Consider the following 53,667-nt stretch of genomic DNA (forward strand, 5'->3'; position numbering starts at 1 on the left):
TGCACTCGCACGTCGCGCCGCCGTGACCGTAGGGCGTCTGGTGGTCGAGGTCGCAGCGCCAGGCCGCTTTCCCGCAGTTGGGTCCGGTGCACGTCGGGTAGGCATGCTCGATGAGGAGCTTCAACCGTTCGCTGGCGACGTACCCGGGCGTGTAGGTGCTCTTCCCGACCCCGAGCACCGTGCCGTGCTCACCGTCGACCACGACGCACCGGAAGACGCCGTGCGTGACGAGGTCGCGGATCGCGTCGGCGGGGATCGGCCCGTACCCCTGCAGGGTGCCCGGGTCGTTCACCAGGCCCATCAAGGTCTCGGCCGACACGGTGACGTTCACGGCGACCTGCACGTCGGGCCAGGTGCTGGTGAACCAGTCCGGCGCAGACTCGTCGTCACCGTCCTCCGACGGGCCACTGTCAGTCCCGAACAAGCCGGCCTCGGGGACCGCGGCCGCGGCCACCGGTACTGCGCCGTCGTCAGGGACACACCCGGACGGGACCGGCAGCACATCCGCGGGCACCGGGAGGAAGCCGCTGGTGCAGCCGGTGACCAACAGGTCGTGCCGCAACTGGTCCAGGGTCCGTGGGTCGCCGTGCCGGCGCAGGTACCGGGCCGCCGCGTCCAGGCCGTTGTACGCGGCGGTGATCGCCTCACCGGGGCCGACGGCGGTGAACAGGGCGGCACCGTCGTCGGTGGTCTGGATGCTCACCCGGCGCCCCTTCCGGTTCCGCCGCCGACGCCTCACCTCAGCCTCCGCGTCCACGGCGAGGGACGCGGCGGTCAGGGCGGTGTCGAAGCGACCGGTCCCACCGTCCAGGACTCCGCGGGTCGCGTACACGAGGCGTTCGACGGCCNACCCGGGCCGACCGCGGTGAACAGGGCGGCGCCGTCGTCGGTGGTCTGGATGCTCACCCGGCGGCCCTTCCGGTTCCGCCGCCGGCGCCTCGCCTCAGCCTCGGCATCGACGGCGAGAGTGGCGGCGGTCAGGGCGGTGTCGAAGCGACCGGTGCCGCCGTCCAGGACTCCGCGGGTCGCGTACACGAGGCGTTCGACGGCCTGCGCGGCCTCGACGGTCAGCTCGCGGGTGCGGGACACGATCATCCGCAGCCGGGGCCAGTCCAACCGACCCTGCCGCAGGACCTGGGCGGTCATCGGGAGCTTCGCCTCGAGGATCAACGCGGTCGCGGCGTCGATGAGCGCATGGGCCTTGCTCTGAGTGATCCCCGCCGCCACCGCCAGTTCGAGGGCGACCGCGCCGTCGACGAGGACGTCCTGGTCGTCCATCACCAGCCGACCCGAACTGGTCCTGCGCGGCAACGACCGGGTCCGCCCCGTCCAGGCCGTGACCACCTTCGCGGCCAGCCCGACCTGCAACCACAGGGCATGGCCCTCCAAACGCCGGGCGGCCGCGAACCCCGCGACCGCACCGTCCTGCAACTCGTCGACGAACCCCACGGTCGCAGCCTGCTCCGGCGTCCACGCGACCGACCCGTCAAGGACCTCTTGGACCGCAGCGAGCGCCGCGGCGCCGGGCGCCCCGTCCAGCACGACCCGCCGCCCTGTCGCGTCCTGCCTGTTCTCAGCAGCGCCCTGCGCGGACAGCCGGGCCAGGTCGGCATCCCAGTCCCGCCGCGCACCCGGATCGGCCCACCACTGGTCGACCAGCCGGTCCACATACTCAGCCGCGAGAACCTGCTGCAGCTCCTCGCCCTGGTCCGGGCAGTCCGCCAGATCCGCTGCGGTCAGCCGGATCCCACCACCGAACAGGTCCGCGGGCAGCCCGTCGAGACCGGCGACCCCGACCCCCGCTGCGCCCTGCGACACCTGCTCGACCATGATCCAAGCCTAGTGCAGAATCAGACAGAAGTCGAACAGGTGTTCGAATCGAGAACGCGGCCCGAGGCCATGCGCTCAAGCACCAGGCCGCGACGTCCACCCCGAGGAAGAGAGGATCGGCCGGTGAAGAAGTACATCCTGTTCGATCACGACGGCGTCCTGGTCGACACCGAGCACTGGTACTTCAAGGCCGGTGAACGGGCCCTGGCGGGGATCGGTCTGACGCTCGACAGGGACCGGTACCTGACCGACATGAGCCTCGGTGCGGGCACCTGGGCCGCAGCCAGGGCGGCCGGGGTCGACGACCGCACCATCGACAGGCTGCGCGAGATCCGGAACGGCTACTACCAGGAGTACCTGCGCTCCGAGACGATCGAGATCGACGGCGTCGTCGAGGCCCTCGCAACGCTGTCGCGACACGTGCGGATGGCGATCGTGACGACGTCCCGGCGCGAGGACTTCGAGCTGATCCACCGCGACCGTCAGATCCGCCGGTACATGGACTTCGTCCTCGTCCGCGACGACTACGTGCGCGCCAAGCCCGACCCGGAGCCCTACCTGACGGCGCTCGAGCGGTTCGGGGCCCCGGCGGCCGAGGCCCTGGTCGTCGAGGACTCGTCCAGAGGGCTGCGGTCCGCGGTCGCGGCCGGGATCGACTGCGCCGTCGTCCACAACGAGTTCACGCGCTCGCAGGACTTCTCGCTGGCCCGGCACCGGATCCGCGCCCTGGCCGAGCTGGAGGAGATCGTCCTCGGCAGGGGCTGACGGCGCCGGTCACGCGTCAACCGCGGGTCCGCACCGTCTCGCACTCGTCCGGACCGGGCGCGACGCCCAAGGGCTTGTCCCCCAACGCCCGCAGCACCAGCCCGCCGACGAGCGGCGTCCGCGGCAGCATCGTGTGCGTCGTCGCGTCGTCGGCGCACACGTCCTGGAGCCGGATCGACAACGCGCCCTCGAGCACCGACGACGTCGCCGGTGCGATGACCTCGTCGCTCGCGCTCCACAGGCTCGTGAAGACCGGCCCCTGCGCGCCGTCCGCGACCGGGGGCTCGGGCAGGTCGGTGATCAGGTCGCTGGCGGGCCGCAGCTGCCGGCAGGCGTCGGGGCAGTCCGTGCCGTTGACGAGCAGCGCGACCTGGGTGCCGTGGTGCGGCGAGCCGATCGTCACGACGCGGCGGACGACGGCCGCACCACCCTGCTCGGCGACGAAGATCCGCGCGACGACACCGCCGGCGCTGTACCCGACGACGTCGACGGACGGCGCCCCCGCGGCGACCGCCTGCGTCGCGGCGAGGGCGACGGCGGCGGCCTGCCCGCGCAGGTCGCCGGTGCCCGATCCCGGGGTGTCGACCTCGACGACGGTGCGGCCACGGGACTCGAGCAGGTCGCGCAGCGCGTCGAGGTCGCGGACGTTACCGCCGTAGCCGGGCACGAGCAGCACCGTCCCGGGCACCGCCTGGTCGACCCCCGCGCGGGCCGGCGTCACGGCGCCGGTCGCGGGCACGGTCGCGGGCACGGACGCCGTCCCGCCGGACGACCCGCTCCCGCACCCCGCGGCCCCGGTCCCGACGAGCGCGACGGCGACGGCGAACGCCGCCGCGCGGATCCGCTGCCCCCGGGTGCCCATGCGCCCGACCCTAACCAACCCGGGTGTCGTCGAGGACGCCCGCGACGACGTCACGGATGTCACAGCGCGGGCCGTCGCCGGGTACGGCAGTGGCGCCGGCTCCCCACGGGGAGAGGGGCCGGCGCCACTGGTCGTAGGCGTCACACGTGACGCGTCACGGGATGTCGATGATCCCGACCGGGGGCGCCGTCACGGTGCGCGCCCCCTTCTTGCCGCCGAGCACGACCGTCCGGTTCGAGACGTTGTTGCTCGTGCTGCCCTCGACGAGGTTGCCGGCGGGGTTCGCCGTCACCCGGATCGTGTACGTGCCGTTCGGCAGGTCCGTGATGTCGAACGACTGGCCGGGCAGGAACTGGCCGTAGGTGTCGCCCCAGCCGGCGTCGAGGGTCTCGCGGATCGCGATCGACTGCTGGCTGCCGCAGGCCGTCGACAGGCCCGTCGAGTTCGGCTTGTACCGGGCGCCCTTGACCGTGAGGTCGACGGCGTCCGTGGGGGCGAGGCAGAACGACTCCTTCTGCGACAGGATCGCCTTCCCCGACGACGTGACGAGCTCGTACTTCGCGAAGTCGAGGAAGTGCCAGTGCTCGTGACCGCTGCGCGGGTCGTACTTCAGCGCCCCGGTGCCGGTCCAGCCGACCTGCTTGCCCTTGCTGTCGTAGAAGAACTGGTAGGCGTCCATGAGCGGGGCGCCGGGCTTGCGGTAGCCGTCGACGACGAGTGGTGCGGGGCCTGCGTTCCAGACGGTCGCCGCGAACGCCAGGTACTCGCGCGTCGACAGCGGGTCCTCGAAGTCGCCGATGATGCTCGCCCCGAACGCGGGCAGGGCCCGCAGGTCGGGCCGGTGGCCCTTCGGCACCTGGGTCGCGTTCGCCCGGTCCATGGCACCGGACGACGCGGCGAGCGGCGACACCGCGGGCGCGGCCGGCACCGGGACGCTCGCGGCACCGGGGCCGGCGAAGCCCGACGAGCCGTTCGCGCCGGCCGCCGACGAACGCCGCGGCAGCAGGCCGTCGGCGCGGCCGAGCAGCCCGGCCGGGACCTGCTTCGGGAACTGGCGCTTCGTGCCCGCCGCGGCGGACGGTCCGCCCGAGCCGGCGCGCAGCGCGGACGCGGCGGCCGCACCGGCGGCGCCGCCCTCGAAGCCGTCCGGGAACGGCACCTCCTTGACGACGACCTTGACGGTCACGGACGACGTCGCCTTGGTCGCGGCGAAGACCTTGCGCCACGGCGCGGAGATCGACGTCGTCACGGTGTAGGTGCCGTCGGGGAGCGTGTCCGGCTCCGGCTGGGACGGGTCGAAGCCGAAGAAGTCGCCGCCGACCGAGGACGCCCAGTGCGCCGGCAGGCCGGTGACCGCGCCGAGCGACCACGGGGAGCCGAAGCAGCCCTCGGCGTAGGGCGAGACCGCCTTCGCGTCCGGCTGCATCCGGGAGGCGGAGAAGCCCGCCGGGCACCAGGTCTGCTCCGACGTCGACACCGTCTTGCCCTTGGCGTCCTTGACCGTCTGCGTCGCGAAGCCGGTGAGCCCGGTGAAGCCGTCGACGAGCCCGGCGGGCAGCCGGGTGACGGTCCGCTGCCCGTTCACCTGGAGGATGAGGTCGGACGTGGGCGGCGTCGAGTAGTCCTTGCGCTTGGTGCGCACCTCGAACGCGGCGCCGCCGGTGACGCCGTACACGCCGATGTCACCGATGAAGACCGGCTCGTCGGGGTAGTGGCTGAGGGTCACGGTCTTCGTGGCGGCGACGAGCGAGACGACCGGCCCGGCCGGCGCGGCGGCCCCGAGCGCCGCCGCGGACGGCACGAGCGCGGTGAGCGAGAGCGCACCGACGGCGGACGCGACGACGGCCCGGCGTCGGCGGCCGGGTGCTGCGGGTACGGGCCCTCCGGCCCGCGAGTGTGGACTGCGCACAGTGTTCCCCTCCGAGTAGCGCCCGCGGCCGGACGCTGTGTGATCACCGAGACGCTCAGCATGCCGGGAAGGTTGCGTCCCGTCGTCAGACTTCGGAATGACGTCCGGGATGTCCCGTCTACCCCCACGGGTGGACCCGCTCCCGCCGGGGCCGGTGCCGCAGCGTGATGGACTGGCCTCGTGACGGACCCCCTCGGTGAACCCCTCCTCGGCCCCGTCGACGTCGCGGTCGTCGGGGCCGGCCCGGCCGGGGCCGCCGCGGCGCTCGGGGTGCTGCGGGCCTGGCCGGACGCCCGGGTCGTGCTCCTCGACCGCGCGGGTTTCCCCCGCGACAAGACCTGCGGGGACGGCATCGCGCCGCACGTCGGCGACGTCCTCGAGCGGCTCGGCGTCCCCGAGCTCTACGACGACCACGAGCCCGTCCACGTGCTGCGGCTCGGCTTCCTCGGCGGCACCGACGCGGTGGGCCGGATGCGCCGGCCGGCACGCGTCGTGCCCCGCGAGGTGTTCGACGCCCGCCTCGTCGAGGCGGCCGTCGGACGCGGCGCCCGGCTCGTGCGCCACCGCGTGCGCCGGGTCGGCCCGGTGCCGGGCGGCGTCGACGTGGACGGCGTCCTGCAGTGCCGGGTGCTCGTCGGGGCGGACGGCGCGCACTCCGTCGTCCGCACCGCCGCCGGGCTCGCGCCGCACCGCCGCGACCGGACGGCGATCGCGCTGCGCGGGTACGCGCCGGTCTCGCCGGGCCGCGAGCACGAGCAGGTCATCGCCTTCACGGACGACGCGGGCTGGCCGGCGTACGCCTGGTCCTTCCCGGTCGGTGACGGCACCGCGAACGTCGGGTACGGCGAGCTGCTCCCGGCCGTCGGGCCCGGGCCCTCGAAGGCCCGGATGCTCGAGCGCGTCGACGAGCTGCTGCCCGGCTCGGCGGACGGCGGCACCCGCTGGGCCGCGCACCACCTCCCGCTGTCCTCGGGCCGCGGCCGCCAGCCCGACGGCCGGATCCTGCTCGCGGGCGACGCACTGGGCCTGGTCAACCCGCTCACCGGGGAGGGCATCCACGCCGCGGTCCGCAGCGGTGCGCTCGCCGGCCTCGCCGCCGCCCGGGCCGCCCGGCGCGGCACCCCGGACGTCGCGGGTGCCACCTACCGGCGCGCGCTGCGGGCCGCGATGGGGACGCACCTGCTCCACATGGACGTGGTCACCCGGCTCGCCGTCGACCCGCGGACCGTCGCGGCCGGGCTCGACGTCGCGGGCCGCGACCCGCGGGTCTTCGACGCGTTCGTCGACATGGGTCTGGCGGACGGCGGCCTCACCCCGCACGTGCTCACCGGGCTCGTCCGCCGCGCCGGGGCCGACGGTCTGGCGAAGGCGCTGCTGGCCGCCGTCCGCGGGCGACGTGCGGCCTGACCCGGGGGACGGGCGCCGGGCCCGTGCCAGGATCGACCCGTGGACGACGCGACGGACCGTCCGGAGGACCACCTCGGTCACCCCGCGGTGCCCACCCAGGCCGTCCGGCTCGCGGCCCTGTCCCTGCTCGCGTACGCGGTCTTCCACCACCTCGGCACCTGGGTCGGTGCGCTCGGCGACGTCGGCGGTGCGGCAGCGCCCGGCGCTGATCCCGACCGCGGCGTGGCGACGACGCGCTGGGCCGACTGGCTCGACCTGCTGACCCCGTTCGCCCTGCTCGTGCCGGCCGCGCTCGCGCTGCGCGCGGCCGGGGCGGACCGGCGCTCCTGGTGGCTGCTCGGGACCGGGGTGCTGCTGTACGTCGAGGGTCACGGCATCCACCTCGCGGCGAACTCCGTCGGCAACGTCGCCCCGGGCCGGACGGCGCACCTGTGGGACGAGGTCGTCGGCCACCACCTGTGGTACCTCGGCTGGTACCTCGTCGTCGCCGCGCTCGCGCGCACGGTCGGGGCGCGGCCGTGGCCGGCGGTGGGCCGCCCCGCCGCGCTCGCGCTGGCCGTCGCGGTCGGCGCCACCGCCGGCACCAACGCGCTCGAGGGCGGCACCGTCGTCCTCACCGGCCTCGCGGCGGCGGTCGCGGCGGCCGCCGGGCTACGGCGCCGGACGACGCTCGCGGTCTGGCTCGTGCCGGCCGCCACGGTCGCGCTGCTCGTCCTCGCGGGGTGGGGCGTGTGGGCCGGGGGCTTCCCGCAGCCCTCCGACGTCGGCGTCCCGCCGCGTTGAGACCCCGAGCCGGGCGTGGGTCGCCCACGTGAGCGAGTACCCGACGAGCACGACCGCGTGGAGCACCCACAGCCACAGCAGGAGGGACGACGCGACCCCGACGCCGGTGAGCCCGCCGAACGGCCGGCCGAGGTCGAACGGGATCGCGAGGAAGACGAGGAACCCCTGGAGGAACCCCGAGACGAACGCCGAGGCGACGACGGCCCCGGTGAACGCGGCCCGCCACGACGGCCGCCCGGGGCCGACGACCCGGTAGGTCCACGTGAGCGGGGCCCAGAGGAGCACCCAGACGAGGGTGAGCGACAGGTAGGTCGCGAGCGCCCGGCCCCAGCCGCCCGGGCGGCCGTTGATCGCGGCGAGGGTCGGGGACGCGACGAGCAGCCCGGACAGCAGGAGCGGAGCCAGCCCGAGCAGGGGCAGCGTGGTGGCCCGGACCCACCATGTCGGCGGCCGGGCGTCGTCCGGCAGCGGCGCGAAGCGCGCGAAGGCCCGGCTCAGCCCCTCGCCGTAGGCGGTGCCCATGAAGACCGCGAGGACGACGCCGACCGGGGTCAGCGCGAGCCCGGCCTGGAGCAGCGCGTCGGTGCCGCGGCCGGCGCCCATCGCGACCGGCAGCGTGCTCGTGAGGCGCTCGCCGTACCCGGCCGCCCGGTCCCGGCCGAGCAGGACGCCGGCGAGCGAGACGGCGACGAGCACGGACGGGACGACGGTGAGCGCGCTGTAGAACGTCGCCGCGGCGGAGGTCAGCGCCAGGTCGTGGCCGCGCAACCGGCGGCGGGTGTCCCGCAGGACCGCGCCCGTCGCGTGCAGCGCGGCGCGGGTCGTGCGCGGCGGTGCTCCGGTCGTGACGCCCATCCCGTGATCCTGCGGCCGCGCGGGCCCCTCCGCAGACCGGCGCGGTCGCCGCGGGTGCGCCGTCCGGGCGGGAAGGCGACCTTCGGTGCGCATGCTCCCGAACGCGTGGATATCGTTCGGCCCATGGTGGAGGAGAAGGTGGCGGGCGGCGCGGTCCGCCCCGTCCGCGACCTCGCCCTCCCGCCGGGAGCGGCCTGGTTCCACCTCGCGACCGCGGTCGTCACGACGGCGGCGCTCGTCCTGCAGTTCGTGCTCACGACGACGACGACCGGGCAGCCGCTCCCGGTGCGCTGGCTGCGGCTCGCGAGCTACTTCACGATCCAGAGCAACCTGCTCGTCGCGGTGGCGGCGTGGGCGCTGTGGCTGCGCCCGGCCCGCGGGGTGCGGCTGCTCTTCAAGGTCGTCCGGCTCGACGGGCTGGTCGGCATCACCGTGACCGGGCTGGTCTACGTCGTCGTGCTCCGCCCGACCGTCGACCTCGACGGCTGGTGGGCCGTGGCCGACACGCTGCTGCACTACGTCGTCCCGCTGCTCGCCGTCGTCGGCTGGGCGGTCTACGGGCCGCGCCGCCGCACCGACCGCAGGGTCGTCCTGCTCGCCCTCGTCTGGCCGGTCGCCTGGTTCGCGTGGACGCTCGCGCACGGTGCGGTCGCCGGGTTCTACCCGTACCCGTTCGTCGACGTCGACGACCTCGGGTACGGCAGCGTGCTCGGCAACGCCGCGCTCGTCACGGCGCTGCTGCTCGCGGCCGCGGCCGCTTACCTCTGGGCGGACCGGTGGCTCGACGCGCGGGCCCGCCGGCCGCGGTGGATCGCCTGACCATGGACGCGCACCCGGTCTCCCGCGCCGTCGCCGCGGTCGAGGCGCTCGGCCTGCCGCACCGCGTCGTCCGGCACGGCCCGGTGCGCAGCCTCGCGGAGGCCGCGGCGGCCCGCGGTGTGGAGCCCGCCGACGTCGTCAAGACCCTCGTCGTCCGTCGTGGCGAGGGCGACTACCTGTTCGTCCTCGTCCCGGGCGACCGGACGATCTCCTGGCCGAAGCTGCGCGCCCTGCTCGGCGTCCAGCGGATGTCGATGCCGGACGCCGAGACCGCCAAGGCCGCGACCGGCTACGCACGTGGCACGATCACCCCGTTCGGCTCGAGCACCGCCTGGCCGGTCGTCGCCGACGAGCGGCTCGTCGGCCGCGAGGTGACCCTCGGGGGCGGCGTGAACAACACGGCGATCGCCATCGACGCGGGCGTGGCGATCGCGGCCCTGCAGGCGACCGTCGCCGACGTCACCGACCCCGAGAAGGAGCCCTCGTGAGCCAGACCCAGGCCGACGCCGTCGCCCTGCTGCCGGAGCTCGTCGCGCAGGAGGCCGACCTGCGCTTCCCGCGGTTCGACGAGGACGTCGCCTGGGCCCTCGGCGTCCGGCTCACCGAGGCCGCCCGCGCGGCCGGCCTGCCCGTCGTCGTCTCGGTGCGGCGCAACGGCCAGCGCCTCTTCCACGCCGCGCTCCCGGGCACGTCCGCCGACAACGACGCCTGGATCGACCGCAAGTGCCGGGTCGTCGACCGGTTCTCCAAGAGCTCGTACCGGGTCGGGACCGAGTGCCGGGTCCGCGGGCAGAGCTTCGAGGAGGTGTTCCGGCTCGACGCCGACACCTACGCCGCGCACGGCGGGGCCTTCCCGGTGAACGTCGTCGGGGTCGGCGTCGTCGGCACCGTCGCCGTGAGCGGCCTGCCCCAGGCCGACGACCACGCGTTCGTCGTCGAGCAGCTGCGGCACTACCTGACGACGGTCTCCGAGGGCTGAGCGGGCTCCGACGACGGCTCTGCGGGCGGTGCGGGCGCCCGCTCCATCTGCCGCCAGACCGGGAGGACGAACGGGGCCAGCGTCGCGAGCAGGTAGACCAGGCCCGCGACGACGAGTGCGGGCCGCAGGCCGAGGTGGGCCACCCCGAGCCCGCCGGCGAGCGCCCCGACCGGGATCCCTGCGAACGCGAGCGCACCGACCGCGCCGAGCACCCGGGCCTGCAGGTGCCGGGGGACCCGCTCGTACTCCACCGCGCCGAGGATCGGGTTGATCCCACCGGCGCCGACCCCGGCGAGGAAGCTCAGGGCGACGACGGGCACCGGGCTCGCGAACGCCGCCATCGCGAGCAGTCGCGGGGCGCCGGCCACGAGGAAGCACCACGCGAAGGTCCGGCGCCGCGACAGCCGCGGCGAGATCCACGTGAAGACGACGTTGCCGAGGACGGCGCCCGCCCCGAGCGCGCCGAACAGCAGGCCGAGGGTCACCGGGCTGCCCGTGACGTCCTGGGCCCAGACCGGTGCGAGGACGCTCGCGACCGCCTGGTCGACGAGGTTCGTCACGAGCACCAGCGTCGCGATGCCGAGCAGCAGCCGGTCACCCGCGAGGTGCCGGAACCCCTCGCTGAGACCGTGCAGGTAGCCCCGGACGGACGGTTCGTCGTCGGGGCCGGACGACGCCCCGCGGCCCGGTGCCGCGCTCCGCGGGACGAGCGTCACGACGAGCAGGGCCGACACGACGAACGTCGCGGCGTCGACGACGAGCACCGCCGGTGCGGACCAGAAGGCGACGAGGACGCCGGCCAGCGGCGCGCCGACCATGCCGGCGAGCCGGTTGACCCCGTCGGACAGGCCCGCGCCGCGCTCCATCGGGGCGCCGGCCCGCTCCGTCACCCCCGGGACCATGACGTAGCGCGAGGTGTCGCCCGCGCCGCGGACGGCCCCCGCGACGGCGACGAGCGCGCACAGCGGCGCGAAGGACAGCCCGACGGTGAGGTGCAGCAGGGGGACGAGCGCGACCGCGACGGCGGCGGCGAGGTCGGTCGCCACGGACAGGCGCCACGCGCCGACCCGGTCGACGAGGGGACCGCCGAGCCCCTGGACGAGCACGTACGGAGCCATCTCGGCGAAGGCGACGACGCCGGTCCGCGTCGCGCTGCCGGTCGTCACGAGGACGAACCACGGGATTGCGAGCATCGACATCCGGCTGCCGAGGATCGACACCCCCTCGGCGGTGAGGAGCCCGACGAGCCCGCGCCACGACCGGTCGGCCACCGTGCTCACCCGTCGGCCCCCGCCGGGTGCGGCCGGGCCGGCACGTGCGGCAGGACGTTGACCTGGACCGCCACCCGCTGCGTCCCGGCCGGCGCCTCGTCCCGGCGGTCGGGGTCGTCGTCGCGGTAGCGCCCGACGACGGCCTCGAGGTCGGCGGCGAGGGCGAGCGCCTCGTCGAGGGTGAGGCGCAGGGCGTAGTCGTTGAGGGTGAAGGCGCGCTGCCAGCCCGCCCCGAGGTCGTCGTCCAGCGTCGGCAGCGCGCTGATCGTGGCGCCGATCTGCCGGGCGTACCCGTCGGCGACCACGCGCAGGTACTGGTCGCCGACGGCGAGCAGCTCCTCACGGACGTCGTCGTCGGCCGCCGCGAGGGTCGCCCCGTCCGGGCCGTCGAAGGACGTCATCCGGTGCGCCGCCCGCCACCAGCGGTCCCGGCCGTTGCCGCGGGCGGCGTCCTCGAGGACGAGCCCGTGCCGCTCGAGCTGGCGCAGGTGGTAGCTCGTCGTCCCGGTCGACTCGCCGGTCAGCGCCGCGAGGCCGGTGGCGGTCGCCGGCCCCTCGGCCCGCAGGAGCCCGAGCAGGCGCAGGCGCAGCGGGTGGGCGAGGGCGCGCAGGGCGCGCGGGTCCGGTCGGACGACATCGTCGGGTCGGTCGGTCATGGGTCGACCCTAGACCGCGAAGAATTCTTTGCAAAGAGTTCTTTGCAGAGAAGTCGCGGGGGATCGCCGTGAACGTCCGGGGCGTCCCGCGCGTTGACCGTCCGGGGATGGCAGGCTGAGGCCTGCCGCAACCGTCGCGGTGGTCCGCCGGGGCGGCCAGGAACCGGAGGGGCAACGCCTGTGCGCCGCCGCACCATCGGCATCACCGCAGCCACGGCGGCCGTCCTCGTCGCCGTCGCGGGCGCTCTCGTCGCGACGTCCGGCGACGCGACGGCCGGGGTCCGCGAGCAGACCTACCGCGTCGACGGCGTCCCGGAGCCCGGCGACGCCGCGCCGGTGACGCTCGACGTCAGCGTCTTCACCCCGCCGGCGGACGGCGAGGGGTCCGGACGGCGCTACCCGGCGGTGCTGCTCGCGCACGGCTTCGGCGGCAGCAAGGCCGACCTCGCGGACGACGCACGCACGCTGGCCGGCCACGGCTACGTGGCCGTCACCTACACCGCGCGCGGCTTCGGGGCCAGCGGCGGGCGGATCCACCTCGACGCCCCCGACTTCGAGGTCGCCGACGCGCAGAAGATCCTCGACGCGCTCGCGACCCGGCCCGACGTCCTTCTCGACGCCCCCGGCGACCCGCGCGTCGGCGTCGCGGGCGGCTCGTACGGCGGGGCGCTCTCGATCCTGCTCGCCGGGCTCGACCGCCGGGTCGACGCGATCGCCCCGCAGATCACGTGGAACGACCTGCGGCAGGCGCTCTTCCCGCAGTTCGCCGTCGACGCCGCGGGCGGGCAGGCCACCCCGGCCGCCGTCACGCCCGTCGCACCGGCCGGGGTCTTCAAGCGGGCCTGGGCCGGGGTGTTCTTCTCGCCGTCCGGGTCCGGGCTCTCGGGCGGTGCCGCCGGCCTGCTGCCGGGTGCCGCGCCGTCCGGCGCCGCTGCGCCCGCCGCGACGGACGACGGCCCGACCGCGGTCCTCGCCGCGAACGCCTGCGGCCGGTTCGCCGCGGACCTGTGCGCCCTGTACTCCGAGGCCGCCCGCACCGGCCGGCCGACGACGGCGATGCTCGACCTGCTGTGGCGGTCCAGCCCGGCCCGGGTCACGAAGGACGTCACCGCGCCGACGCTGCTGGTCCAGGGCCAGGCGGACTCGCTCTTCCCGCTCTCCGAGGGCGACGCCAATGCCCGCGCGATCGCCGCCACCGGCACCCCGCTCAAGGTCGTCTGGGAGGCCGGCGGCCACGACGGCGGCGTCGACGAGTCGCAGCGGCTGCGCGACCTCACGCTCGCGTGGTTCGACCGCTACGTGAAGAAGGACGGCTCGGCCCCCGACACCCGGTTCGAGGTCACGGTGCCGGACGCCGTCGTCTCGAGCATCGACAGCAACCCGGCGCCCCAGGTGCGGATCGCCCCGGCCGAGCCGGGCGTCACCGCGGCGGGGCCGGTGCCCGTCGTCCGGCTGCCGCTCACCGGCGGGCCGCAGGTCGTCCAGGCGCCGCCCGGAGGCTCGCCCGCCGCGCTGACCGCCCTGCCCGGGGTCGGCGGCGCGCTCACCGGTGCCCTCGGCTCCGTCGGCGCCGGTTCCGCGCTCTCGGCCCTGCCCGGCCAGGTCGCGGCGTTCGAGACCGCACCGGTCGAGCGGGCAGGCACCGTCGTCGGCGGCGGCCGGATCGCCCTGCGGGTCACGACGGCCGCGCCCGACGCGACGTTGTTCGTCGGGCTCTACGACGTGGCGCCCGGCGGCGCGGCGACGCTGCCGCGCGGGCTCGTGTCCCCGGTCCGGCTCGAGCTGCGCGCCGCGGGCGAGCGGGGCCCGGAGCCCACGTCGACGAGCCGTGACGTCACGGTCGCCCTGCCCGCCGTCGTCACCGACCTCGCCGTCGGCCACCGGCTGCGGGTCGTCGTCTCGACGACGGACCAGGGCTACGCGCTCCCCGCCGACGGCCGGGCCTACGAGGTCGCGCTCGCCGGCGACAGCACCCTCACCGTGCCGGTCCTCGACGCCGAGGTCGTCGGCGGCGGGCTGCGCCCGCTGCTGCCGTGGGCCCTGGGGCTCGTCGGTCTCATGGCGGCCGCGGTCCTCGTGGTCACCGTCGGCGTCCGGCGCGGACGGCGGGACACCGGTCCCGACCCCGACCTCGCCGAGGTGCCGCTCGCCGTCCGCGACCTCGGCAAGGCCTACGGCGACGGGTTCCGGGCCGTGTCCGACCTGTCGTTCACCGTCGAGCAGGGCCGCGTGCTCGGTCTGCTCGGCCCGAACGGGGCCGGCAAGACGACGACGCTGCGGATGCTCATGGGGCTCATCGCCCCGACCGAGGGCGAGATCCGGGTGTTCGGCGAGCCGATCCGGTTCGGGGCGCCGGTGCTGTCGAGGGTGGGCGCGTTCGTCGAGGGGCCAGGTTTCCTGCCGCACCTGTCCGGCCTGGAGAACCTGCACCTGTACTGGGCCGCGACGGGCCGTCCCGCCGAGGACGCCCGGTTCGACGAGGCGCTCGAGGTCGCCGGTCTCGGGAACGACGTGCAGCGCCGGGTCCGCACGTACAGCCAGGGCATGCGCCAGCGGCTCGCGATCGCGCAGGCGATGCTCGGCCTGCCGGACCTGCTCGTCCTCGACGAGCCGACGAACGGCCTCGACCCGCCGCAGATCCGCGAGATGCGCGAGGTACTCGGCCGGTACGCCGCCACCGGGCGCACCGTCGTCGTGTCGAGCCACCTGCTCGCCGAGGTGGAGCAGACCTGCTCGCACGTCGTCGTCATGCACCAGGGCCGGCTCGTCTTCGAGGGCACGGTCGCCGACCTCGTCGGCTCGGCGACCGTCGTCGTCGTGGACGTCGACGACCCGCAGCGCGCGGCCCGGGTCGCGGCCTCCGTCGAGGGCGCCCAGGACGTCGGGACGACGCCGACCGGCATCGTCCTGCGGCTCGTCGGGACGCCGCGCGGCGCGCTCGTCGCGGCACTCGTCGCCGCCGGGCTGCAGGTGGAGCGGGTCGCGCCGCAGCGCGGGCTCGAAGAGGCGTTCCTCGCCCTCGTGGGCGAGAGCTGAGGGGGAGTCACCGATGCCCAGCCGTGGCACCCACGAAGGCCTTGACCACGTCGAGGCGCCCCCGCCCGGGCACGGCGCCGACGGTGCCGCCGGCGGCTACGCGTCGCGGCGGACGCTGCCGTTCCTCGTCGAGGTGCGACGCCAGCTCACCCGGCGCCGCACCCAGCTGACCCTGGGGTTCCTCGTCGTCCTGCCGTTCCTGCTCGTCGCGGCCTTCAAGGCCGGTGACCCGGAGCCGGGGCGCGGCGCCCCGGGTCTCGTCGACGTCGCCACGGCGGGCGCGGGCAACTTCACCCTCTTCACGCTCTTCGTCGCGACGGGCTTCCTGCTCGTCGTCGTCTTCGCGCTCTTCGCCGGGGACACCGTGGCGAGCGAGGCGAGCTGGTCGAGCCTGCGCTACCTGCTCGCCTCGCCCGTGCCGCGGGCGCACCTGCTGACCCGCAAGCTCCTCGTCGCGCTCGCGTACTCGTTCTTCGCGCTCGCCCTCCTGCCCGCCGTCGCCTACCTCGCCGGGGGGCTGTTCTTCGGCTGGGGGCCGGTGACGACCCCGCTCGGGACCTCGCTGCCGACGTCGGAGGCGCTGCCCCGGCTGCTCGTCATCGTCGGCTACCTCGCCGTGACGCTCGTCTTCGTCTCCACGCTCGGGTTCGTCATCGGCGTGTGGACCGACGCCCCGCTCGGGGCCGTCGGCGGCGCCGTCCTGCTCGTCATCGTCTCGAACATCCTCGACGCCGTCACCGCGCTGGGCCGCTGGCGCGAGGTGCTCCCCACGCACTACTCGTACGCCTGGACCGACGCCCTCGGGCCCACGGTGGCGTGGGAGTCGATGGCCCGCGGTGCGATGTGGTCGCTGGCCTACTCGACGGTCCTCCTGGCAGCGGCCTGGTGGCACTTCCTCCGCAAGGACGTCGTCAGCTGACGGGTCCCGTACCGGACGAAGTCGTGTTTGGTGACGATCTCGCCGAAGACCTTCCGCCGCGGTAGGCGGAGTGCCATCATCACCCGAGGTCATCAGGGCGTTCGGGCGGGCGCACCTGGCCCGTTGACGCCTGCCCGGCACAGCGATCAGGAGTCGCGATGTTGCGTGTCGGTGCACGGAGAGCAACGATCGGGGGCCTCGCCGCAGCAGCGGTGGTGTGCTCCTCGCTGGGGGTGGCGGGCGCCTCGCCGGCGTCCGGGGCCGTGTCCCCCGACCGGCTGAAGCTCGCCGACCAGCAGCCCGTGCAGGACGGCGCCACGCTGTCCGCCGAGGTCTCCGCCCAGGTCAAGGCCGCCGTGAAGGCCGCGAAGCGCGGTACGGCGACCGTCGTCGTCAAGCTCAAGGACGACTCGCTCGCCGCGTACGACGGCGGCGTCGCGGGGCTGCCCGCGACGAACCCGGACGTCACGGGCGACGCGAAGCTCGACCCCTCCTCGCCCGACAGCAAGAAGTACCTCGCCTACGTCAACGGCAAGATGGCCGCGTTCGAGGGTCGGGCCAAGGGCAAGAGCCCGCGCGCCAAGGTGACCCGCCGCCTCGACGTCGTCGTCGGCGGCGTCGCGATGACCCTGCCCGCGGGCGACGTCGCCAAGGTCGCCGCCGACCCGGCCGTCAAGGCCGTCTACGTCGACACCCTCGAGCAGCTCCAGACCGAGGCGACGCCGCAGTTCATCGGCGCCCCCGCGGCGTGGGCGCAGGCCGGCGGCCAGGAGAAGGCCGGCGAGGGCGCGATCATCGGCGTCATCGACAGCGGCATCTGGCCCGCGCACCCGTCGCTCTCCGACCCGGACCCGTCGGGCAAGGCCTACCCGGCCCCGCGGCCGCGGGTCGACGGCCTGCCCCGGGCGTGCGACTTCGGCAAGGGCGCCGACCCCGGCCCCGCCTTCACCTGCAACAACAAGCTCATCGGCGCCTACACGTTCCTCAACACCTACGCGGCGAACGTCGGCCTCGAGCCCGGTGAGTTCACCGACGCCACGGACTCCGACGGCCACGGCACCCACACCGCGACGACCGCGGCCGGCAACGCCGGCGTCCAGGCGTCGATCTTCGGCGTCCCGCGCGGCACCGTGAGCGGCATCGCGCCTCGGGCGCACGTCATCGCCTACCGGGTGTGCGCCCTCGCCGGCTGCTTCGGCAGCGACACCGCCGCCGCCGCCCAGCAGGCGATCAAGGACGGCGTCGACGCGATCAACTACTCGATCTCCGGCGGGTCCAACCCGTACTCGGACCTCACGTCGCTCGCGTTCCTCGACGCCTACAACGCGGGCGTCTTCATCGCCGCCTCGGCCGGCAACTCCGGTCCCGGTGCCGACACGACCGACCACCGCGAGCCGTGGGTCACCACGGTCGCGGCGAGCACCGGGCCCCGCTCGTTCGTGGGCAGCAGCACGCTCACCTCGACGGACGGCGCGACGCTGACCGTCTCCGGCGCGACGATCGCCCCGCCGCTGACGACGCCGGCCCCGGTCGTCGACGCCGGTGCGGCGCCGACGAACGACCCGGCGTGCCTCGACGACACCGCCGACGGCGCCTTCGCCGGCAAGGTCGTCGTCTGCGCCCGTGGTGGCGGTATCGGCCGCGTCCAGAAGGGCATCAACGTCAAGGCCCGCGGCGCGGTCGGCATGATCCTGTTCAACAACGCCGCGAACATCACGGACCTCGAGACGGACAACCACTTCCTCCCGGCCGTGCACGTGCAGTTCGCCGAGGGGCAGTCCGTCGTCGCCTTCCTCGCCGCGCACCCCGGCGCCACCGCGACGATCACCTCGGGCACCGCGACGCCGACCCAGGGCGACGTCATGGCGTCCTTCTCCTCGCGCGGCGGCACCGGGCAGGCGCTCGGGATCTCCAAGCCCGACGTCACCGCGCCGGGCGTCCAGATCCTCGCCGGCCACACGCCGGTGACGGTCGACCCCGCCACGGGGCCGCAGGGCGAGCTGTTCCAGGCCATCGCGGGCACGTCGATGTCGTCCCCGCACGTCGCCGGCGCCGGCACCCTCCTCGCGGCGCTGCACCCGACGTGGACGCCGGGCCAGATCCACTCGGCGCTCATGACGACCGCCACCACGGCGACCGTCAAGGAGGACGGCGTCACGCCGACCGACGCGTTCGACGACGGCTCCGGGCGGATCAACCTGGCCACGGCCCGGGACCCGTACTTCACGATCGACGAGACGGGCGCGAACTTCCTCACGAAGCAGGCGTCGCTCTACACGGCGAACTACCCGAGCCTGTACGTGCCCGTGCTCTCCGGCTCGCTCACGGTGGACCGGACGCTCAAGAGCGTGTCCCGCTCGACCCGTGAGTACAAGGTCAGCGTCTCCGCGCCGAAGGACCTCAAGGTCCGCGTGTCGTCGTCGGAGTTCTCGCTGCGGCCCGGCGCGAGCCGGACGCTGCGGATCACGGTCGACGGCAAGGACGTCCCGATCGGGCAGACCCGGTTCGCGACGATCACCTTCAAGTCCGGCAAGCGGTCCTTCACCTTCCCGGTGACGGTCGTGCGCAAGCAGGGTCCGGTCGAGGTCACGAAGACCTGCGCCCCGGCGACGGTCGCGCTCAAGGCGTCGACCACCTGCACGGTGTCGGTGACGAACAACACCGTCAGTGACGCCACCGTGGCGATCAAGGACGTCGTCCCGGACAAGCTCAAGGTCGTCAACGGCAGCGTCGTCGGCGGGACGAACAAGGGCAACACGGTGACCGGGACGGCGACGATCCCGGCCCGGCTCACCCCGAAGGTCGCCGCGGCAGTCACCCCGGGCAGCACGCCCGCCGGTGGTTACGTGCCGCTGTCCGCGTTCGGGATCGCCCCGGTCGCGGGCGTCGGCGACGAGACGATCACGAACTTCAACGTCCCGGCGTTCACGCTCGCGGGCCTCACCTACACCCGGATCGGCGTCGTCAGCAACGGCTACGTCGTCCTCGGTGGTGGGACGCAGGCCGACGTGGAGTTCGCGAACCTCACACCGCTGCCGAACGCGGCCCGGCCGAACAACGTCCTGGCACCGTTCTGGACCGACCTCGACGGCTCGGCCGGCGGTGCGGTCCGGGTCGGCACGCTGACCGACGGTGTCTCGACCTGGCTGGTCGTCGACTACACGGACATGCGGGAGTTCAGCACCCCGGCCGGCACCTCGCACAGCTTCCAGACCTGGATCGGCCTGGGGACCGCCGAGGACGTCACCATGGCGTACGGCACCCAGACCGGGACGGGTGACGGAGGCGCGCTCACCGTCGGGGTCGAGAACCCGGACGGGACGAACGGCGAGGCCGTGTACTACAGCAACGGCGGTCCGGCGACGGGCACGATCCCGGGCAACGGCACCGAGATCAAGGTGACCGGCACCCCCGGTCAGACGTTCTCGGCCGACCTGTCGTTCACGGCGACGGGCAAGGAGCGCGGCTCGTACGTCAACTACGCCGAGGTGACGGGTCCGTTCGACGGGACGGCGATCGCCCGCTTCGCGGGCAGCGTCACCCGGTAGGGCAGCAGCACGACCAGCAGTGACGCCCTGAGGGCGTGACCGGCGGCGGCGGGTACCGGAAGGTGCCCGCCGCCGTCGGCGTCCCGGCGGGTTGGTTGGATGCAGGCATGACGACGACGTCCACGGGCCCCGCACCCGTCCCGGCCCTGCCGAGCTTCGACCTGTTCGGCCGCACGGCCCTCGTGAGCGGCGCCGCCCGGGGCCTCGGCGCCGCGATCGCGGTCGGGCTCGCCGCCGCCGGCGCGGACGTCGCGCTCGGGCTGCGGGACGTCGGCTCGGCCGACGGCGCGCAGGTCGCCGCCCACGTCGAGGCGCTCGGCCGCCGGGCCGTGCGGCTGCCGATGGACGTGGCCGACCCCGCCCAGGCCCGGTCCGCCGTCGCCGGGGCCGTGGACGCCTTCGGCCGGCTCGACATCCTCGTCAACAACGCCGGGATCGCGCCGGGCAACGACGCGCTCGACGTCACCGAGGCCGACTTCGACGCCACGGTCTCGGTGAACCTCAAGGGCACCTTCTTCGCGTGCCAGGCGGCGGCCAGGGTCATGGCCGGCCAGGGCTTCGGCCGGATCGTCAACCTGTCGTCCCAGGCCGGGATCGCCGCGCTGCCGGGGGAGTCGGTCTACTGCATGACGAAGGCCGGCATCTCGCACCTGACGAAGTGCCTGGCGGTCGAGTGGGGCCCGCTCGGCATCACCGTCAACGCCGTCGCACCGACGTTCATCCGCACCCCGGGGACGGCGTCCGCGCTCGCCGACCCCGCGTTCGAGGCGGACGTCCTCGAGCGGGTCGCGGCCCTGCACCGGATCGGCGACCCCGTCGACGTCGCCGGTGCCGTCGTCTACCTCGTGTCGCCGGCCGCGGCGCTCGTCACCGGCCACACCCTCGTCGTCGACGGGGGCTGGACGGCGCGCTGACCGGGCCGACCGGGCCGACCCGGCCGGTTCAGCCGAGGACGCGCGGGTCGAACCCGAACGGCAGCTCGAGCCGGTTCGCCGCGAGCAGGTCCGGGTCGGAGAGGATCTCCTTCGTCGGGCCGTCCGCGGCGATGACACCGTCGGAGAGGATCACCGAGCGCGGGCACAGCTCGAGGGCGTACGGCAGGTCGTGCGTGACCATGAGGATCGTCACGTCGAGCGAGAGCAGGATCTGCGCGAGCTCGCGACGGCTCGCCGGGTCGAGGTTCGACGACGGCTCGTCGAGCACGATGACCTCGGGCTCCATCGCGAGCACCGTCGCGACGGCCGCGCGCCGGCGCTGCCCGAACGAGAGGTGGTACGGCGGGCGGTCGGCGAGGTCGCCGAGGCGGACGGCGGCGAGTGCCCGGTCCACCCGGGCGTCGAGCTCGGCGCCCCGGATCCCGAGGTTCGCGGGGCCGAACGCGACGTCGTCGCGGACCGTCGGCATGAAGAGCTGGTCGTCGGGGTCCTGGAAGACGATGCCGACCCGGCGGCGGACCTCCTGGAGGTTGTCCTTGACCACGGGCAGCCCACCGACGTGCACCGACCCCGCGCCGCCAGCGAGGATGCCGTTGAGGTGCAGGACGAGCGTCGTCTTGCCGGCACCGTTCGGGCCGAGCAGCGCGACCCGCTCGCCCCGCCCGACCTGCAGGTCGACGCCGAACAGGGCCTGGTGCCCGTCGGGGTAGGCGTACGCCACCCCCTCGAGCTGCAGGGACGGCGGGACGTCGGGCGTGCGCCCCGCGTCGAGCCGCTCGGGGGTGCCGTCGGTGATCGTCATGCCGTCCTCGCTCCGGTCGGTGGTGCCGACCTGTGCCCCGTGCCCGGTCGTGTGGAAGCTCATCGCAGCACCCAGGCCGTGATGCAGGTCAGGAGGGCCGCGGCGGGCAGCGCCAGCGCCGTTCGCCACTGTGCGGCCGTGGTCGCCTCGCCCCGCAGGGGGATCGTCCCGGTGTAGCCGCGGGAGAGCATCGCCAGGTGCACGCGCTCCCCCCGCTCGTACGAGCGGATGAACAGCGCCCCGGCCGATCGCGCGACCACCGGCAGCGCCCGGACGTCCCGGCCCTGGAAGCCGCGAGACTCACGGGCGATGCGCATCCGGTCCATCTCGTCGCCGATGACGTCCCCGTAGCGGACCATGAACGTCATGATCTGGACCATGATCTGAGGCATGTGCAGGCGCTCCAGACCGACGAGCAGCGCCCGCAGGTCCGTCGTCGCGGCGAGCAGGATCGAGCAGACGACGCCGAGCGTGGCCTTCGCGAGGACGTTCCACGCAGCCCACAGGCCGTTGACCGAGAGCGAGAGCCCGAGGACGTCCACCCGTTCGCCCTGGGAGAGGAACGGCATGAGGACGGCGAAGAGCACGAAGGGCACCTCGACGAGCATGCGACGCAGGACCAGCGGCGCGGGGATGCGCGCCACGGCGGCGACGCCGGCGAGCAGGACGGCGTAAAGCCCGAAGGCCCAGACCGCCTCACGGGGCGTCGAGACGACGACGAAGACGAAGAGCACCGTCGCGACGAGCTTGCTCTGCGGGCTCAGCCGGTGGACCGGCGACGCCGCGGGCCGGTACAGCCGGTGCGCGTGACCTGCTCCCACGTCGTCAGCGACCGACCTGGTCGTCGGTGTCCACGGCGTCCGAGGTGTCGTGCCCCGCCGCGGCCCGGCGCCGCAGCACGAGCGTCAGACCACCCGCCAGGGCCAGGGTGATCGCCACTCCGGCGACCCCGGCCACGGCGCCGGAGGCGAAGCCGTCCCCGAGCCCCTTCGTGCCGTACCCGGCGAACGGTGACCCGTCGAGCCCGTGGTCCTTCTCCTGCGCGCCGAACCCGGTGTCCGTCGCGACCTTCTCGAGGCCGTCGGGGGAGGAGCTCGCCCAGTAGCTGACGACACCGGCCAGCAGCAGGGCGACGAGGAGGGCCCCGACGGCGAAGCGCTTGTTGTTCGTGGACATCACGCCTCCTGGGCGGTCGAGCCGTGGTGGGCCGCCCCGACAGGGGCCGCCGGCGTCCTGAGCTCCAGCCGCTTCTGCAGGTGCCGCGCACCGCGCACGAGATCCGGCCGGACGGCGAGCACGCTGCCGACCGTCATGGCCGTGATCACGGCCTCCCCGACGCCGATGAGCAGGTGGACGCCGATCATGGCCGTGAGCACCGTGCCGACGGGCACGTCGCTCGTGCCGCCCACCGCGTAGAAGACCACGAACATCAGGGCCGCGGCGGGGACCGCGACGAAGGCACCGACCGCGCTCGCCGCGACGACCCCGAAGCGGGTCTTGGGCAGCACGGCGACGACGAGCCGGAACACGACGTACCCGACGACCACCCCGACGATCGACATGTCGGTGACGTTGACGCCGAGCGCCGTGAGCCCGCCGTCGGCGAAGAACAGCCCCTGGACTATGAGGACCACGGCGACGCACAACGCCCCGGTGTAGGGGCCGACGAGGATCGCCGCCAGTGCCCCGCCGAGCAGGTGCCCGCTCGTGCCGGCCGCCACGGGGAAGTTGAGCATCTGCACGGCGAAGACGAAGGCGGCCACGAGCCCGGCCAGCGGTGCCGTGCGCTCGTCGAGCTCGCGCCGGGCACCGCGAAGGCACACCCCGAGCCCGGCCACCGCGACGACGCCGGCGGCGATGGAAACGGGCGGGTCGATGAACCCGTCAGGTACGTGCATGGCGATCGTCCCCTCGACAGTCGGCCGCGTACGACCTCCGGCTGTGCAGCCGGTCGTGGACGATCCTCGCTCAGTTGGGAACTCCGAGCAACTGCTAAGAGTTCGCAACAAGCCGGAAACGGTCGACACGCCTCCGGGTGATCCACCACGGGCCCGCGCCTGCCGACACCAGCATCATGCTCCTGCTCGCGTCGGTCGGCCTCCTGGGTCTGGGAGCCGTCGTCGCCGTCCGATGGGCGCTCACCCGCGTCGACGCCCTCGGCCGGCCCGTGGGGTTCCCCGTCGCCGCCGTCGCGGTGCCCGTCGTCGTCGCGCTCGTCCTCGCGGTCCCCGTCGCGCGCCGCAGCCGCACCGAGCACCGGCTCTCCGACGTGGCGTCGGTGCTCGCCGGTCGCGCCGTCCACGTCGACTGCTCGTCGTCCGGCGCGGGCCTGGTCCACGTCGGGCGGGACGTCGCGCACGTCGACATCGACGCCGAGGGCCGCCCCGGTGACGTCGCCGTCCTCGGCGACACCGTGTGCGACGACGTCGAGCGCTGGCGCCGCGGGCTGGACGGGGCGGCGTCGGCGCGCGCGGACGTCGACGGGGCGACCGCCGTGCACGTCCTCACGCACGAGGCGATGCACCTCGGCGGGCGCATCGACGAGGGGCAGGCCGAATGCGCCGCGGTGCAACGGGATGCGGCCACCGCGCGGCTGCTCGGTGCGGACGACGTGCAGGCGCGCAGGCTCGCGCGCACCTACTGGCTCGTCGTCTACCCCACCATGCCGGAGCCGTACCGGACGCCGGGATGTGCTGCGGGACAAGGGCTCGACGAGCATCTCGGTGACGCGCCCTGGGAGCAGCAGGGGTAGCGGACCGGCCGTCTCCGAGGCCCGCGCGAGGCCCCGCGGACCGCCGGTGCGCTGAACCGGTGCGGACGAAAGTTCACGCGAACGGCTCAAGGTCCCGTTTCTGTGCACCGAAGCACGTGATCGACACGATGAGACGACGCCGCCTCATAGCACTTGTTCCTCAACGGCGGATGTCATCGTGGAGGTACCCACCACCGGGTGGTCGACACCGCGACCGCCCACTGCACCCGGAGGCCCACGTGCCCGCACGCTTCACGCTCAGCAAGGACAAGGCCGGCAAGTTCCGGTTCACGCTCTTCGCCCCGAACGGTCAGGTCGTCGCGGTCTCGCAGGCCTACGCGACCAAGGCATCGGCGCTCAACGGCGTCGCGTCCGTCCGCAAGAACGCCCCGGCCGCGACGCTCGACGACGCGACGGCGGCCGCGAAGAAGGCGGCGGCCAAGGCCCCCGCCAAGACGGCTGCGAAGCCGGCCGTCAAGACCGCCGCGAAGACCGCCGTCAAGGCTGCCGCCAAGACGGTCGTCAAGGCGCCGGCCAAGGCCGTCGCCAAGCGCACGGTCAAGGCCGTGACGAAGGCGGCGCCGGCGAAGCCCGCCGCGAAGAAGGCCGCCCCCGTGACGACGGCGAAGGCGGCCCCCGCCAAGCCGGCGACGAAGGCCCCGGCCAAGGCGGCCGCCAAGGCGCCCGCCAAGAAGGCCCCGGCGAAGCGCGCGGCGACCCCGCGCAAGCGCGCCGCGGCGCCGAAGCCGGCCGCCACGGTCTGAGGCCTCCCGCCTCGCCGCGTCGCAGCGGGCAACCGGTCGCGACGCAACAACTCCACATCGTCTCGATCCCGGTGCAGGGGCGGCCTCCGGGCCGCCCCTGCACTGCGTCCGGCGCCGGCGCCGTCGCGTCCGGTCCGGGTGTCGGACGTGCCTGCAAGACTGCGTCCGTGGCGACGAGATGGCATCTGACGGTGGACTGCGCGGACTCCGCGCGGCTGGTGGAGTTCTGGTGCGCCGCACTGGGGTACGTCCCGGAGCCGGCCCCCGACGGGTGGTCGAGCTGGTTGGAGTACTGGCGGGCCGGCGGGATCCCCGAGGAGGACCTCGTCGGTGCGGAGAACGGCAGCGGCGCGGTCGTCGACCCCGACGGCGTCCTCCCGCGGATCTGGTTCCAGGAGGTGCCCGAGGGCCGCACCGGCAAGAACCGGCTGCACATCGACGTGCTCCACACCCCGGGCCGGGGCGCGATGCCCGTCGCCGCCCGGCGGGCGAGCCTGGAGCAGGAGGTCGAGCGGCTCGTCGCCCTCGGGGCGAGCGTCGCGTACTGGAACGCACCCGAGGGCGCCGACTACGTCGCGGTGACGCTCCGGGACACCGAGGGCAACGAGTTCTGCATCAGCTGACGTCGCTCGACGTCAGACCCGGCGCCAGCGGGCCTCGGCGTAGCCGTAGACCCCGAACGCGAGCAGCGCCAGGGCAGCCAGGACGCCGAGGACCTTGCCGTACGGCTGCTCGAGCAGCGTGCGGAAGGCGGTGTCCATGCCACCGGCCTTGTCCGGGTCGAAGGTCCACGCCGCCGAGACGACGAGCACCCCGACGAGGACGAAGACGAGGCCGCGGCCGATCGTGCCGACCCGGCCGAGGTGGACGACGACGCGCCGCACCTGCGCCGGTACGGCCCGGAAGAAGCGCATGAACTTCAGCTGGTAGCCCTCGACGACGAGCGCCGCGCCGCCGGCGACGATCGCGAGCCCGACGAGGCCGACGAGGACCCGGCCCCCGCTGTGGCTCATGACCTCTGCGGTGAGCGAGGTCTGCTTGCCCTTCTGGCTCTGCGTCGAGCCGCGCAGCGCCGACACGGCGGTGAAGGTCAGCGCGAGGTAGACGACGCCGCGGAAGGCCGACTTCAGCCGTGGGCCTGCGCCGTCCGGCTCACCGGTGACGCCGAACGCGGCCTCGGCCAGCCGCCAGATCGCGTACCCGAGGAACCCCACGGCGAGCAGGCCGACGAGCAGCGTCCCCCACGAGTGCGTGAGCAGCTCCGCGAGAGCGCCCTGCTGGTCGACGTTGCGGCCCGAGGAGCCGATCGCCGCGAGCAGCGCGAGGACCCCGATGACGACGTACACCGTCGCCCGCGCGGCCAGCCCCGCCCGGGCGAGCCAGCCGACCTGCTTGCTGTCGGCGGCGTCGTCCGCAGCCGACATCACCTGCTGCACCCTCGAGGAGGTGGACCGGTTCATGGGGGCTCCCTCGTCCGCGACCCGCGTCGAGGACGGCACACCGCCGTCCGTCGCCAGTCGTGGGGAGCGTAGGTCGGCGGGGCGTGCAGCGCCCGTGCAGTTGGCCCCGGCGCCCGCTCAGCCCGCGTCGGCGGCCTTGAGCTCCTCGACGTAGGCGACGTACTGCGCCTGCGCGTCCTGCGGGCTCGTGCCGGCGAGCGCGGCCCACGCGTCGTACTTGAACTTGCCGACGAAGTCGGCGAAGCCGGGGCGCTTGCCCTGGACGTCTCCCACGGTGGCCTGCTTGTAGAGCGCGTAGAGCTTGAGCTTGGCCTCGTTGCCCGGGTCCTTGCCCAGCTGCTTGACGTCCTCTACGGCCGTCTCGAACGCCGATGCCATGGTCGCCTCCGCCTCGTGCAGGTCCTGGTCGCCGGTGCCTGTCCGCGCGAGCCTAGGGGCTACGAGCCGTGCAGCGCCCCGGCCACGGGTGTCGTCGGCCACACGTCGTCCAGGTGCCGCAGCGCGGTCGCCAGGTCCGCGCCGTAGGCCGTGAGGAGCGCACCGCCGGCGGCGAGCGGGCACACCACTGCGTCGCCGGACGTCGCGGCGGCCGCCGCCGGGACGTCCGGGCCGAGCAGGAGCCGGCTCACGACGCTGCGGGCGGCCGCCGCCCCGGGAAGGGCCGGCCCGGCGGCGAGCAGCGCCGAGGACTGGGTCTGCCGCAGCACCGGGGCCCCGTCGACGTCGGCCACGAGCCGGCCCGACCAGGTGCCGCCGGGTTCGCGGTACCGGCCGAGGACGACCTGCTCGACGAGGTCGAGGGACGCGGTCGGCGCGAGCGACACCGTCGTGCCGGTGCGCAGCCGGGCGCCCGCGCAGACGACGAGGGGCTGCGGCGCGCACCGCAGGGTCGCGCCGTCCGCGACGTCGGCGGTGACGTCCCAGGTCGCGGCGAGGTCGCCCGGCCCGGGCAGCGCGATCGTCGCGGCGACGCCCTCGACGTCGAGTCGGGCGCCGGCCCGGACGACGAGGTCGAGCTCGACGACGTCACCGTCCAGCGGGCCGGCCGCCGTCCCGACGAGGTGCACCGTCGAGGGCCCGGTGCGGCGGACGGCGAGCGCCCCGTCGGCCCGCAGCCGGGCGAGGACGGGGGTCCCGTCGTCCTCGACGTCGGCGACGACCTCGACGCGGCTACGCATGCGCGTGCGGCGCGGCGGCCGGGGCCGCGCCCGCGGTGTGCGCGCGGTGGTGCTCGAGCTCGGCGAGCAACCAGTCGACGACCGGCCCGGCGGCCGGGTCCTCGCGCAGCGACACGAGCGCGACCGGGCGGCCCTCGCGGACCCGGTCGGCGTCCGACGTCATGACGTCGAGGTCCGCGCCGACGAGCGGGGCGAGGTCGCGCTTGTTGATGACGAGCAGGTCGGCGCCCGTCACGCCCGGACCTCCCTTGCGCGGCACCTTGTCGCCGCCGGCGACGTCCACGACGAAGACCTGGACGTCGACGAGGCCCTTGCTGAAGGACGCCGTGAGGTTGTCCCCGCCGGACTCGACGAGGACGACGTCGAGGTCGGCGAAGCGCTCGACGAGGTCGTCGACGGCGTCGAGGTTCGCGGTGATGTCGTCCCGGATCGCCGTGTGCGGGCAGCAGCCGGTCTGGACGGCGGAGATCCGCTCGTCGGGCAGGACGGCGTTGCGGCGCAGGAACTCCGCGTCCTCGGTCGTGTAGATGTCGTTCGTCACGACGGCGATCGAGAGCCGGCCGGACAGGGTGCGGCACAGGGCCGCGACGAGCGCCGTCTTGCCCGAGCCGACGGGGCCGCCGATGCCGACGCGCAGCGGCCCGCCGGTGCGGACGGTGTGCGCGTGCGGGTCGTCGCCGTGGAACAGGCCCATGGTGTCCTCCGGGTGCTCGGTGCGTGCTGCTCGGTCTGTGCTGGTGCGGCGGGTGGCGGGTCAGGACGCGAAGAGCCGGTCGCCGCGGGCGGCGTGCCGTTCCGCGAGCAGGTCGAGGAGCGGGTCGCCGTCGTCCGGCAGGGCGTGCCAGCCCGTGGGCGGGGCCGCCGCGAGGGCGACGGCCGCCGCCTCGCGGGCGACGGCGTCGACGGCCGCGCCGAGGTCGAGCGTGGCGACGGCGACCTCGACGGGGTCGAGGCCGAGGAGCCGCTGCGCGGCGGTCGCGGGGCCGGTCACCGCGAGGTAGGCGGCGACGAGCGCCGCCTCACCGGCTCCCAGCCCGGCGGCCCGCGCTGCGCAGCCGAGCACGAGCGGGTGGTGCGGGCGCGCGCCGAGGTCGGCCCACACGAGGTCGACGTGCGGCCCGACCCAGCCGGCGCGGGCCAGGCGCAGCAGACCCCGGCCCTGGGCCCGGGACGCCGCGCGCTGGGCCGGGGACGGTGTCCGGGCGTCGGCCTCGGCGTCGAGCCGCCCGACGGTCGCGGCGGTGAGCCCGACGGCGGCCGCCGAGAGGCCCGCGGTGACCCGCCCGACGGACAGCAGCCGGCGGTGCAGGAAGGCGCGCAGCGTCGGCCCGTCGGTGAGGAGGTGACCCCGCACGGCCTCCTCCACCCCGCCGGAGTGGACGTGGCCGCCGGACGGCAGTCGCTGGTCCGCGAGCGCGAGCAGGGCCGCGACCCCGGCCGGGGCCGCGGTCACGGCCGGACCGACCGGGTGCGGCGGGGGCTCAGCCCTTGGGCGACGCGACGAGCACGGGGATGAGCCGGTCCGTCTTCGTCTGGTATTCGGCGTACGTCGGGAAAGCCGCGACCGAGCGCTCCCACCAGGCCGCCCGCTCCTCGCCGTCCACCTCGCGGACGACCGCGTCGAACGGCTCCGGCCCGTCCTGGACCATGACCTCGTCCGGGTGCGCCACGAGGTTGTAGTACCACTCCGGGTGCTCCGGGGCACCGCCCTTCGACGCGACGAAGGCGTACGAGCCCTCGTGCTCGACGCGCATGAGCGCGATCTTGCGGAGCTTGCCGGACCTGCGGCCGCGCATCGTCACGACGACGATCGGCAGCCCGGTGTCGCGCAGGGTGTTCGCCTCGAGGCCGCCGCTCGCCTCGTAGGCCTCGACCTGCTCGCGGACCCACGCCGACGGGCTCGGCTCGTACTCGCCTTCCAGTGCCATGACCGCACCCTACGTCGCCGGCCGCGGCCCGGCCCGGCAGGCCCGTCCTCGCCCTCGCCCTCGCTGCTGTCGCCATCGCGCGCGCCTCAGAAGAGGAAGTAGCGCTGGGCCATCGGCAGCTCGGTCGCGGGCTCCTCGGCCCAGACCTCGCCGTCGATGCGGACGGTGAAGGTGTCGGGGTCGACCTCGATCCGTGGGGTCGCGGTGTTCTGCGGCATGTCGGCCTTGCCGCGGGAGCGGACGTCCTCGACGGCGACGAGCCGGCGCCGGACGTCGAGCCGGTCGGCGAGACCGTCCTCGAGGGCGACCGGTGCGACGAAGTGGACGCTCGTGGCGGCCGCCGTCGTCGGGGCGGCGCCGAACATCGGGCGCGGCAGGATCGGCTGGGGGGTGGGGATCGAGGCGTTCGCGTCACCCATCGCGGCCCACGCGATGACCCCGCCCTTGAGGACGGCGTGCGGCCGGACGCCGAAGAACGCCGGCTCCCAGAGCACGAGGTCGGCGAGCTTGCCGACCTCCACCGAGCCGACCTCGTGGTCGATGCCGTGCGCGACGGCGGGGCAGATCGTGTACTTGGCGACGTACCGCCGCGCGCGCAGGTTGTCGTTGCCCCCGCCCGGGCCGCCGGTGCCGCCGTCGCCGGGCAGGCCGTTCTCCCCGGGCAGGAACCCGCGCCGCCGCTTCATGACGTGCGCGGTCTGCCAGGTGCGCAGCACGACCTCGCCGGCGCGGCCCATCGCCTGCGCGTCCGAGCCGATCATCGAGATCGCCCCGACGTCGTGGAGCAGGTCCTCGGCGGCGATCGTGCTCGGCCGGATCCGGCTCTCGGCGAACGCGAGGTCCTCGGCGATCGAGGCCTGGAGGTGGTGGCAGACCATGAGCATGTCGAGGTGCTCGGCGAGCGTGTTCACCGTGTGCGGCCGGGTCGGGTTCGTCGACGACGGCAGCACGTTCGGGTACGCGGCGACGGTGATGATGTCCGGTGCGTGCCCGCCGCCCGCGCCCTCGGTGTGGTACGCGTGGATCGCCCGGCCCCGGATCGCGGCGAGCGTCGACTCGACGAACCCGGCCTCGTTGAGGGTGTCCGAGTGCAGCGCGACCTGCACGCCCGCGGCGTCCGCGACGGTGAGGCTCGCGTCGATGACCGCGGGCGTCGTCCCCCAGTCCTCGTGGAGCTTGAAGCCGGAGGCGCCGCCGCGCAGCTGCTCCCACATCGAGTCGTGCGAGACGGTGTTCCCCTTGCCCAGCAACGCGATGTTGACCGGCAGGCCGTCCATCGCCTCGAGCATCCGGGCCAGGTACCAGGCACCGGGGGTGACCGTCGTCGCCTTCGTGCCCTCGGCCGGGCCGGTGCCGCCGCCGATGAGCGTCGTGACGCCGGAGCCGATCGCCTCGGGGACGATCTGCGGGCAGATGAAGTGCACGTGGGTGTCGATCGCGCCGGCCGTGAGGATCCGCCCGTTGCCGGCGATCACCTCGGTACCCGGGCCGACGACGAGGTCGGGGTGGACGCCGTCCATCGTCTCCGGGTTGCCGGCCTTGCCGAGGGCCACGATCCGTCCGTCGCGGATGCCGACGTCCGCCTTGACGACGCCCCAGTGGTCGAGGACGACGACCCCGGTGATCACGGTGTCCGGCGCGCCCTCGGCCCTGGTCGCGCGGCCCTGGCCCATCGACTCGCGCAGCACCTTGCCGCCGCCGAAGACGGCCTCGTCACCGGCCCGGCCGGGGCCGCCCGCGAGGTCCTCGGTGACCTCGATGAGCAGGTCGGTGTCCGCGAGCCGGATCCGGTCGCCGACGGTCGGGCCGTAGAGCTGGGCGTACCGCGCGCGGTCGAGGTCCATCAGGCACCGTCCTGCACGGTCGTCGGGGTGCCGGCCGGGGCGTCGAGCGGGCCGGGGGCCGGCAGCGTCAGACCGGCGACGACGCGCGTGCCCGCGAGCGGCACGAGCGTCACCTCGCGGTCGATGCCGGGCTCGAAGCGGACGGCGGTGCCGGCGGGGATGTCGAGGTGCTGCCCGTGGGCCGCGGCACGGTCGAACTCCAGCGCCGCGTTGGCCTGCGCGAAGTGGTAGTGCGAGCCGACCTGCACCGGCCGGTCGCCGGTGTTGACGACGGTGAGCGTCGTGCGCGGGCGGCCCGCGCTCAGCGCGACCGTGCCCGCGGCGGGCAGCACCTCCCCGGGCCGGACGACGGAGGCCGGCGGCGGCGCGGAGGTGCCGGCCCCGATCGGGCCGTGGATCGTCACGAGCTTCGTGCCGTCGGGGAACGTCGCCTCGATCTGCACCTCCGGCAGCAGCTCGGCGACCCCGGGCAGGACGTCGTCCGCCGTGAGCACCTCGCGGCCCGCCTGCATGAGCTCCGCGACCCCGCGGCCGTCGCGGGCCGCCTCCATGACGAACGAGCAGAGCACCGCGACCGCCTCGGGGTGGTTCAGCCGCAGGCCACGACCGCGGCGGCGCCACGCGAGCTCGGCCGCGTAGGAGATCATGAGTCGCTCTTGCTCGTGCGGTGTCAGCAGCATCGCTCTCCCCGGGTGGCGGGTGCGGTCGGACGGACGCTAGGCATCACGTGTTAAGTGCGGGGTCCTGCGGTGTTTCAGCCGCGCGTCGCCGCGCCCGCGGATGTCACGCCCGCGTGTCCGGGTCACACCGCGAGGCTCGCCCGGACCGCGCCCTCGGCGTCCGCGCCGGCCGCGCCCGACACGGTGATCCGGCCCGACTCGAGCACGTGGTACGTGTGCGCCGCCCGCAGGGCGAAGCCGAGGTGCTGCTCCACGAGCAGCACGCCGAGGCCGCCGCGCCCGGCCAGCCGCAGGACGGTCTCCTCGATCTCGGCGACCACCGACGGCTGGATGCCCTCGGTCGGCTCGTCGAGGAGCAGCAGGCGCGGGCGGGTGATGAGCGCCCGGGCGATGGCGAGCTGCTGGCGCTGGCCGCCGGACAGCAGGCCGGCCCGTCGTCCCAGCAGCCCTTCCAGCGCGGGGAAGGTCGCGAGCGCCTCCGCGGTGGCGGCCTTCCCGTCCTTGCGGCCGTCGGCGACGAGCTGCAGGTTCTCGCGGGCCGTGAGGTGCGGGAACGACTGCTGGCCCTGCGGCACGTAGGCCAGACCGCGCCGGACCCGCTCGTGCGGGGCGAGCCGGGTGACGTCGACGCCGTCGAGGAGGACGGCGCCCCGGGCCGGGCGCAGCAGCCCCGCGGCGGTCCGCAGGAGCGTGCTCTTGCCGGCGCCGTTGTGGCCCATCACGGCGACGACGCCCTCCGCCGGGACGGTCACGCCCACCCCGTGCAGCACCGTGGTGCGGCCGTAGCCGACGTGGACGTCGCGCAGCTCGAGCATCAGCCCTCCACCTTCACGCCGTCGACCCCTGCGCCGTCGACGCCGTCGACGCCCTCGGCGACTACCGCGGCGTCCGCGGCGGTCCCGAGGTACACCTCCTGCACCTTCGGGTCCGCCTGCACCTGCGCGACGCTGCCCTCGCTGAGCACCCGGCCCTGGTGCAGCACCGTCACCGTGCGGGCGAACTTGCGCAGGAACTCCATGTCGTGCTCGACGATGACGACCGTGCGGTCGCCGTCGGCGATCTCCTGCAGCAGTGCACCGGTCGCGTCGCGCTCCTCGTGGCTCATGCCGGCGACGGGCTCGTCGAGCAGCAGGAGCCTGGCGTCCTGGACGAGGAGCATGCCGATCTCCAGCCACTGCTTCTGGCCGTGCGCGAGGGTGCCCGCGAGCCGGTCCGTGGCGTCGGCGAGGTGGATCGTCCCGAGCACCCGCTCGACGGCCTCCGGCACGCCCCTGCGCCGGCGGAGCAGGCGGGCGAACCCGCGGCCGGCGCCCGCCGCGATGTCGAGGTTCTGCAGGACCGTGAGCTCCTCGAAGACCGTCGCGGTCTGGAAGGTTCGGCCGATGCCGGCCCGGGCGATCCGGTGCACCTCGCGCCCGAGGAGCTCTTGCTCGCCGAACTGCACGGACCCGGTCGCCTTCGAGAGGCCGGTGACCGCGTCGACGATGGTCGTCTTCCCCGCGCCGTTGGGCCCGATGAGGAAGCGCAGGTCCCCGCGCGGCACGTCGAGGTCGACGCCGTCGACGGCGACGAACCCGTCGAAGACGACGCGCAGGTCGCGGATCCTCAGGCCGGCGGCGGTCTGGTCGGTCACGAGGTCACCTCCGCGGGCCGGCGGCGGACGGCGTCCCCGACGACCCGGGGGAGCGATGCGAGGCCGTTGGGCAGGAAGGCGACGACGAGGATGAACAGGCCGCCCTGGATGTACGTCCAGCGGTCCGCGAGGGCCTCGGACGCCGCCGTCGTGAGCCAGGCGACGCCGATCGCGCCGAGCGCCGGGCCGAGCAGCGTCGCCCGGCCACCGACGGCGACGCCGATGACGAAGGCGATCGACGGCACGATGTCGATCGACGCGGGGTTGATGGCCTGCACGGCGCAGACGAACATCGCGCCGGCCAGGCCCGCCATGCCCGCTGCGACGGTGTAGGCGAAGGTCTGGACGTTCGCCGGGTCGTACCCGAGGAACCGCACGCGCTCCGGGGCGTCCCGGACGGCGACGAGGAGCTCGCCGTAGCGGCTCTGCATGAGCTGGCGCGCGACCGCCAGGCAGCCGAGCAGGCAGACGGCGACGACGACGTAGACGGTCGTCCGGTTGACCGGGTCGCCGAGGTCGTACCCGAAGAAGCTCGTGATGTCGGTGAGCCCGTTCGTGCCGCCCGTCGTGCCCTGCTGCCCGACGATGAGGATCGCCATGGCGGCGGCGAGGGCCTGGCTGAGGATCGCGAAGTACGGGCCCTTGATCCGGCGGCGGAAGACCGCCTGGCCGAGCACGAACGCGACGAGCATCGGCAGCAGGACGGTGGCCGGCACGGCGACCGAGGCCTGCCGGAACGGCTGCCACCACAGCGGCAGCTCGGTGACCTCGCCGTAGAGCTGCATGAAGTCGGGCAGCTCGCCGGGCGGGGTCTGGGCGAGCTTGAGGTGCATCGCCATCGCGTACGCGCCGATGCCGAAGTAGACGCCCTGCCCCAGCGTGAGCATCCCGCCGCGGCCCCAGGCGAGGCCGATCCCGACGGCGACGATCCCGAAGCACAGGTACTTCGCGAGCAGGTCGAGCCGGAACTGGCTCAGCGTCGCCGGTGCGACGACGAGCAGGACGAGGGCGCCGAGCCCGAACCCGAGGGCCGCGCGCAGCGGGCCGGGGCGGGTCAGCCTGTCGAGTGCACTCATGCAAGGCTCCTGGTGCGCAGCGTGAACAGGCCCTGGGGGCGCCACTGGATGAAGAGGACGACCGCGACGAAGACGAGCACCTTGGCGACGCTCGCGCCGACCTGGTACTCGAGCAGCGCGTTGAGCATCCCGATGACGAAGGCCATGACGACCGCGCCCTGGATCCGGCCGACGCCGCCGGCGACGACGACGAGGAACGCGTCCACGATGTAGCTCGTGCCCATGCTCGGGCCGATCGCACCCAGCAGCGTCAGGGCGACGCCGGCGACGCCGGCGAGGCCGGAGCCGATGAAGAACGTCGTCCGGTCGACCCGGGCGGTCGGGATGCCGCTCGTCGCCGCGAGGTTGCGGTTCTGGACGACGGCGCGGATCCGGCGGCCCAGGGACGTCGCGGTGAGCGCGACGGACAGGCCGCCGACGGCGACCACGGCCACGGCCAGGATGAACAGCCGGCTCGCGGGCAGCGTGAGGGCGCCGACCTCGACGGCGCCGGTGAGCCACTCGGGCGCGGCCGTCTGCTTGTTCGGGGCGCCGAAGAGGTCGCGCGCGGCCTGCTGGAGCACCAGGGACAGCCCCCACGTCACGAGCAGCGTGTCGAGCGGCCGGTGGTAGAGGCGGCGCAGCAGGAGCATCTCCATGGCCAGCCCGAGCAGGCCGGAGACGACGAAGGCCACGGGCAGCGCGACGAGCAGCGAGGCGCCGGCGCTCGTGACGACCTTCTGGAGCATGTAGACCGTGTACGCGCCGGCCATGATGAGCTCGCCGTGGGCCATGTTGATGACGTTCATCTGGCCGAACGTGAGGACGAGGCCGAGCGCGACGAGCAGGAGCACCGCACCGAAGCTGATACCGGTGAAGAGCTGGGTGAGGACGGCCATGGCGGCTCCGTTCTGTGGCGGGGGCTCGACCGCCGGGCCGGCGGACCGACGTGCGGCGGACGCCCGGCGTGCCGGCTCGACCAGGTCGGGCCGGCACGCCGGGGTCACGGCCGGGTCAGGAGAGCCCCGCCGCCCAGTCGTACGTCTTGAGGAACGGGTCCGGCTCGATCGGCTTGCCGGAGTTCCACACCTCGGTGATCGTGCCGTCGTCCCCGATCTTGCCGATGCGGGCGGTCTTGGCGATGTGCTGGTTGCTGCCGTCGACCGTGACGAGCCCCTCGGGGGCGTCGAACGTGATGCCGTCCGCAGCCGCCTTGACCTTCTCGACGTCGAAGGAGCCGGCCTTCTCGACCATCGCCTTCCAGAGGAACACCGAGACGTACGCCGCCTCCATCGGGTCCGACGTCGGCTTGTCCTCGCCGTACTTCGCCTTGTACGCCGCGACGAACTCCTTGTTCTTCGGGGTGTCCGTCGTCATGTAGTAGTTCCACGCCACGAGCTGGCCCGACAGGTACTGCGGGCCGATCGCCTTCGCCTCCTCCTCGGCGATGGACACCGACATGACCGGCGTCGTGGCCGCCTCGAGGCCCACGGACTTGTACTGCTTCCAGAAGGCGACGTTGCTGTCGCCGTTGAGGGTGTTGAAGACCGCGTCCGGCTTCGAGGACTTGATCTTGTCGACGATCGCGCTGAACTCGGTGTTGCCCAGCGGCTTGTACTGCTCGTCGACGACGGTCATCCCGTTCGCCTCGGCGTACGCGCGGATCTCCTTGTTCGCCGTCCGCGGGAAGACGTAGTCGCTGCCGACGAGGAACAGCGTCTTCTTGCCCTCGCCCTTGAGGTAGTCCAGAGCGGGGATGATCTGCTGGTTCGTCGTGGCGCCGGTGTAGAAGATGTACGGCGAGGCCTCGAGCCCCTCGTACTGCACGGGGTAGAACAGGAGCGCCTTGTTCTTCTCGAAGACCGGCAGCATCTGCTTGCGGCTCGCCGACGTCCAGCCGCCGAACGTGGCGGCGACCTTGTCGACGCTGATGAGCTTCTGGGCCTTCTCCGCGAACGTCGGCCAGTCGGAGGCGCCGTCCTCGCTCACCGGCTCGATCTTCTTGCCGAGGACCCCGCCGGAGGCGTTGATCTGCTCGACGGCCAGCAGGAGCGAGTCCCGCACGGTGACCTCGCTGATGGCCATGGTGCCGGACAGCGAGTTGAGCAGGCCGACCTTGACGGTGCCACCGGTGGTGTCCGCGGTGGCTGCCGCGGTGGTGGCCGTGGACGTCTCGCCGGACTTCGCGCCGCACGCCGCGAGCGTGAGGGCGACGGTGGCGGCGAGAGCGGTGAGGGCCGTGCGACGGGTGGACTGTCGGGACATGGTCCTCCTCCGGGGGAGGCGCACGCCGAATGGCGGTCGCCGTTGGGGGTTGGAGGGACCGTAGGAACCGTGGGTTACCTGCGCGGTGCTGCTCTGTTGCCGTCGGTGGCTCCGAAGGGCGCCGTCCGTAAACGGTTGGTGTCCGCAAACTCTCACCGGCGTGGCCACGGCGTCCGGCGTCGGCTACCTCACACAGGTCACGGCCAGGTCACGACCGGGCGCGTTCCTCGCGTCCGGAACCCGTTGCGGCGCAAGACCTTTTCATGATCGTCGATACAGACGTAAGGCGTGGTGCGGAACGAGCCGGACGCAGGAGGTCGTCCGGTGCCGGCCGTCGGTGGGCCCGCCGGTGGGGTCAGGCGCGGGCGACGTCGTCGAGCGCCGCCCCGAACGCCTCGGCGAGGAGCTTGACGTCGTCGTCCGTCGTGACGAAGGACGGCGACACCTGCAGGCCCCCGGTCGCGAGCACCCGGGTGAGAACGCCGTGCCCGCGCAGCGCGGCCGCCACCCTGGCCGGTAGGGCCGCGTCGACGGCGAGCGCCGCCGGGTCGACCTGGACGGCGGCCATCGCGCCGGTGCCGCTGCGCACCTCGGAGACGAGGTCGTGGTCGGCGAGCGGTGCGAGCAGCGTGTGCAGCGTGCCCTCGAGCCGGGCCGCCTCGGCGAGGAGGTTCTCCTCCTCGATGACGTCGAGGTTCGCGAGCGCGACCGCGCAGGCCGTCGCGTGCCCGGAGTAGGTGTAGCCGTGCCGCCACATCCCGGTCCCGGCGCGCCAGAACGGCTCGGCGACCCGGGGTGCGACGAGCACCGTGCCGAGCGGCGCGTACCCGCTCGTGACGCCCTTCGCGCCGGTGACGATGTCCGGCTGGAGCCCGAACCGGGTCACCCCGAACCAGAAGCCGCCGATCCGGCCGTAGCCGGTGATGACCTCGTCGCACACGAGGAGCACGTCCCGGTCGCGGCAGATCTTCTCCACCGACTCCAGGTAGCCCGCGGGCGGCGGGAAGACCCCGCCGGCCCCGACGACCGGCTCGACGAAGAACGCCGCGACCCGGTCGGGGCCGGTCGCATCGAGGACGGCGGCGAGCGCCTCGGCGGAGTCCCAGGGCACCTGCGCGGTGTCGGCGAGCAGCGGGCCGTAGCCGAGCCGGTTCGCCGGGATGCCGGACAGGCTCGTGCCGCCCGCGTGCATGCCGTGGTAGCCGTGCCGGCGGCTGACGACGACGGTCTTCTCCGGGCGGCCGACCACCTGCCAGTACCGGCGCGCGAGCTTGACCGCGGTGTCGACCGAGTCCGAGCCGCCGCTCGTGAGGAAGACCTTGCTGCCCGGCACCGGTGCGATCGCGGCGACCCGCTCGGCGAGCTCGAGCGTCGGGCGCGTCGCGTAGTCCCCGAAGGTCGTGTACGCGGCCAGGCTCGACATCTGCGCCGCCGCCGCGGCGCCGAGGGCGGCCCGGCCGTGCCCGACGTTGCAGTACCAGAGGGCCGCAGTGGCGTCGAGGTAGCGCCGTCCCGCCTCGTCGGTGACGTACGCGCCGTCGCCCGAGGCGATGACGAGGGGACCTGAGGCCGCCACGGCCGCCATGTCCGCGAACGGGTGCCAGTAGCTGCCCACGGGGTTCCTCCTGATCGCTGCGGCCCGGCCTGCTGCCGCGAGGCTACGGCCCGATCCCGGACGCCGTCACGGACGGGATGCGACGATGGGGGCCATGGATGCCCAGCGCGGCGCCGGGCGACCCCGCCGTCCGGCCTTCTTCGGCCCGACGGTCATGGACACGTTCGTCGGTGCCCCCGACCCCGCCCAGCGGGTCGAGGCGGCCCACGCGACCGCGGAGGCGCTCGTCCGGCACGGCCGGGACGGCGGCGACGAGGTCGCGGCCCGGCTCGTCGCGATCGCCGACGAGCACGGCATCGACGAGGTCGCCGAGCTGTGGTCGCACACGCCGTCCGACACCCTGCCCGGTGCGCTGTGGCGGCTCTACGCGCTGCGCGCGGGCATCCGGCAGGACCCGGTCGCGCTCGCCCGCGCGTTCGACGCGGGCCGCGGCCGGGCACCGGTGCACGAGGCCGTCGCCGGGGTCGGCGAGCCGCCCGGCGCCGACGAGGTGCTCGCCCTCGCGGACGCCGTCCTCACCGGGGTGTTCCGCGGCGACCTCGCCGTCGCGCTCGAGCGGGCGGCGGCCTTCTGCCGGGTCGTGTCCACCGGGCAGGCGGTGCTCGCGGACGACGACGTCGCGGCGCCCGAGCAGGGCGGTGTCCTCACCCTGGAGCTCTCGGACGACACCCGGCGCGCGGCGGACCTGCTGCGGACCGCTGTCCAGCTCGAGGGGGCGGCCCGGCTGTGGCGGGCCGGCGAGCTGCACTGACCGGGCACCGGCCCGGATCCGGGGCCGGCGTGACGATCGTCACGCCCCGTCACGAGTCGTCGCCAGAAATCACCGCCCGGCTCTGTCGTAAAGCCCGCGGATCGGGGAACATGTCTCTCGATGGGCACGTTGGCCATCACTGGTGACACCCTCCGGGGTCTCACCGGGCGTCGGGTCGCGGTAACCCCGGGTCCCATCTGAAGCCGCCATGAGTGGCCATTGCGCCGTGAGGCGTTCCCGGTCCGACGCTCGTACGACACCGCAGCGCCCCCTTCGGGGGGCGCTGCGGTGCTTTGGGCGAGACTGGGGGCGATGAGCAGCGACACGACGGTCGGGCCCGAGGGCCCGGCCGCACCCGACGAGGCCGGGGCGGACGACGAGCCGGCCGCCGCGCGCGACGTGCGGGCCGGCGACCGGTGGCGTCCGCTCGCCCGTGTCGTGCTGCACTGGGCCGCGGTGCTGCTCGTCGCGGTCTCCGGTGCCGCGTTCGGTGCCGCCCTCGCGCCGTCCACGCAGGCCGAGGTCGGGCCGCTGCTCCTCGACGTCCGCGTCGTCCCGAGCCTGGACCCCGGCGTCCGGCTCCTGCTGCCGCCGGTCGGCCGTGTCGACTTCGACACCCACGAGGCGCCCGTCGCCGTCGAGGCCCGGGTCACCGAGGTCGACGTCGAGGAGGCGAAGGCCCTGCTCGGCGACCCGCGCGGCCTCGCGGGCCTCCAGGTGGCCGCCCCGGACGCGCTCCGGGCGGCGACGATCCGGGCGGCCGGCTGGTCGGCCGGCTGCGCCCTGCTCGGCGCCTGCGGGCTCTCCCTGCTCGTCCACCGCCGGGTGTGGCGGCGGACCGCCCAGGTCGCGGGCGGGCTCGTCGCCGTCCTCGTCGCGACCGGTCTGACCGCCGTCGCCACCTTCGACGCCGACCAGCTCGCCCAGCCCCGCTTCACCGGTCTGCTGAGCCGCGCGCCGTACGTGACCACGCAGGCGAACGGCCTCATCGACCGGCTCGAGTCCTACCGCAGCGGCCTCGCCGACATCGTCCAGGGCGTCACCGCGCTCTACGCGACGAGCGGCGACCTGCCCGTCGTCCCCGACACCGGGGAGGACGTCGTCCGGGTCCTCCACATCTCGGACGTGCACCTCAACCCGCTCGCCTTCGACCTCGTCGACCGGCTCGTCCAGCAGTTCAAGGTCGACCTCGTCGTCGACACCGGCGACATCACCACGTGGGGCACCGAGATCGAGGGCACGACGCTGTCCCGGATCCGCGGGGTCAAGGTGCCGTACGTCTTCGTCCGCGGCAACCACGACTCCCGGCTCACCCAGGCCGCCGTGGAGCTGAACCGCAACGCGGTCGTGCTCGACGACGAGGTCGTCGAGGTCGAGGGGATCGTCCTGGCGGGCATCGGGGACCCGACGTTCACCCCGGACGGCGGCACCGAGCCGGACGGCACCCCGGCGTCCGCGGCGGTGACGCCCACCGGACGGACCACCCCGACCCTGGCCGCCGGCCCGCCGCCGTCCGGGAGCGGCACCGCGGCGCCGACGGCGACCGCGACGCCGCCCTCGACCGACCCGCAGGTGCTCGCCGGCGAGCAGCTCGCCAGGACCGTCCGGGAGTGGGACGCCACGCACCCCGGCAAGCCCGTCGACGTCGCGCTCGTCCACGAGCCGCGCAGCGCCCCCGCGCTGTTCGGGACGGTCCCGCTCGTGCTCGCGGGGCACCTGCACACCCGCACCACGACGGTCGACCCGTCGGGCACCCGGCTCATGGTGCAGGGCTCGACCGGGGGCGCCGGGATCACCGCCGGCACCGTCGACCGGCTCGCCGAGGGCAGGCCGGTGCCGCTCACGGCGACGATCGTCTACATCGCCCGCAGCGGGGAGCGGGCCCGCCAGGTGGTCGCCTACGACGACGTCACGGTCGGCGGCTTCGGGCTCGCGTCCGTGTCGCTGGAGCGGACCGTCATCCGCGCCGAGGACGCGCCGCCGGTGCCGTCCCCGGGAGCCACCCCGACGGCCGCCACCGGGACCGCGACCGCGGGGCGCAGGCGCCGCCCGGGCCGGCCCTGACCCCCGCCCTGACCCGGCCCTGACCCGGCCCTGACCTGCCCGGACGTGGCGTCCGGGTGGCCCGCGCCGGTCGCCGCGCCCCGGCTGGCGTAGCATCCGGCGCGCACCCGTTCATCGAGAGGTTCGTCCGTGGCCTTCCGCCTGCGCCCCCACGACGCCCGGTTCGGCGACCTCCTCGCCGCGCTGTCCGGGCACCTCGGCGACGGCGCGCAGCTCCTCGCGGAGATGCTCGGCGGCGACCCCGAGGAGCAGCAGGCCACCGCCCAGCGCCTCCTCGACGTCGACCAGGACGCCGAGGCCGCCGCGCACGCCGTGCTCCGGGCGCTGTCGGCGGCGTTCGTCACACCGTTCGACCGGGTCGACATCTACCGCGTCGCCTGGTCCATGCGGATGTGCACGGCCCGGATGTCCGCGGTGGCCGACGAGATCGTGCTCTTCGAGATCGTCGAGCCGCCGGCCGGGGTGACCGACCTCGTCCAGCTCGTCGTCCGGGCGGCCGAGGTGACCATGCAGGCCGTCCCGCGGCTGGGCCGGCCGCGGCTGCTCGTCGACCCGTGGATCGAGCTGACCCGGCTCGGCAAGCAGGCCGGCCAGGCGCACCGCAGGCTCCTCGCGGACATCACGTCGACGGCGAAGGAGCCCGCCGAGCTCGTGCGCCTCACGGCGCTCGCCCAGTCGCTCCTGCGCGTCGTGAACTCCTTCGAAGAGGTGGCGCACGCCTTCCAGACGGTCAGCGTCAAGGAGGGCTGAGCGTGCAGGACACGCTCCTCGTCGTGGTCGTCGTCCTGGCGCTCGCCTTCGCCTGGATGAACGGCTTCCACGACGCGTCGAACGCGGTCGCGACGTCGCTGTCGAGCGCCACGCTCACCGCGCGGGTCGCGCTGCCGCTCGCGGGCGCGCTCAACGTCGTCGGCGCGCTCCTCGGCGTCGGGGTCGCGCAGACCATCGGCACCCGGCTCGTCGACGTCCCCGTGAGCAGCCCGGGCCTCGGGCTCGTCGCCGCCGCCCTCGTCGCCGCCTTCGGCTGGAACGTCGTCACGTGGTCGCTCGGGCTGCCGTCCTCGTCGTCCCACGCCCTCATCGGCGGGCTCACCGGTGGCGCGCTCGCGGCCGGCGGCGCCGTCCAGTGGGGCGTCGTCCGCGACCTCGTCCTCGTGCCGATGGTGCTCTCGCCCGTCGTCGGGTTCGCGCTCGCCTGGCTGCTCATGGCGGCGATCATCCGGTCGGTCCGCGAGGTGACCTACGGGACCGCGCGCCGCCGGTTCAAGATCGCGCAGACCGTGTCGGCGTCGGCGGTCGCCCTCGGGCACGGCCTGCAGGACGGCCAGAAGACGATGGGCGTCATCGTCATCGCGCTCGCCGCCGGCGGGCACGCCGTCGACGGCGTGCCGCTGTGGGTGCGTGTCGCGGCGGCCGTCGCGCTCGGCGCGGGCACCGTCGTCGGCGGCGGCCGGATCATCCGCACACTGGGCCGGCGGGTCGTCCCCGTCGACCCGGTGAGCGGGTTCGCCGCCGAGAGCGTCTCGGCGGTCGTCCTCGCCGGGACCGCCGTGTTCCAGGCGCCGGTGTCGAGCACGCACACGGTCACCGCGTCGATCATGGGGGCCGGCTCGACCCGCGGCCGGCGGGAGATCCGCTGGGCCGTCGTCCGGCGGATCCTGCTCGCCTGGGTGCTCACCCCGTTCGCCACCGCGCTCGGCGCGGCCGTGCTCTACACGGCGGGGGGCCTCGTCGCCTAGTGCCGCCGGCGGGCGCGTAGGTTCGTCGCGTGGCGGGCACGCGGACGACGGGACAGGACGGCGACGACCTCGTCCGGGCGCTGGGCGCGGCCGGGGTCGCGGACGTCGACGGCTCGGCGCTCGCGCGGGCGCTCTACTCCTCGGACGCCTCGCTCTACCGGGTGCCGCCGCGGGTCGTCGTCCGGCCCCGGCACACCGACGAGGTGCTCGCGACGCTCGACGTCTGCCGCTCGCTGGGCGTCCCGCTGACGATGCGCGGGGCCGGGACGTCGATCGCGGGCAACGCCGTCGGGCCCGGGGTCGTCGTCGACACGAGCCGGTTCCTCGACCGGGTGCTGTCCCTCGACCCGCAGACCCGGACGGCGCGGGTCGAGCCGGGGGTCGTGCTCTCCGCGCTGCAGGCGGCGGCCGCACCGCACGGGCTGCGGTTCGGCCCCGACCCGAGCACCCACAACCGCTGCACGCTCGGCGGCATGATCGGCAACGACGCGTGCGGCTCGCGCGCGCTCGCGTACGGGCGGACGTCCGCGAACGTCGTCGCGCTCGACGTCGTCACCGGCGGCGGCGTCCGGACGACGCTGACGACCGGCGTCGGCGGGGAGCCGGGCGGGGAGCCGGGTGCGGTGCCGACGGCGGCGTCCGGCGGGGGAGCGGACCTCGTCGACGCCGTGCGCGGCCTCGTCGCGGACCACCTCGCCGTCGTGCGCACCGAGTTCGGCCGGTTCGGCCGCCAGGTCTCGGGCTACGCCCTGGAGAACCTCCTGCCCGAGCGCGGCACCGACCTCGGGCGCACCCTCGTCGGCAGCGAGGGAACCCTCGCGGTCGTCCTCGGCGCGACCGTCCGCCTCGTGCCGGAGCCGCCCTTCCGCGCCCTGGCGGTGCTCGGGTACCCGACGATGGCCGACGCCGCGGACGCCGTCCCGGGGGTGCTGCCCTTCGCCCCGACGGCGTGCGAGGGGCTCGACGTCCGGATCGTCGACCGGGTCCGCCAGGTGCCCGGCGCCGTCGTCCCCGACCTGCCCGCCGGCGCGGGCTGGCTCGTCGTCGAGCTGCCCGGCGGCACCGCCGAGGAGGCGGAGGCCGCCGCCCGCCGGGTCGTCGCCGCCTGCGGCACGGCGGACGCCGGGGCGGTCGGCGCGCACGTCGCGACCGGCGCCGAGGCGGCCGCGATCTGGCGGATCCGCGAGGACGGCGCGGGCCTGGCAGGCCGGACCCCGCAGGGCCGCCCCGCGCACGCCGGCTGGGAGGACGCCGCGGTCCCGCCCGCACGGCTCGGCGGCTACCTGCGCGACTTCGACGCGCTGCTCGAGGAGCACGGGCTGCACGGGGTGCCGTACGGGCACTTCGGCGACGGCTGCCTGCACGTGCGGATCGACCTGCCGTTCGACCGTGAGCCCGAAGCCGTTGCACGGCAGCGGTTCCGGGACTTCCTCGGGGACGCCGCCCGGCTCGTCGTCGCGGCCGGCGGGTCGCTGTCCGGCGAGCACGGCGACGGCCGGGCCCGCAGCGAGCTGCTGCCGCTCATGTACTCCCCGGCGGCGATCGGGCTGTTCTCCCAGGTCAAGGACCTCCTCGACCCGGACGACGTGCTCAACCCCGGCGTGCTCGTCCGGCCGGCCGCGGCCGACGCCGACCTGCGCGCCGTCGGTGCCCGGCCGGTGCGGGAGCGGCTCGCCCTCGCCTACCCGCACGACGGCGGTGACTTCTCGGCGGCCGTGCACCGCTGCACCGGGGTCGGCAAGTGCCGCGCGGACCTCACCGCGACCGGCGGCGTGATGTGCCCGTCGTACCGCGCGACCCGCGACGAGAAGGACTCGACCCGCGGCCGGGCCCGGGTGCTCGAGGAGCTCGTCGGGCGCCCGGCCGGGAGCGGGGCCGGGCCCGCCTGGGGCTCGCCCGAGGTGCACGCCGCGCTCGACCTCTGCCTCGCGTGCAAGGGCTGCGCGAGCGACTGCCCGGCCGGGGTCGACATGGCCACCTACAAGGCCGAGGTGCTCCACCAGACCTACCGGGGCCGGCTGCGGCCGCTGTCGCACTACGTCCTCGGCCGGCTGCCGATGTGGTCCGACCTGGCGGCCCGCATGCCGCGGCTCGCCAACGCTGTCACCGGCTCCCGGGCCGGCGGCGCGCTCGCCCGCCGGGTCGCCGGTGTCGACCCGCGCCGGTCGCTGCCCCGGTTCGCGACGCGGACGTTCGGCGCGTGGTGGCTCGGCCGCCCGGCGGACGCCGCCCCGGCGGTCGCGCCGCACGGCCGGGTCGCGCTGTGGGTCGACTCGTTCACCGACCACTTCGCCCCGGGCGTCGCCGTCGCCGCGGTCGGGGTGCTCGAGGCCGCCGGGTACGCCGTCGAGGTGCCGCAGGGCCTGTGCTGCGGCCTCACCTGGCTCACGACGGGCCAGCTCGACGCCGGCCGGGAGCGGGTGCGGCACACCGTCCGCGGGCTCGAACCGCTCGTGCGCGACGGGGTCCCGGTCGTCGGCGTCGAGCCCTCGTGCACCGCGGTGCTGCGCGGGGACGCCCGCCACCTGCTGCCCGACGAGCCGGGTGTCGAGGTCGTCGCCGCCGGGGTACGGACCCTGGCCGAGCTGCTCGCGGCGACCCCGGGCTGGTCGCCCCCGGACCTCACGACCGTCGAGGTCGTCGCGCAGCCGCACTGCCACCACCACGCCGTCATGGGCTGGACGGCCGACGAGGCGCTGCTGCGAGCGGCCGGTGCCCGGGTGACCCGGGTGGGCGGCTGCTGCGGCCTCGCGGGCAACTGGGGCGTCGAGCGCGGTCACCACGACGTCTCCGTCGCGGTCGCCCGCACGGCGCTGCTGCCGGCCGTCGAGGCCGCCCCGGACGCCGTCCTGCTCGCCGACGGCTTCTCCTGCCGCACCCAGCTCGACCAGCTCGCCGGCCGCCGCGCCGTCCACCTCGCCGAGCTGCTCGCCGAGCGCCTCCCGCAGTGATCGCCGCTTCTCGTCGCAGGCCACCGAGTACCCGGGGTCCCGCGACGACGACCGGCGATCGCCGGCGGCGGCTCAGCCGAAGCGGCCGGAGATGTAGTCCTCGGTGGCCTTCTCGGTCGGGTTGCTGAAGATCTTCGCGGTGTCGCCCATCTCGATGAGCCGGCCGGGCTTGCCGGTCGCCGCGAGGTTGAAGAACGCCGTCCGGTCGCTGACCCGGGCGGCCTGCTGCATGTTGTGGGTGACGATGACGATCGTGTACTGCTGCTTGATCTCGTCGATGAGGTCCTCGATGGCGAGGGTCGAGATCGGGTCGAGGGCCGAGCAGGGCTCGTCCATGAGGAGCACCTGCGGCTCGACGGCGATCGCGCGCGCGATGCAGAGCCGCTGCTGCTGCCCGCCGGACAGGCCCGCTCCCGGCTTGTCGAGCCGGTCCTTGACCTCGTTCCAGAGGTTGGCGCCCTTGAGGGACCGCTCCACCGCCTCGGCGAGCACCGCCTTGGTCTTCACCCCGTTGAGCCGCAGCCCGGCGGCGACGTTGTCGAAGATGCTCATCGTCGGGAACGGGTTGGGGCGCTGGAACACCATGCCGACGGTGCGGCGGACGGCGACCGGGTCGATGTCCTTGCTGTAGAGGTCGCGGCCGTTGAGCGCGACGGTGCCCTCGACCCGGCCGCCGGCGATGACCTCGTGCATCCGGTTGAGGGTGCGCAGGAACGTCGACTTCCCGCAGCCTGAGGGGCCGATGAACGCGGTGACGGTCCGCGGCTCGATCGACATGGAGACGTCCTCGACGGCCTTGAAGGAGCCGTAGTAGACGTTGAGGTCCTTGACGTCGATGCGCTGTGCCATCAGGTGTCCTTCGTGGTTCGGGTGGTGCGGGGCATGGGGTGGGGTGCGGCGGCGCGGCCGGTCAGCGGACGGCGCTGAACCGGGCGACGACCCGGCCGGCGCCGTTGAGCAGCAGCACGAGCAGGATGAGCGTCAGCGCCGACGCCCAGAGCCGGTCGGTCGCGGGCTGGAGAGCCTGGCCGAAGTTGTCCTTGATCATCGTCGGCAGCGCGGCCATCGGGCCGTCGACGAGGCTCGTGTTGATCGACGCCGAGTACGGGCCGAGGATGAGCAGCGGCGCGGTCTCGCCCATGACCCGGGCCAGGCCGAGCAGGACCCCGGTGATGATGCCCGACAGGGCCGTCGGGATGACGATCCGGGCGATCGTCTTCCACTTCGGCACCCCGAGCGCGTAGGACGCCTCGCGCAGCTCGTTGGGGACGAGCTTGAGCATCTCCTCGGTCGACCGGACGACGACCGGGATCATGAGCATGACGAGCGCGAGGGACACCGCGAACCCGACCCGCTGGAGGCCGAACGTCGTCACCCAGACCGCGTAGATGAACAGCGCCGCGACGATGGACGGGATGCCGGTGAGGATGTCGACCATGAAGCTCACCGCGCGGGCGAGCTTCCCGCGGCCGTACTCGACGAGGTAGATCGCCGTGAAGACCGCGATCGGCACCGCGATGAGGGCGCACACCGCGGCCTGGACGAGGGTGCCGAGGATCGCGTGGTACGCGCCGCCGCCGACCCGGCGCGGGGTGATGCCGCGCTGCGAGGTGAGCCACCAGTTCTGGTCGAGCAGCAGGGTGTAGCCGCGGGAGAGCACGGTCCAGAGGATCCAGGCGAGCGGCACGAGGGCGAGGAGGAACGCGGCGTACACGACGACGGTCATGACCGAGTTCGTCACGGACCGGCCGCGGCTCAGCCCGCTCAGCCCGGCAGCGACGTTCGGCATCGCGCCCGGCTCGGTCGAGGAGGTCACGGTGCTCATTCGGAGAAGGCCTTCCTGCGCTCGATGACGATCCGGGCCACGGCGTTGACGGCGAACGTGAGGAGGAACAGCACGAGGCCCGCCGCGATGTAGGCGCCGGTCTTCAGCGGGGTGTCGAACTCGGAGGAGCCGTTCGCGATCCTCGACGCGAAGGTCTCGCCGCCGGCGAACGCCGACCAGGAGAACGCACCGCGCGTGACCGACAGCAGCAGCGTCACGGCGATCGTCTCGCCGAGCGCCCGGCCGAGGCCCAGCATCGAGGCGGAGATGACACCGGGCTTGCCGAACGGCAGGACGGCGGTGCGGACCATCTCCCAGCGCGTCGCGCCGAGCGCGAGCGCGGCCTCCTTGTGCGCGGCGGGGGTCTGGTCGAAGACCTCGCGGCTGATCGCCGTGATGATGGGCAGGATCATGATCGCGAGCACGATGCTCGCGAGGAAGATCGTGCCGCTCACGGTCAGGGGCGCGAAGAGCGGGAACCAGCCGAGCGCCGACTCGACGAAGCGCTGCACCGGCTGCACGAAGTCGCGCAGGACGAAGTAGCCCCAGATGCCGTAGACGATCGACGGGACGGCGGCCAGCAGGTCGATGAGGGACGCGAACGGCCGCGCCAGGCGGCGCGGCGCGTACTGGGTGAGGAAGAGCGCGACGCCGATGGCGATCGGGACGGCGATCGCCATCGCGATGATCGAGGAGATGACCGTCACCCAGAGCAGGTCGGCGATGCCGAAGCGCAGGTCGCCGGCACTGACCTGCCACTCCCGCGAGGTGAGGAAGCCCGCCTTGTTGTCCATGAGCGACGGCACGGCCTGCGCGAGGAGGAACGCGGCCACCAGGCCGATCAGGGTGACGACGAAGACGCCCGAGCCCGTCGCCAGGCCGCTGAAGACCCGGTCCCCGACGCGGCCGGTGGCCGCCATGTCCCCCGAGGGGCCGGCATCGGCCTCGGAGTGCCCCGTGATGCTCGTCATCGTCTCGTCGTCTCCGGTTCGTCGTGCGGTGCAACGGGTCTGCGGCCCGGGCGCCGCGGTGCCCCGCCCCCGGTGAACGGGGACGGGGCGACCACGACTCCCGCGTGCGGGTGTCAGCTGATGGCGTTGATCGCCGTGACGACCTTGCCGCGGACGTCCTCGGGCAGCGGCGCGTAGCCGATCTCCTCGAGGCCCTTCTGGGTGTCGGGGCTCGCGAAGTACGTGAGGAACGACTTCACGAGCGCCGTCTTGTCGGCCGCGAGGCCCTTGGAGCAGACGACCTCGTAGGTCACCAGGACGATCGGGTAGGTGCCGGCGTCCTTGACCGCGTAGTCGAGCTTGAGCTTGAGGTCGTTGCCCTCGCCGGCCGCGGCCGCCGCGGCAACGGCCTTGCCGGCCGTCTCACCGGTGAGCGCGACCGCGCCCGCGCCGTTGTCGACCTGGGCCACGCCGAGCTGGTTGTCCTTGGCCGCGGACCACTCCATGTAGCTGAGGCCGCCCTCGGTGGACTTGACGCCCTGCGCGACGCCGTCGGTCTGCGGCCGGCCCTCGCCGGTCGTGCCCGGCCACACCTTCGCCGGCTCCGCGGCCCAGTCGGCCGGGGCGGACCCGTTGAGGTACTTGGTGAAGTTCTCCGTGGTCCCCGACTCGTCGGCGCGGTAGAACACCTTGATGTCCGTCGCCGGCAGGGTCGCGCCGCTGTTGAGCGCCGCGATCTTCGGGTCGTTCCACTTCGTGATCTTGCCGAGGAACATCTGCGACGCCACGGACGGCGTGAGCACGAGCTTGTCGACGCCCGGCAGGTTGTACGTGATGGCGATCGGGCCGGCGACGAGCGGGAGGTTCCACGCGTCGTTCCCGCCGCAGCGCGTCTTGGCCGCCTCGGTCTCGACGACGCCGTCCTTCTCCTCGGACTTCAGCGCAGAGTCGGTGCCCGCGAAGTCGACCTGCCCGGCGAGGAACTGCTTGATCCCCGCGCCGGAGCCGGTCGCGTTGTAGTTGACCGTCACGCCGGGGTTGGCGCTCTGGTAGCCGGAGATGACCTCGCCGATCGCGTTCTTCTGCGCCGAGGAGCCCTCGCCGTTCAGCGTGCCCGAGAGGGCGGGGCCGGAGGACGCGGCGGAGTCGGCCGCGCTCGGGGTCGAGTCGCCGGTGGTGTTGTCGGAGCCGCACGCCGTCAGGGCGAGCGCCGCGACGAGCGAGAGGCCCGCGACGCGGCCGGGCAGGGTGAGCTTCACGTGGCCTGTCCTTCTTGGTTCTCGGGTCGGCAGTCGCGGTCACGCGGTGCTGCCGGGCGCCCGGTCGGCGCCTGGTCGGAACGCTAGGGAAGGCAGGTGAAGCACTCCGGCGCTGCGGGTGAACGGGCGGCGAACGTGCCGCCTACGCCGTCCGACGCTCTGGGGGCCTGTGGGTGAGCAGCCGGTGAACCCGCGTCATGCCGCGGTCGCCGGATCGTGACCATGTCGGGTTCGTCACGGTTCTGCGCGGCGACACGCCGGACATTCCCGGGCGAAGGGTCACCGGTGCGGGGCGTGCCGCTCCACCGCGACGACCGTCGGCCGCTGCCCGGAGCGCCGGGTGACGTGCGCCACGAGCACCTCGGCCGGGTCGAGGAACGGGTCCTCGTCGGGCAGCGCGTCGCGCACCTCGTCCGTGCCCGCCCGGGCGACGGTGCCGACCACGCCGGCCAGGACCGGCCGATGGGTGCACAGCGCGGTGGCCTGCTCGCGCTCGACGAGACGCTGGGCGTGCCGGGCGGCCTTGCGGGGGTCCCGGGCGTAGCCGTCCTCGGAGAGCCCGCCCTTGGTGCGGATCCGGGCCCCGCTCGAGGCGGCGTACGGCGCGAGCGTCTCCGTGCAGCGCAGCCACGGCGAGCTCAGCAGGTAGTCGGGGGACCAGCACTGCAGGAGCGCGGCCAGGGCGAGGGCCTGGCGGCGCCCGGCGGCCACGAGCGGGCGGTCGGCGTCCGCGTGCGTCCAGGCCTGGCGGGGGCGGGCCGTCGCGTGCCGGACGACGAGGAACGGCCGGGTGAGCAGCCGGCGCTCGGCGACCCGGCCGACGAGCGCGTCGAGGAGCGCCGCGTCGGAGTCCCGGGTGAGCCGCTTGCGGGCGGCGCGGACCGACAGCCAGGTCGTCTGGTCGACCTCGCCGGCCCGGGGCCGGCCGCCGGACAGCGCCCGCGCCGACCAGTACGCGACCTCCTTGGGGCGCCCGTCCGGCAGCGTGTACCGGACCGTGGGGAGCGGGCGACCGAGCCGGACCCGCAGCCCGCTCTCCTCGGCCGTCTCCCGGACGGCGCACTCCGGCAGCGTCTCGCCCGGTTCCACCTTGCCCTTGGGGAAGGACCAGTCGTCGTACCTCGGCCGGTGGACGAGGAGCACCTCGACGCCGCGCTCGGGGTCGCCGCCGCGGCCGTCCGGGGCGTCCCGCCAGCAGACGACCCCGGCGGCCAGCTCGACCACGCGGTCGACGGGTGCGGGCGGCGCGGTCATCGGCAGCACCTCGGCGAGCCGGTCGGTCCCGCCGGGGCCGTCGGGGGCCGGGTCGTCGTCCTGCGGGACGGCCGGCGTCGGCGTCGTCATGGGTCGTCCGCTCCCCGCCGTCACCGTCGTCTGGTCGACCGCCGCCGCGGCCTGGTGGCGATGATGTGCGACTGGATGTCGAGCAGTCGCTCGCCGTCCGGGCCCTGCGCGTGCCGCACCCACATGCCGTCCGCCCCGAGGTGCCAGGACGCCGTCCCGTCGTCCGCGGACAGCGACAGCAGCTCGTCGAGCTCGGCGAGGTGCCCGGGGTCCTTGAGCCGCACGAGGGCCTCGACGCGGCGGTCGAGGTTGCGGTGCATCATGTCGGCGCTGCCGATGTAGACGACGGGCTCGCCGCCGTTCTCGAACCAGAAGACCCGGCTGTGCTCGAGGAAGCGCCCGAGGATGCTGCGCACCCGGATGTTCTCCGACAGCCCCGGCACGCCGGGCCGGATCGAGCAGATGCCCCGGACGAGGACGTCGACCGGGACGCCCGCCCCGGAGGCCCGGTACAGCGCGTCGATGAGCACCTCGTCGACGATGCTGTTCATCTTGAACCGGATCCGGGCCGGCCGGCCCGCCCGGGCGTGCGCGATCTCCCGCTCGATCCGGTCGACGAGCCCGCTGCGCAGCGACCGCGGCGCGACGAGCAGCCGGCGGTACGCGGTCTTCGGGGCGTAGCCGCTCAGCTGGTTGAACAGCCGGGTGAGGTCCTCGCCGACCTGCGGGTCGCACGTGAGCAGGCCAAGGTCCTCGTAGAGCCGGGCCGTCTTCGGGTTGTAGTTGCCCGTGCCGACGTGGCAGTACCGCCGGAGCCCCTCGGACTCCTGCCGGACGACGAGGCTCAGCTTGCCGTGCGTCTTGAGGCCGACGATGCCGTAGACGACGTGGACGCCCGCCTGCTCGAGCTTGCGCGCCCAGGAGATGTTCGCCTGCTCGTCGAAGCGGGCCTTGATCTCGACGAGCGCGAGGACCTGCTTGCCGGCCTCGGCGGCGTCGATGAGGGCGTCGACGATGGGGGAGTCGCCGCTCGTGCGGTAGAGCGTCTGCTTGATCGCGAGCACCCGAGGGTCGGCGGCGGCCTGCTCGAGGAACGCCTGGACGCTCGTGGAGAACGAGTCGTACGGGTGGTGCAGGAGCACGTCGCGCTCGCGGATCGCGGCGAAGACGTCGCTCGGCTTGGCCGTCTCGACCTCGTTGAGGTGCCGGTGCGTCTTGGGGACGAACTTCGGGTAGTGCAGCTCGGGCACGTCGAGGTCGGCGACGACGTTGAGCCCGCGCAGGTCGAGCGGCTCCGGGACCTCGTAGACCTCCGCGGCGCTCACCCCGAGCTCGCGGACGAGCAGCTCACGGACGTGCGGGTCGACGTCCTCGACGATCTCGAGGCGGACCGGCGGGCCGAACCGGCGGCGCAGGAGCTCCTTCTCCAGGGCCTGGAGCAGGTTCTCCGCGTCGTCCTCCTCGACCTCGACGTCCTCGTTGCGGGTCACCCGGAAGGTGTGGTGCTGGCGCACCTCCATGCCGGGGAAGAGCTGGTCGAGGTGGACGGCGATGACGTCCTCGATGGGCACGAACCGGGCGTGGTGCAGGTCGTCGGAGCCGACGGCGATGAACCGGGGCAGCAGCGGCGGGACCTTGACCCGGGCGAAGTGCTCCTTGTCCGTCACCGGGTTGCGCAGGATCACCGCGAGGTTGAGCGACAGCCCCGAGATGTAGGGGAACGGGTGCGCCGGGTCGACGGCCAGCGGGGTGAGGACGGGGAAGACCTGCTCGCGGAAGAACGTGTGGAGGGTGTCCTGCTCCTCCTCCGAGAGCGCGCTCCAGTGCACGAGCGCGATGCCGCGTTCGGACAGCTCGGGCGCGACCGCGTCGCGGTAGACGCCGGCGTGCCGGGCCTGGAGCTCGTGGGCGCGGCGGCTGATCGCGTCGAGCACCTCGCGCGGCTCGAGACCGCTCGCCGCGGTGACGGCGAGGCCGGTCGCGATGCGGCGCTTGAGGCCCGCGACCCGGACCATGAAGAACTCGTCGAGGTTGCTCGCGAAGATCGCCAGGAACCGGGCGCGCTCGAGCAGCGGCAGCGACTCGTCCTGGGCGAGCTCGAGGACCCGCTCGTTGAAGGCGAGCCAGCTCAGCTCACGGTCGAGGAACCGGTCAGGGTGGTCGGCCGGGGTCGTGGACGACGCTCCCTGGACCGGCATCGGCGCGGCCGTCGGGGCCGGGCCCGCCGGAGCCGGGACGACGCTGACCGCAGGGGTGCCGCCGGCCGGCCGGGCCGCGGCCCGGGTCGCCGGGCG

The 53,667-nt window shown here is 74.4% G+C and carries 46 protein-coding genes and 2 pseudogenes; 17 read left to right on the plus strand and 31 right to left on the minus strand.

The genetic code is table 11. The features are described from left to right. Positions 1–703: pseudogene (locus ECOMGDLI_RS19150) on the minus strand (hypothetical protein); the annotation flags it as partial. Between the two features lie 146 nt (positions 704–849). Beyond that, a pseudogene (locus ECOMGDLI_RS36890) lies at positions 850–1,830 on the minus strand (DUF222 domain-containing protein); the annotation flags it as partial. Between the two features lie 123 nt (positions 1,831–1,953). Between ECOMGDLI_RS36890 and ECOMGDLI_RS19160 the strand changes: the two are divergent. Continuing rightward, entirely contained in the window at positions 1,954–2,595 is a 642-nt protein-coding gene (locus ECOMGDLI_RS19160; protein ID WP_088318475.1) for an HAD family phosphatase, read from the plus strand. Between the two features lie 16 nt (positions 2,596–2,611). On the opposite strand, the gene ECOMGDLI_RS19165 is transcribed toward ECOMGDLI_RS19160, so the two are convergent. Together ECOMGDLI_RS19165 and ECOMGDLI_RS19170 are read right to left on the minus strand one after the other, a co-directional pair. Next, positions 2,612–3,457 carry an alpha/beta fold hydrolase gene (locus tag ECOMGDLI_RS19165; RefSeq protein WP_088318477.1) on the minus strand — a complete coding sequence of 282 codons (846 nt, stop codon included), beginning with the start codon at positions 3,455–3,457 and terminating at the stop codon, positions 2,612–2,614. A 154-nt stretch (positions 3,458–3,611) separates the two neighbouring features. Further along, complete coding sequence (locus tag ECOMGDLI_RS19170) at positions 3,612–5,366, minus strand: lysyl oxidase family protein (RefSeq protein WP_143447788.1); 1,755 nt, start codon at positions 5,364–5,366, stop codon at positions 3,612–3,614. Positions 5,367–5,546: 180 nt separating this feature from the next. Between ECOMGDLI_RS19170 and ECOMGDLI_RS19175 the strand changes: the two genes are divergently transcribed. Next, positions 5,547–6,773, plus strand: a complete 1,227-nt coding sequence (locus ECOMGDLI_RS19175; RefSeq protein WP_143447789.1) for an NAD(P)/FAD-dependent oxidoreductase — start codon at positions 5,547–5,549, stop codon at positions 6,771–6,773. A 651-nt stretch (positions 6,774–7,424) separates the two neighbouring features. Here ECOMGDLI_RS19175 and ECOMGDLI_RS19180 read toward each other — a convergent pair. After that, positions 7,425–8,411, minus strand: a complete 987-nt coding sequence (locus tag ECOMGDLI_RS19180) for a YhjD/YihY/BrkB family envelope integrity protein (RefSeq protein WP_158221066.1) — start codon at positions 8,409–8,411, stop codon at positions 7,425–7,427. A 123-nt stretch (positions 8,412–8,534) separates the two neighbouring features. Between ECOMGDLI_RS19180 and ECOMGDLI_RS19185 the strand changes: the two genes are divergently transcribed. From ECOMGDLI_RS19185 to ECOMGDLI_RS19195, 3 genes are read left to right on the plus strand one after another with little or no spacing between them, the layout of a single operon-like run. After that, on the plus strand, positions 8,535–9,230 hold the full coding sequence (locus tag ECOMGDLI_RS19185) for a Pr6Pr family membrane protein (RefSeq protein ID WP_088318480.1): 696 nt from the start codon (positions 8,535–8,537) through the stop codon (positions 9,228–9,230). A gap of 2 nt (positions 9,231–9,232) precedes the next feature. Beyond that, positions 9,233–9,718 carry an aminoacyl-tRNA deacylase gene (locus ECOMGDLI_RS19190; protein ID WP_088318482.1) on the plus strand — a complete coding sequence of 162 codons (486 nt, stop codon included), beginning with the start codon at positions 9,233–9,235 and terminating at the stop codon, positions 9,716–9,718. Further along, positions 9,715–10,209, plus strand: a complete 495-nt coding sequence (locus ECOMGDLI_RS19195; protein ID WP_088288076.1) for a heme-degrading domain-containing protein — start codon at positions 9,715–9,717, stop codon at positions 10,207–10,209. The genes ECOMGDLI_RS19190 and ECOMGDLI_RS19195 overlap by 4 nt, the downstream gene beginning before the upstream one ends. Here ECOMGDLI_RS19195 and ECOMGDLI_RS19200 read toward each other — a convergent pair. Beyond that, a complete protein-coding gene (locus tag ECOMGDLI_RS19200; protein ID WP_158221067.1) occupies positions 10,182–11,480 on the minus strand; it encodes an MFS transporter in 1,299 nt (432 codons plus the stop codon). The two genes, ECOMGDLI_RS19195 and ECOMGDLI_RS19200, sit on opposite strands and share 28 nt — an antisense overlap. 5 nt (positions 11,481–11,485) lie before the next feature. Further along, complete coding sequence (locus ECOMGDLI_RS19205) at positions 11,486–12,136, minus strand: winged helix-turn-helix domain-containing protein (protein WP_088318484.1); 651 nt, start codon at positions 12,134–12,136, stop codon at positions 11,486–11,488. 180 nt (positions 12,137–12,316) lie between these two features. Between ECOMGDLI_RS19205 and ECOMGDLI_RS19210 the strand changes: the two genes are divergently transcribed. The 4 genes from ECOMGDLI_RS19210 to ECOMGDLI_RS19225 all read left to right on the plus strand — a co-directional run bounded on the left by ECOMGDLI_RS19210 (position 12,317) and on the right by ECOMGDLI_RS19225 (position 20,553). Further along, entirely contained in the window at positions 12,317–15,172 is a 2,856-nt protein-coding gene (locus ECOMGDLI_RS19210) for an alpha/beta fold hydrolase (protein WP_198955007.1), read from the plus strand. Between the two features lie 13 nt (positions 15,173–15,185). Next, positions 15,186–16,091, plus strand: coding sequence for an ABC transporter permease (locus ECOMGDLI_RS19215; protein WP_088318486.1), 906 nt, complete (start codon positions 15,186–15,188; stop codon positions 16,089–16,091). A 215-nt stretch (positions 16,092–16,306) separates the two neighbouring features. Next, complete coding sequence (locus ECOMGDLI_RS19220) at positions 16,307–19,639, plus strand: S8 family serine peptidase (RefSeq protein ID WP_233153537.1); 3,333 nt, start codon at positions 16,307–16,309, stop codon at positions 19,637–19,639. 107 nt (positions 19,640–19,746) lie between these two features. Beyond that, positions 19,747–20,553: an SDR family NAD(P)-dependent oxidoreductase gene (locus ECOMGDLI_RS19225; RefSeq protein ID WP_088318520.1), complete on the plus strand. Its 807-nt coding sequence runs from the start codon at positions 19,747–19,749 to the stop codon at positions 20,551–20,553. A gap of 28 nt (positions 20,554–20,581) precedes the next feature. On the opposite strand, the gene ECOMGDLI_RS19230 is transcribed toward ECOMGDLI_RS19225, so the two are convergent. From ECOMGDLI_RS19230 to ECOMGDLI_RS19240, 4 genes are read right to left on the minus strand one after another with little or no spacing between them, the layout of a single operon-like run. Further along, complete coding sequence (locus ECOMGDLI_RS19230) at positions 20,582–21,376, minus strand: ABC transporter ATP-binding protein (RefSeq protein WP_088318522.1); 795 nt, start codon at positions 21,374–21,376, stop codon at positions 20,582–20,584. 59 nt (positions 21,377–21,435) lie between these two features. Beyond that, positions 21,436–22,197 (minus strand): cobalt ECF transporter T component CbiQ, encoded by a 762-nt coding sequence (cbiQ, locus tag ECOMGDLI_RS19235; RefSeq protein WP_088318490.1) that lies wholly within the window; start codon positions 22,195–22,197, stop codon positions 21,436–21,438. Positions 22,198–22,201: 4 nt separating this feature from the next. After that, on the minus strand, positions 22,202–22,552 hold the full coding sequence (locus tag ECOMGDLI_RS35400; protein WP_198955009.1) for a PDGLE domain-containing protein: 351 nt from the start codon (positions 22,550–22,552) through the stop codon (positions 22,202–22,204). Further along, positions 22,552–23,274 (minus strand): energy-coupling factor ABC transporter permease, encoded by a 723-nt coding sequence (locus tag ECOMGDLI_RS19240; protein ID WP_198955010.1) that lies wholly within the window; start codon positions 23,272–23,274, stop codon positions 22,552–22,554. Before ECOMGDLI_RS19240 ends, ECOMGDLI_RS35400 begins: the two co-directional genes overlap by 1 nt. Positions 23,275–23,450: 176 nt before the next feature. On the opposite strand from ECOMGDLI_RS19240, the gene ECOMGDLI_RS19245 reads away from it, so the two are divergent. The 3 genes from ECOMGDLI_RS19245 to ECOMGDLI_RS19255 all read left to right on the plus strand — a co-directional run bounded on the left by ECOMGDLI_RS19245 (position 23,451) and on the right by ECOMGDLI_RS19255 (position 25,515). Beyond that, a complete protein-coding gene (locus ECOMGDLI_RS19245; RefSeq protein ID WP_143447792.1) occupies positions 23,451–24,128 on the plus strand; it encodes a hypothetical protein in 678 nt (225 codons plus the stop codon). A gap of 239 nt (positions 24,129–24,367) precedes the next feature. Next, on the plus strand, positions 24,368–24,892 hold the full coding sequence (locus ECOMGDLI_RS19250; RefSeq protein ID WP_198955011.1) for a YegP family protein: 525 nt from the start codon (positions 24,368–24,370) through the stop codon (positions 24,890–24,892). A 167-nt stretch (positions 24,893–25,059) separates the two neighbouring features. Further along, on the plus strand, positions 25,060–25,515 hold the full coding sequence (locus ECOMGDLI_RS19255; protein ID WP_198955012.1) for a VOC family protein: 456 nt from the start codon (positions 25,060–25,062) through the stop codon (positions 25,513–25,515). Positions 25,516–25,527: 12 nt separating this feature from the next. Here ECOMGDLI_RS19255 and ECOMGDLI_RS19260 read toward each other — a convergent pair whose 3' ends face one another. From ECOMGDLI_RS19260 to ECOMGDLI_RS19325, 14 genes are all read right to left on the minus strand, one after another. Then, positions 25,528–26,352 (minus strand): DUF1206 domain-containing protein, encoded by an 825-nt coding sequence (locus ECOMGDLI_RS19260; protein ID WP_088318493.1) that lies wholly within the window; start codon positions 26,350–26,352, stop codon positions 25,528–25,530. A gap of 117 nt (positions 26,353–26,469) precedes the next feature. Beyond that, complete coding sequence (locus tag ECOMGDLI_RS19265) at positions 26,470–26,730, minus strand: acyl-CoA-binding protein (protein ID WP_088318528.1); 261 nt, start codon at positions 26,728–26,730, stop codon at positions 26,470–26,472. A gap of 59 nt (positions 26,731–26,789) precedes the next feature. Next, complete coding sequence (locus ECOMGDLI_RS19270; protein ID WP_088318494.1) at positions 26,790–27,530, minus strand: urease accessory protein UreD; 741 nt, start codon at positions 27,528–27,530, stop codon at positions 26,790–26,792. Beyond that, positions 27,523–28,224 carry an urease accessory protein UreG gene (gene ureG / locus ECOMGDLI_RS19275; protein ID WP_088318495.1) on the minus strand — a complete coding sequence of 234 codons (702 nt, stop codon included), beginning with the start codon at positions 28,222–28,224 and terminating at the stop codon, positions 27,523–27,525. Before ureG ends, ECOMGDLI_RS19270 begins: the two co-directional genes overlap by 8 nt. Before the next feature lie 60 nt (positions 28,225–28,284). Continuing rightward, complete coding sequence (locus tag ECOMGDLI_RS19280; protein ID WP_088318497.1) at positions 28,285–28,983, minus strand: urease accessory protein UreF; 699 nt, start codon at positions 28,981–28,983, stop codon at positions 28,285–28,287. A gap of 28 nt (positions 28,984–29,011) precedes the next feature. After that, positions 29,012–29,458, minus strand: coding sequence for a nitroreductase family deazaflavin-dependent oxidoreductase (locus ECOMGDLI_RS19285; protein ID WP_088318499.1), 447 nt, complete (start codon positions 29,456–29,458; stop codon positions 29,012–29,014). Positions 29,459–29,544: 86 nt separating this feature from the next. Next, a complete protein-coding gene (locus ECOMGDLI_RS19290; RefSeq protein ID WP_198955013.1) occupies positions 29,545–31,302 on the minus strand; it encodes an urease subunit alpha in 1,758 nt (585 codons plus the stop codon). After that, positions 31,302–31,982, minus strand: a complete 681-nt coding sequence (locus ECOMGDLI_RS19295) for an urease subunit gamma (RefSeq protein ID WP_088318531.1) — start codon at positions 31,980–31,982, stop codon at positions 31,302–31,304. Before ECOMGDLI_RS19295 ends, ECOMGDLI_RS19290 begins: the two co-directional genes overlap by 1 nt. A 122-nt stretch (positions 31,983–32,104) precedes the next feature. After that, positions 32,105–32,797, minus strand: coding sequence for an urea ABC transporter ATP-binding subunit UrtE (urtE, locus tag ECOMGDLI_RS19300; protein ID WP_088318500.1), 693 nt, complete (start codon positions 32,795–32,797; stop codon positions 32,105–32,107). Then, complete coding sequence (gene urtD, locus ECOMGDLI_RS19305; RefSeq protein WP_088318502.1) at positions 32,797–33,615, minus strand: urea ABC transporter ATP-binding protein UrtD; 819 nt, start codon at positions 33,613–33,615, stop codon at positions 32,797–32,799. The genes urtE and urtD overlap by 1 nt, the downstream gene beginning before the upstream one ends. After that, positions 33,612–34,691 carry an urea ABC transporter permease subunit UrtC gene (gene urtC / locus ECOMGDLI_RS19310; protein ID WP_088318504.1) on the minus strand — a complete coding sequence of 360 codons (1,080 nt, stop codon included), beginning with the start codon at positions 34,689–34,691 and terminating at the stop codon, positions 33,612–33,614. Before urtC ends, urtD begins: the two co-directional genes overlap by 4 nt. Next, complete coding sequence (gene urtB, locus ECOMGDLI_RS19315) at positions 34,688–35,569, minus strand: urea ABC transporter permease subunit UrtB (protein WP_088318532.1); 882 nt, start codon at positions 35,567–35,569, stop codon at positions 34,688–34,690. Before urtB ends, urtC begins: the two co-directional genes overlap by 4 nt. 115 nt (positions 35,570–35,684) lie before the next feature. Next, entirely contained in the window at positions 35,685–36,935 is a 1,251-nt protein-coding gene (gene urtA, locus ECOMGDLI_RS19320; protein ID WP_088318505.1) for an urea ABC transporter substrate-binding protein, read from the minus strand. Positions 36,936–37,290: 355 nt separating this feature from the next. Beyond that, complete coding sequence (locus tag ECOMGDLI_RS19325) at positions 37,291–38,550, minus strand: aspartate aminotransferase family protein (RefSeq protein WP_198955015.1); 1,260 nt, start codon at positions 38,548–38,550, stop codon at positions 37,291–37,293. 94 nt (positions 38,551–38,644) lie between these two features. On the opposite strand from ECOMGDLI_RS19325, the gene ECOMGDLI_RS19330 reads away from it, so the two are divergent. The 5 genes from ECOMGDLI_RS19330 to ECOMGDLI_RS19350 all read left to right on the plus strand — a co-directional run bounded on the left by ECOMGDLI_RS19330 (position 38,645) and on the right by ECOMGDLI_RS19350 (position 46,055). Further along, positions 38,645–39,301, plus strand: coding sequence for a hypothetical protein (locus ECOMGDLI_RS19330; protein ID WP_088318506.1), 657 nt, complete (start codon positions 38,645–38,647; stop codon positions 39,299–39,301). 312 nt (positions 39,302–39,613) lie between these two features. Then, positions 39,614–41,365, plus strand: coding sequence for a metallophosphoesterase (locus tag ECOMGDLI_RS36465; RefSeq protein WP_088318507.1), 1,752 nt, complete (start codon positions 39,614–39,616; stop codon positions 41,363–41,365). Positions 41,366–41,494: 129 nt separating this feature from the next. Then, positions 41,495–42,115, plus strand: coding sequence for a DUF47 domain-containing protein (locus ECOMGDLI_RS19340; RefSeq protein WP_088318509.1), 621 nt, complete (start codon positions 41,495–41,497; stop codon positions 42,113–42,115). Between the two features lie 2 nt (positions 42,116–42,117). Next, complete coding sequence (locus ECOMGDLI_RS19345; protein ID WP_088318510.1) at positions 42,118–43,104, plus strand: inorganic phosphate transporter; 987 nt, start codon at positions 42,118–42,120, stop codon at positions 43,102–43,104. 29 nt (positions 43,105–43,133) lie between these two features. Next, the gene (locus ECOMGDLI_RS19350; protein ID WP_088318511.1) at positions 43,134–46,055 is read left to right on the plus strand and encodes an FAD-binding and (Fe-S)-binding domain-containing protein; all 2,922 of its coding nucleotides are present in this window, start codon (positions 43,134–43,136) and stop codon (positions 46,053–46,055) included. Positions 46,056–46,127: 72 nt separating this feature from the next. Here the strand turns inward: ECOMGDLI_RS19350 and pstB are convergent, their stop codons facing one another. From pstB to ECOMGDLI_RS19380, 6 genes are all read right to left on the minus strand, one after another. After that, on the minus strand, positions 46,128–46,904 hold the full coding sequence (pstB, locus tag ECOMGDLI_RS19355; protein WP_088318513.1) for a phosphate ABC transporter ATP-binding protein PstB: 777 nt from the start codon (positions 46,902–46,904) through the stop codon (positions 46,128–46,130). 61 nt (positions 46,905–46,965) lie between these two features. Then, entirely contained in the window at positions 46,966–47,880 is a 915-nt protein-coding gene (gene pstA / locus ECOMGDLI_RS19360; protein ID WP_088318514.1) for a phosphate ABC transporter permease PstA, read from the minus strand. Further along, a complete protein-coding gene (gene pstC / locus ECOMGDLI_RS19365) occupies positions 47,877–48,851 on the minus strand; it encodes a phosphate ABC transporter permease subunit PstC (protein WP_088318516.1) in 975 nt (324 codons plus the stop codon). The genes pstA and pstC overlap by 4 nt, the downstream gene beginning before the upstream one ends. A gap of 113 nt (positions 48,852–48,964) precedes the next feature. Next, positions 48,965–50,089 (minus strand): phosphate ABC transporter substrate-binding protein PstS, encoded by a 1,125-nt coding sequence (gene pstS, locus ECOMGDLI_RS19370; RefSeq protein WP_088318517.1) that lies wholly within the window; start codon positions 50,087–50,089, stop codon positions 48,965–48,967. 279 nt (positions 50,090–50,368) lie between these two features. Then, complete coding sequence (locus ECOMGDLI_RS19375; RefSeq protein WP_088318519.1) at positions 50,369–51,433, minus strand: NUDIX domain-containing protein; 1,065 nt, start codon at positions 51,431–51,433, stop codon at positions 50,369–50,371. A gap of 20 nt (positions 51,434–51,453) precedes the next feature. Then, positions 51,454–53,571, minus strand: coding sequence for an RNA degradosome polyphosphate kinase (locus ECOMGDLI_RS19380; protein WP_088318534.1), 2,118 nt, complete (start codon positions 53,569–53,571; stop codon positions 51,454–51,456). Positions 53,572–53,667: the final 96 nt, after the last annotated feature.

This window comes from Kineosporia sp. R_H_3 (assembly GCF_002198675.1).
Lineage (GTDB): Bacteria > Actinomycetota > Actinomycetes > Actinomycetales > Kineosporiaceae > R-H-3.

Coding starts and splice junctions, on each gene's coding strand:
- ECOMGDLI_RS19270 (WP_088318494.1), bottom strand. CDS start 27,530: ATGCGTAGCCGCGTCGAGGTCGTCGCCGACGTCGAGGACGACGGGACC.
- ECOMGDLI_RS19330 (WP_088318506.1), top strand. CDS start 38,645: ATGGATGCCCAGCGCGGCGCCGGGCGACCCCGCCGTCCGGCCTTCTTC.
- ECOMGDLI_RS19380 (WP_088318534.1), bottom strand. CDS start 53,571: ATGCCGGTCCAGGGAGCGTCGTCCACGACCCCGGCCGACCACCCTGAC.
- ECOMGDLI_RS19240 (WP_198955010.1), bottom strand. CDS start 23,274: ATGCACGTACCTGACGGGTTCATCGACCCGCCCGTTTCCATCGCCGCC.
- ECOMGDLI_RS19205 (WP_088318484.1), bottom strand. CDS start 12,136: ATGACCGACCGACCCGACGATGTCGTCCGACCGGACCCGCGCGCCCTG.
- ECOMGDLI_RS19295 (WP_088318531.1), bottom strand. CDS start 31,982: ATGCTGCTGACACCGCACGAGCAAGAGCGACTCATGATCTCCTACGCG.
- ECOMGDLI_RS19225 (WP_088318520.1), top strand. CDS start 19,747: ATGACGACGACGTCCACGGGCCCCGCACCCGTCCCGGCCCTGCCGAGC.
- ECOMGDLI_RS19245 (WP_143447792.1), top strand. CDS start 23,451: ATGCTCCTGCTCGCGTCGGTCGGCCTCCTGGGTCTGGGAGCCGTCGTC.
- pstA (WP_088318514.1), bottom strand. CDS start 47,880: ATGAGCACCGTGACCTCCTCGACCGAGCCGGGCGCGATGCCGAACGTC.
- ECOMGDLI_RS19185 (WP_088318480.1), top strand. CDS start 8,535: ATGGTGGAGGAGAAGGTGGCGGGCGGCGCGGTCCGCCCCGTCCGCGAC.
- urtC (WP_088318504.1), bottom strand. CDS start 34,691: ATGAGTGCACTCGACAGGCTGACCCGCCCCGGCCCGCTGCGCGCGGCC.
- ECOMGDLI_RS19165 (WP_088318477.1), bottom strand. CDS start 3,457: ATGGGCACCCGGGGGCAGCGGATCCGCGCGGCGGCGTTCGCCGTCGCC.
- urtE (WP_088318500.1), bottom strand. CDS start 32,797: ATGCTCGAGCTGCGCGACGTCCACGTCGGCTACGGCCGCACCACGGTG.
- pstC (WP_088318516.1), bottom strand. CDS start 48,851: ATGACGAGCATCACGGGGCACTCCGAGGCCGATGCCGGCCCCTCGGGG.
- ECOMGDLI_RS19230 (WP_088318522.1), bottom strand. CDS start 21,376: ATGACGATCACCGACGGCACCCCCGAGCGGCTCGACGCGGGGCGCACG.
- pstB (WP_088318513.1), bottom strand. CDS start 46,904: ATGGCACAGCGCATCGACGTCAAGGACCTCAACGTCTACTACGGCTCC.
- ECOMGDLI_RS19265 (WP_088318528.1), bottom strand. CDS start 26,730: ATGGCATCGGCGTTCGAGACGGCCGTAGAGGACGTCAAGCAGCTGGGC.
- urtA (WP_088318505.1), bottom strand. CDS start 36,935: ATGTCCCGACAGTCCACCCGTCGCACGGCCCTCACCGCTCTCGCCGCC.
- ECOMGDLI_RS19285 (WP_088318499.1), bottom strand. CDS start 29,458: ATGGCACTGGAAGGCGAGTACGAGCCGAGCCCGTCGGCGTGGGTCCGC.
- ECOMGDLI_RS19190 (WP_088318482.1), top strand. CDS start 9,233: ATGGACGCGCACCCGGTCTCCCGCGCCGTCGCCGCGGTCGAGGCGCTC.
- ureG (WP_088318495.1), bottom strand. CDS start 28,224: ATGGGCCTGTTCCACGGCGACGACCCGCACGCGCACACCGTCCGCACC.
- ECOMGDLI_RS19180 (WP_158221066.1), bottom strand. CDS start 8,411: ATGGGCGTCACGACCGGAGCACCGCCGCGCACGACCCGCGCCGCGCTG.
- urtB (WP_088318532.1), bottom strand. CDS start 35,569: ATGGCCGTCCTCACCCAGCTCTTCACCGGTATCAGCTTCGGTGCGGTG.
- ECOMGDLI_RS19260 (WP_088318493.1), bottom strand. CDS start 26,352: ATGAACCGGTCCACCTCCTCGAGGGTGCAGCAGGTGATGTCGGCTGCG.
- ECOMGDLI_RS19375 (WP_088318519.1), bottom strand. CDS start 51,433: ATGACGACGCCGACGCCGGCCGTCCCGCAGGACGACGACCCGGCCCCC.
- ECOMGDLI_RS19215 (WP_088318486.1), top strand. CDS start 15,186: ATGCCCAGCCGTGGCACCCACGAAGGCCTTGACCACGTCGAGGCGCCC.
- ECOMGDLI_RS36465 (WP_088318507.1), top strand. CDS start 39,614: ATGAGCAGCGACACGACGGTCGGGCCCGAGGGCCCGGCCGCACCCGAC.
- ECOMGDLI_RS19290 (WP_198955013.1), bottom strand. CDS start 31,302: ATGGACCTCGACCGCGCGCGGTACGCCCAGCTCTACGGCCCGACCGTC.
- ECOMGDLI_RS35400 (WP_198955009.1), bottom strand. CDS start 22,552: ATGTCCACGAACAACAAGCGCTTCGCCGTCGGGGCCCTCCTCGTCGCC.